Genomic DNA, 53,121 nt, shown 5'->3' on the forward strand with positions numbered 1-53,121 from the left:
GTGCTGGACACAAAGAGCTCGATTCCGAGTGAAGCGGCCCACATCACTAACGCCACCGGCAATCGGGATGACCAGAAAGGCTGTCCCAGCAAAGGACGCGGAACTCACTGCACGTCCATTCCCATCCGAATCAATCCCCAGTTTCTTCGTCTGAGTTCCGACGCCTATGAAAACATTACCAGACTCACTGGCAGCGGAGCCAAATGGACGAGTCAGCCTCACTTGACCGGACTCAAAGGTGAAGTCTCGGCCCGATGCGAAGACTTGCTCCTTGATGACTCCATTTGAGGTATGTGCCGAGACAGAAACCTTGTCATCCATGAGCGACCGCACCTCCACCGCCGTGATGTCACCGTGTGGAAGCTTGGAGTCGGGCCAAATGATGGAGCTCAAGAACATGAGGCCGACGCCCTTTCCGACATGCGCTCGGTTTTCGTAGCAACCGGCGAGCGACTCCAACGATGCGACGCGTTCGAAGCCGAGGTCATCAATCGGCTTCGTCGACATGCATCCACACAGCAGTGCTGCGGTGGCGGTGCAATAGGTTATTGGTCGCATGCGAATCCTAACACTGGAGATAAACGGCCACATCAATCGCTTCGCGATTGATGTGGCCCACTTGAGCGAAACGCTAGACGCCAAGGTTGCCACTAGCCCCGCCACTCCGCCAGCGCATCGGAAGAGTGGAAACCAAGCGCATTGAGCCGCCCCGGGTGCGGCCCGTAGGCCAGGAAGAACTCCTTGACACCAGGGAGATAGCCCAACCAGTTGTCGCCGGAGCGCGCGATGACAAGCGGAGGGTCTTGTGCGACGAGCTGCTTAAGGCCGGAATCATTTTGTGCGACGCCCAAAATTGTGGCGGCAGCGGGCTCAATGGCAGACGCAACCAAGTCAGCCGTGAGGCGCTCAATCTCAGCGTCTCTATCGAGCTCGAATAGTGGCGTGACGCTACCAAGCGCCACCGATGCTCGAATTGCCTGCATTGCCTCGTCGCGTGTCATTGGCGCCTAAATTTCGACGTGAGCCGCGATGGATTTATTAAGCCTCATAGGGCAGCAAGGAACATGCGCCAACCGTCGACGCCGAAGAACAGAGCCAGGGCGGATATGGTAAACGCCGCCAACACGGCGGTGTCCATAAGTAGCCGCTCCTGAAAAGAAGACTCGGACGAGACGCGTGACACACCAAATTGCGCCTCCCGTCCACCGAGCCGTTGCGTCAGGTACCGCAACGACCATGCGGAGCAGAACCAAGCAAAGGCCAATTGCCCCAGAGTCCTCTCCACGCTGACGTGGACGAGAATGGCTACTGTGACAAGACCGACTTGCATAAGCCAGCCCGCCATTGCGCTGAGCCCAACGCTTGGCACCAAGGACCAGGGGTTCTCATCCAAGAGCGGCTTCGGTTCCCAGCGCGAGCGCCTAGACATAGGTGCGGACAGGGGCGATGGGTAGCAAGCGCGGGTGTGTTGGCATGAGGCCTAACGAATGAAAGGGACACCCCCATAGCGTCCCACCCGCCCGAGGTTATCCCTCAGGCAAGGACGGCCGCCCGATACGACGATGGGGTTGCGAAATCTCATCCTCCACCCGGCTGACGCAAGGAGATGTCCATGACGATTCTGTTTCTCGGCATCGATCTGGCCAAGAACGTGTTTGCCCTGCACGGTGTCGACGAGCGCGGCAGGCCTGCGCTGGTGCGCCCGGCGGTGCGCCGCGACCAATTGCTCGAAGCGGTGGCCAAGTTGCCGCCATGCACCATCGGCATGGAAGCCTGTTCGGGTGCGCACCACTGGGCGCGCCGCTTCCAGGAGTTCGGCCACACGGTGCGACTGATGGCACCCAAGTTCGTCGTGCCCTACCGCATGAGCGGGCGCCGCGGCAAGAACGACGCGGCCGACGCGGCTGCAATCTGCGAAGCGCTGCAGCGCCCGGCGATGCGACTTGTCCACGTCCAAACCGGAGCAGGTTCCGACGGCCAGAACCGTGTCGATCAGGTCGACCGTGGGAACCGCGATCACACATTCCCTCGACTTCTCGAGCGCGGCATACGAGTGATTCCAGGGGCCGGAGGTGATGGCGAATCGGGGCGTGAAGTCCAGCACCATCGTCCACGTGATCGTCAAGACGTTGTGCCGACGGCCGTCGCTGATGCTGACCAGAACGACCGGCCCCGGCTCCAGCAGCGTGAAGGCCTTGGCGAGCGGAAAGTCGTTCATTCATCCCTTCCTTGCAGACGAGCGCCGGGGCCGTAGCCCTGCGGCCCGATATCGGAGCCGACTTCGTTGGCCTTGGGCAAACGCGCAAGCCGCGCGGTTAAATCCCTATATAGCGCGGCGTATCCACCGCGCATCTCATCGCTGCTCACCTCGGCCCTTGGAAAGATACGAGACCTCACCGAGGACCCGGAACTTGGATGCACTCGCACCGAAACCCTCGCAAAGCTGCTTCACCACCCCCGAGAGCACACTCCTTCTTGCAGTTGCCCATGGATCGGAGTTCAAGAATATGGAGTGGAGTAAAGATGACGCCGATGATGCTGCCTGCGATGCCGACTTTGATGGCAAGTCGACGAATCGCAGCTCCGGTCCACGGAAGCGTCTCATGCGGCTTTCCGGAAAGCTGCCCGCCAAAGTAGAAGCGCCCGCATGAACTGCACTGAAGGAAGCTGTAATAGCGCCAGTACAGCCAATGGACGAATACGTAGATGACAAGCAAGGACAGTGCGGGGTGGATAAACGCGAAGCCAAGCCCAAGAACAACGATTGCCCCAATCACCGGGAACAATGGCATCTGAAACTCTGGGCCCTTCTCCTCAAGGCTGAGCCAGGCGGGATGCACGACCGTTCTCTCCAGCGCCGAGCCGCAATGAGGACACTTGTAGCGACGCAACTGCATTTTTATCGAGACCCGATGAGCGGAGGCTCACCACAATACAGCATCCGCCCGCACGAGATTTTGGCCGACAGCCCTATGCGCGCATATCGAGCCATATAGTCCTGCCTGTTCTCTCGCCAGTGCAGCCGCGCCAGAATGATGTATGACTTCGAGGTGCCGCATCTTGTAGGCTGGAACGTGCCCGCAATCAGTTCTTCAACGGCCGGTTAGACCGCACTCCACCTACGGCAGCCAAGTTGCCTTGCCCACGACCGCAAGATACCGGGCATGATCGTCACCAATATTGCCTTTGCCCTCGACGGTGATGAAGGCAAGCCGGCCGCTTGGGGATACAAGCATGTACTGCAGGAAGTAGCCGGACGAGAAGAGACCTGAAGTTTCGGAGCCGATATAGACAAGGATGCTCCCGTCACTCAAGGTCTCGTTCGCAGAGGGCACGACGAGATTTCCGGCTCGCTCTGCCTGCTTGCGCAGAAAGCCACGGCCAAACGAGACCATCTTGGCTTGCTCATCAGGATTGGGCTCCCCAGATGTATCTGCCTTTGATCGCATGACCGTGACGAGAACCTTCTCTCCCGTTGGCCCAGCGAGCTCGAATGGCGGCTTGGCGCTGCGTACGCTGAAGCCTTCAGGCAGATCCAGTTTGAGCGAACCAAGCTGAACTCCCTCCGCAGCGCATATCAGTGAAAATGCTGCCAGCGCCACGGCGGCAATTACTTTTCGGAGACGATTCATGTTTTACTTTTGCAACCCAACGTATGCGGCACACCAACGCCGCCCATCACACTGAACGCTCGCGTAACAGCCCAACCCGCGACTCAGGCCTACTTTTCCTTTTGAGTTTCTCGTCGCCGAGCCACCTGTTCCACAGGCGTAAAAATGACGCCAAAGGCGGCGTCGGTTACAGATGATTCTGAGCCGCCCCACGTCCCCCGCCAAGCCCTCCGCCCGCCTTCGGGGGGAGGTCCGCCACCCCGAGCGAACAACCCCCACCCCGCCCTGCCGCGGACGCCGGGTGGCCGGTGGAGTGAAGTAAAGGAGGAGGCCCGGCGCAGCCGGGCCGGGGGACATGAACGGAACCGGCCACCCGGTGGCCGCGGCACGCCGCAGTCGTTCGCGGACGAGCAACCAGGACCAAACCCGGAACCGACGCGAAGAGATGGACGGCAATCAGGCAGCGCCAGAACAGCGCCGCCCCACAAACGCGAGAAACCAGCGCAGAAGCCCCTACACCCCCACCTTCAACGCCCCCCGCCGAATCTGATCCCGCTCCAGGCTCTCGAACAGCGCCTTGAAGTTGCCTTCGCCGAAACCCTCCTCGCGCCGGCGCTCGATGAACTCGAAGAACACCGGCCCGAGCAGCGTCTCGGAGAAGATCTGCAGCAGCAGCCGCTTGTCGCCGTCTTTCGTCGAGCCGTCGACCAGGATGCCGCGCGCCTGCAGTTGGGGCACCGGCAGGCCGTGGCCGGGCAGGCGTTCGTCGAGCATCTGGTAGTAGATGTCGTTGGGCGCCGTCATCAGTGGCACGCCGGCCATCTGCAGCGCGTCGACGGTGGCCACCAGGTCGTCGGTCAGCAGCGCGATGTGCTGGATGCCCTCGCCGCTGAACTTCATCAGGAACTCCTCGATCTGGCCGCTGCCGCCCTTGCCCGACTCCTCGTTCAGCGGAATGCGGATCAGCCCGTCGGGCGCGGTCATCGCGCGGCTCGTGAGGCCGGTGTACTCGCCCTGGATGTCGAAGTAGCGGATCTCGCGGAAGTTGAACAGCCGCTCGTAGAAGCCGCCCCAGAACGCCATGCGCCCGCGGTAGACGTTGTGCGTCAGGTGGTCGATGACGCGCAGACCGTGGCCCTGCGGGTGGCGCGCCGCCGGATCGGCATAACCGGGCAGGAACTCGAAATCGATGTCGTAGATGCTCTTGCCGTCCTCGAAGCGGTCGATCAGGTACAGCGCCGCGCCGCCGATGCCGCGGATGGCCGGCAGGCGCAGTTCCATCGGCCCGGTGGGCACGTCGATCGGTTGCGCGCCCAGTTCCAGCGCACGCGCGTAGGCGTGGTGCGAGTCGCGCACGCGGAAGGCCAGCGCGCAGGCGCAGGGCCCGTGCTCGGCGGCAAAGTAGCCGGCCAGGCTCTTGGGCTCGCGGTTGACGATGAAGTTGATGTCGCCCTGGCGGTACAGGACGACGTCCTTGCTGCGGTGGCGGGCGACGAGCGCGAAGCCCATCTTCTCGAACAGCGGCTCCAGGACGTTCGGCGTCGGCGAGGCGAACTCGACGAACTCGAAGCCCTGCAGCCCCATCGGGTTGGGGAACAGGTCGGGCATGGATGTCTCCGTGGGGAACGGTTGAAAGCGTGCGGCGGGGCTCAGCAGCCCGGCGGCGCGCACGCGATCCCGCGCACGGAGACGGCCAGATGGCCGCCGAAGGTCATCGCCTGCGCGGCGGCCCGCTCGTGCACACGGCCACCCCGGCGCGCCGGGGGCGCGCAGCGACGGAGACAGGCGGGGGAGCGGGTGGCGGGCATCGTGCGGTAGCAGGGGAACCGCGGCGCGCGCCACCGGCGCGCCGCCTTGCCTGCCGGATGCCAGCCTAAGCCCGGGCCGGGGGCGCCGGCCTCGGGATAAACGCCGGGGCGGCGCTCAGGCCTTCGGAACGCCGAGCACCACGTGGGACGCCTTGATGACGGCCGTGGCCGCCACGCCCGGCGCCAGGCCCAGCTCCTTCACGGCTTCCTTGGTGACGATGGCGGCGATCTGCGCGCCGCCCGGCAGCGTGATGACGACCTCGGCGTTCACGGCGCCGGTCTCGACGGCGCTGACGGTGCCGGCCAGCTGGTTGCGCGCCGACAGCTTCAGCTCGCTGTCGCCGGTCATCACGATGACCCAGGGCGCCTTGACCAGCGCCACCACCGGCTTGCCCGGGGCCAGCTCCAGGTCGGTGCAGCTGGCCAGCGTGACGATGGCCGTCAGCTGGTCGCCCGCCCCCAGATCGACATGGACTTCGGCATTGACGGCACCGGCCTTGACCGCCGAGATGGTGCCGCGGAGAACGTTGCGTGCGCTGATCTTCATCGTGCTTCCCTTGTGTTGCAGGCTCTGACGGGTTTTTTGTAGTGTTGCCTACATAGAATGTCGGGCACCCGACAGCGTCGGCCCGATGCAAGCCACTCTAAGGGCCACGCCTATGTCGATGCCACCATAACGACGGCATCGCACCACGCCCGCATCCGGCGGGCGCAGGACGGCCGTGGTGGCACGGCTTTCGCTATCTACCGCGGTACATAGAAATGCCGAACACGATGGACTCCGACGCCGCCCCCCGCTTCGCCGCCCGCATGACGCTGGACACCGACGGCGGCGCCTCGCTGGGCGAGACCCGTGTGCGCCTGCTGGAGGCCATCGACCGCCACGGCTCGATCAACCAGGCCGCCAAGGCCGTGCCGCTGTCGTACAAGGCCGCCTGGGACGCGATCGACACGCTGAACAACCTGGCGCCGCAGCCGCTGGTCGAACGGGTCACCGGCGGCCGCCAGGGCGGCGGCACCCGCCTCACCGACTACGGCCGGCGGGTCGTCGCGATGTACCGCGCGCTGGAGAGCGAGTACCAGACGGTGCTCGACCGTGTCGCCGCGCACCTGCCCGACGCCGGCGCGTCCGACGTGCGCGCCTTCCGCCAGCTGATGCGCCGCGCGTCGATGCGCAGCAGCGCCCGCAACCAGTTCCACGGCCGCATCGTCGGCCTGCGCGACGGCCGCGTCGATTACGAGGTGCGCCTGGCGCTGGACGACGCCACCGAGATCGTCGCCGTCATCACCCAGGCCAGCGCCGAGAACCTGGGCCTGGCCATCGGCCAGGAGGTGCTGGCGCTGGTGAAGTCGAGTTCGGTGCTCGTCGCCACCGACCGCGCCATGCGCGTCACCGCGCGCAACCAGCTCTGGGGCGAGGTCTCGGCGGTGCACCCGGGCGCCGTCAACGACGAGGTCGTCATCGCCCTGCCCGGCGGCCGCAGCGTCGCGGCCGTCGTCACGCACGGCAGCGTCGAGGCGCTGGGCCTGGTACCCGGCATGGCCGCCGGCGCGCTGTTCAAGTCCTCGGCGGTGATCCTGGCCACCTATGACTGACGCCTGTCCCGTTCCCCCGTCCCCCGTCACACGGAGCTTTCCCGCATGAAGAACCCGATCGCCCTCGCCGCCCTGCTCTTCGCCGCCAGCCTGGCCCATGCCGACGAGGTGCAGGTGGCCGTGGCCGCCAACTTCACCGCGCCGGCGCAGAAGATCGCCGCCCAGTTCGAGAAGGACACCGGCCACGTCGCCAAGCTGAGCTTCGGCGCCACCGGCAAGTTCTACGCGCAGATCACCAACGGCGCGCCGTTCGAGGTGCTGCTCGCGGCCGACGACGAGACGCCGGCCAAGCTGGAGAAGGAAGGCCAGGCCGCGCCGGGCACCCGTTTCACCTACGCCATCGGCACGCTGGTGCTGTGGAGCGCCAAGGCCGGCGTCGTCGACGACCAGGGTGCGCTGCTGAAGAGCGGCAACTTCGAGCGCCTGTCGATCGCCAACCCCAAGACCGCGCCCTACGGCGCCGCCGCCGTCGAGACGATGAAGGCGCTGGGTGTCTTCGACGCCGTGACGCCCAAGCTGGTGCAGGGCGAGAACATCGCCCAGGCCTACCAGTTCGTCGCCACCGGCAACGCGCCGATCGGCTTCGTCGCGCTGTCGCAGGTGTTCGAGGACGGCGCGCTGAAGAGCGGTTCGGCCTGGATCGTGCCGGCCAAGCTGCACCAGCCGATCCGCCAGGACGCCGTCGTGCTGGCCAAGGGTGCCGCCAACCCGGCGGCCAAGGCTTGGCTCGCGTACCTCAAGAGCGAAAAGGCGCTGACCATCATCCGCGCCTACGGCTACCAGGTCGCACCGTAACGCGACGCACGGAGCCCGCCGATGCCGTTCAGCAGCGAAGACTGGGGCGCGATCCGGCTGACGCTGGAGCTGGCGACGGTGGTCACCGCGCTGCTGCTCGTCATCGGCACGCCGATCGCGTGGTGGCTGGCGCGCACGCGGTCGTGGTGGAAGGGCCCGGTCGGCGCGGTCGTCGCGCTGCCGCTGGTGCTGCCGCCGACGGTGCTGGGCTTCTACCTGCTGCTGGCGATGGGGCCGCACGGCCCCGTCGGCGCGTTCACCGAGTGGCTGGGCATCGGCCGCCTGCCGTTCACCTTTCCCGGGCTGGTCGTGGCCTCGGTGTTCTATTCGATGCCTTTCGTCGTGCAGCCGCTGCAGAACGCCTTCGAGGCGCTGGGCGACCGGCCGCTGGAAGCCGCGGCGACGCTGCGCGCCGGGCCGCTGGACACCTTCTTCAGCGTCGTCGTGCCGCTGGCGCGGCCGGGTTTCCTCACCGCCTCCATCCTCGGCTTCGCGCACACCGTCGGCGAGTTCGGCGTCGTGCTGATGATCGGCGGCAACATCCCCGAGCAGACGCGCGTCGTCTCGGTGCAGATCTACGACCACGTCGAGGCGATGGAGTACGCCCAGGCCCACGTGCTGGCCGCCGGCATGGTGATCTTCAGCTTCGTCGTGCTGCTCGGGCTGTACACGCTGAACCCGTCGCGGAGGCGGGCATGAACGCCGGCCGCCCCGAAGCGCAGGCCGTCGAACGCGCGGCCGAACCGCGGGCGCCGATCGAGGCCCGTTTCGACGTCGACTACCCCGGCTTCCGGCTGCAGGCCGATCTGCGGCTGCCGGGCCGCGGCGTCACCGCGCTGTTCGGGCCGTCGGGCTCGGGCAAGACGACGCTGCTGCGCGCCATCGCCGGGCTGGAACGCCACCGCGGCCGGCTCGTCGTCGGCGGCGAGTGCTGGCAGGACGACGCACGCGGCCTCTTCGTGCCGACGCACAAGCGCCCGGTCGGCGTCGTCTTCCAGGACGCCTGCCTGTTCGAGCACCTGACGGTGCGCGCCAACCTCGACTTCGGCCGCAAGCGCATCGCGGCGGCCGATCGCCGTGTCGACTTCGACGCCGCCGTCGAGCTGATGGGCATCGCCCACCTGCTGGAGCGCAAGCCGGCGCATCTGTCCGGCGGCGAGCGCCAGCGTGTCGCCGTCGCGCGCGCCTTGCTGACCAGCCCGCGCCTGCTGCTGATGGACGAGCCGCTGGCCGCGCTGGACCAGGCGCGCAAACGCGAGATCCTGCCCTTCCTCGAGAAGCTGCACGCCGAGCTGGACCTGCCCATCCTCTACGTCAGCCACGCGCCCGACGAAGTGGCGCGGCTGGCCGACCACCTGGTGCTGCTGGACACCGGCCGCGTCGTCGCCCACGGCCCACTGGCCGAGCTGATGGCGCGGCTGGACCTGCCCACCGCGCAGGGCGAGGACGCCGGCGTCGTCATCGACGGCCGCGTCGTCGAGCACGACCTGCACTACGGCCTGGTAACGATCGCCTTCCCCGGCGGGCGCGTGCAGGTCGCGCACGGGCCCGAGCCCGTCGGCCGGCGGCTGCGGCTGCAGGTGCGGGCACGCGACGTCAGCGTCGCGCTGTCGGCCTCGGGCGACAGCTCGATCCTCAACCGCGTCGCGGCCACCGTCGTCGCCGAGGCGCCGGCCGACACGCCGGCGCATGTGCTGCTGCGCCTGGACGCCGGCGGCACGCCGCTGGTGGCGCGCATCACCCGGCTGTCGCGCGACCAGCTCGGGCTGGTGCCGGGGCGCCCGGTGTGGGCGCAGATCAAGGCCGTCGCGCTGCTCGCCTGAGGACCGCCGCGATGAACACCCTGCCCGACCCCGAACTGCTGGCCCTGCTGCACGACGACGTTCCCTGCGGCGACCTGACGACCGCGGCGCTGGGCCTGGCCGCGGCGGCACCGGCGCGGCTGGAGTTCCGCGCACGCGGCGCGATGACGGTCTGCGCCACCGAGGAGGCCGAGCGCCTGTTCCAGCTCGCCGGCGCCACGGCGCGCCGCCTGGTGCCCAGCGGCCGTGCGGTTGCGGCGGGTGAACGCCTGCTCGCCGCGCAAGGCCCGGTGCCGGCGCTTCACGCCGCCTGGAAGACGGCGCAGACGCTGGTCGAATGGGCCTCAGGCATCGCCAGCGCCAGCGCCGCGCTGGTGTCCGCGGCGCACGAAGGCGGCCGCCAGGTGCCGGTGGCCTGCACACGCAAGAACGTGCCCGGCACCAAGTGGCTGTCGGCCAAGGCGGTGCGCGCCGGCGGCGCGACGATGCACCGGCTGGGGCTGTCGGAGACGCTGCTCGTCTTCCCCGAACACCGGCTCTACCTGCGCGAGGCGCCGGCGGCCACGGTGGCGCGGCTGCGCGCCGCCGAGCCCGAGAAGACGGTGGTCGTCGAGGTGCGCAGCGTCGACGAGGCGCTGGCCTGGGCCGAAGCCGGCGCCGACGTGCTGCAGCTGGAGAAGTTCAGCCCGGCGCAGGTCGCCGAGAGTCACGCACGCCTGCAGTCGCTGCCACGGCGGCCGCGCCTGGCCGCAGCCGGCGGCGTCAACGCCGGCAACGCCGCGGCCTACGCCGCCGCCGGGGCCGACCTGCTGGTCAGCTCCGCCCCCTACAGCGCGCCGCCTTGCGACGTGCGTGTCGAGTTCCATCCCGGCGACGCCGACGTCGCCTGAGGCCGAAGGAGCATGCCGATGGCCCGCCCGCTCGCCGCCCCGCCGCCGCCCTGCTGCGCCCCCCGGCCGCCGGAAGACTGGAGCCTGCTGCTGCCCGACACGCTGCGCCCGCTGGTCGTGCCGCCGCAACGCTGCGAGCACCACGCCGACGACGAACTGCCGGCCGAACGCACGCTGGGCTACGCCGCCGACGGTTCGCCCAGCTTCTGCGCCAGCCGCCACCGCCTGGCCGCACCGGCGTCCGACGACGACGAGGAGTTCGTCGAAACGACCTCGGTCACCGAATGCACCACCGCCTGGCGGCTGCGCGACGGGCGCTGGCTGGTGCACGAGTCGGTGCTGCACTACGGCCGCTGCCCGCCCGAGGAGAGCGCCCGCTTCTACCTGTCGGAGACGATGCCACGATGAGAACCCCGCTGTCGGCGCGTTGGCGCGCCTTCCTGCTGCCGCTGCTCGCGGCCCTGAGCTTCGCCGCGCCGGCCCGCGCCGAGCCGCCGATCGTCGCCGCCGGCGCCGGCTACAAGCGCCCGGTGACCGAGCTCGCCCAGGCTTTCGAGGCGCGCAGCGGGTTCAAGCTCGAAGCCTCGTTCGGCAACATGGCGCAGGTGCTGGCGCTGGCCGGGCAGAGCGCGCGTGTCGCGCTGGTGCTCGGCGACCAGGCCTTCCTCGACGCCGCGCCGCTGCTGAAGGGCGCACGCCGGGTGCCGGTCGGCGAAGGCCGGCTGGTGCTGGCCTGGGCCAAGGCCGCGCCGGCGCCGGCCAAGGCCGAGGCGCTGGCCGAGCCGGCCTACGCGCGCATCGCGCTGCCCGACCCGACACACGCCGTCTACGGCAAGGCGGCCACCGAGTTCCTGCAGCGCAGCGGCCTGGCCGAGACGCTGAAGCCGCGGCTGATGACGGTGGCCACGGTGCCGCAGGTCTCGGCCTATCTCGTCAGCGGCGACGTCGACGCCGGTTTCATCAACCTGACCGACGCGCTCGGCATCCGCGAGCGCATCGGCGGCTGGCTGGCCGTCGACCCGGCGCTGTACTCGCCGGTGCACATCGTCGCCGCGGTCGTGCCGGGGCACGAGGGCGACGCCGAGATCAAGGCTTTCGAGGCCTTCCTGGCGACGCCCGAGGCGCAGGCGCTGCTGCGCCGCCACGGGCTCTGACGCCGGGCCCGTGCCGGACCTGCTCGCCGCGCTGGCCGAGCCGGCGCTGCGTTCGGCGCTCGTGCTGTCGGCCCAGGTCGCGGCGCTGACGCTGCTGGTGCACGCGACGCTGGGCACCGCACTGGCCGCGGCGCTGGCGCGGCGCGGCTGGCGCGGGCGCTGGCTGCTCGACGTGCTGGTGACGCTGCCGCTGGTGTTCCCGCCGGTGGCCACCGGCTTTCTGCTGCTGTGGCTGCTGGGCCGCCACGGCGCCGTCGGCGCGCCGCTGCGCGAGCACCTGGGGCTGGACTTCGTGTTCTCGTTTGCCGGCGTGCTGCTGGCCTCGGTGCTGGCCGGGCTGCCGCTGGTCGTGAAGCCCGTGCAGGCGGCGCTGGAGAGCGCCGCGGCGCGCCTGGGCGAGGCGGCGCGCACGCTGGGCAAGAACGAGTGGCAGATCCTGCTGCAGGTGCTGCTGCCGGCGACCCGGCGTGCACTCGCCGCCGGGCTGGCGCTGGGGCTGGCGCGTTCGGTCGGCGAAGTCGGCATCACGCTGATGCTGGGCGGCAACGTCGAAGGCCGCACGACGACGGTCTCGCTGGCGATCTACAACGCCGTGATGGGCGGCGAGTTCGCCCAGGCGGCGCTGCTGTCGGCGCTGCTCGGCGCCGTGGCGCTGGCGGTGTTCGCGGCGCTGCGCCGGCTCGAAGCCTTGTGAGCGCCGGTTGCGAGCACCCTCACCCCGGCCCTCTCCCGCACGCGGGAGAGGGAGCAGATAGCGGTGCCGGAACGGGCGCTGCGGGGTGATCCGGCAACCGAAGCCGGAGCCGAAAGAGCCCGCCAACCACCGCCGGTGACGTCCCCTCTCCCGCTCCGCGGGAGAGGGTCAGGGTGAGGGTGGCGGCGCACCACCGGCCCTCACCCCAGCCCTCTCCCGCAAGCGGGAGAGGGAGCAGACAGAGGTGCCGGCGGGGACGGATGGCACGGGCACCGAGGCCCGGACGCTACGAGGCGACGCCTGCCGACAACGCGGCTTCGATGCGCGGCGCCGCAGCGCTGACGAGCACGAGGTCGCCGATCTGCCAGTCGCCGCTTGCGGCGACGCGGCAGCGCTGGCCGGCGGCCTCGACCTCGACGGCACCGTCGGCGTGCCGCGCGAGCACACGCGCCGGCACGCGCAGGCAGCCGTCGTCGGGCGGCGGTGCGGGCTGCAGGTCCTGCTGCAGCCGGCCCTGCTCCAGCCGCAGCAGCCGGCCGGTCAGGCGCAGCGCCTCGGCGGCATCGTGCGTGACCAGCAGCGCCGAAGGCCGGCCGTGGCCCGGCATGTCGCCACGGCGCAGGCGCAGCAGGCCGTCCTGCAGCTCGTGGCGCAGTTCGGCGTCGAGCGCCGACAGCGGCTCGTCGAGCAGCAACAGCCGCGGCTGCGACGCCAGCGTGCGCGCCAGCGCCAGGCGCTGCTGCTGGCCGCCGGAGAGCTGATCGGGCCGGCGCTCGGCCAGCGCCGCCAGCCCGGCCCAGTCCAGCCAGTCGCCGGCCAGGTGTTTGGGCGCGCCCGGGCGCAAGGCGAACTCGACGTTGCGCCGCGCCGTCATCTGCGGGAACAGCGCGTGGTCCTGGAAGACGAACCCGACACGGCGATGGCGTGTCGGCACGAAGAGGCCACGCTCGGCGTCGGACCAGCATTCGTCGCCCCAATCGACCCGCCCGGCCTCGGGCCGCGCCAGCCCGGCGATCAGCCGCAGCAGCGTCGTCTTGCCGGCGCCCGACGGCCCCAGCAGCGCCGCCCATGCGCCGGGCGCCAGGCGCAGCGCGACGTCCAGCCGCATCGGCCCCTGGGCCGAGGCCAGCGTCGTCGCGACCTGGAGCTGCAGCGCACGCGGCGTGTCGTCGTCGGCCGTTGGCGGCCGGGGCCAGAGTTTCATGCGCGCGAGCGTTGCACGCGCCGTGCCGGGGCGTGCGTCGCCGCGTGTTCGTGCACGCCGCCGGTGTGCGGCGCGGCTTCGGGCAGCCCGCCCTGGCCCAGGCCGCTGAGGATGCCGCAGGCGGCGCCGTCGCCCGGCGTGTCGCAGCGCGCACGTAGCGCCCGCAACGAGGCTTCCAGTGCTCGCAGTTCCTCGATGCGGTGCACGACGTGGCCGATGTGTTCGTCCAGCAGCGTATTGACGCCGCTGCAGTCGGCCGGCGGCGCGTCGCGGAAGGCGAGCAGCGCGCGCACCTCGTCCAGCGACATGTCCAGCGCCCGGCACTGGCGGATGAAAGCCAGGCGCTCCAGCTCGGCCTCGCCGTAGACGCGGTAGTTGCCGCCTGAACGCGGCGGCGCCGGCAGCAGGCCTTCGCGTTCGTAATAGCGGATCGTTTCGACCGGCGTGCCGCAGGCCGCCGCGAGTTCGCCGATGCGCATGACCATCCTTTCGTGCCCGACGCTTGACTCTAAACCCGCTACAGGGTCTGCAATGGCGCCATGGACACAACGAAGACCGATTCCGACGGCTGCGGCGAAGGCTGCGGCTGCACGCCGGTGGCCACGGTGGCCTTGCCGATGCCGACGCGGCGGCGGCGCGCGGCGGAACCCGCGCACGAACATGCGCAAGAGCAATCGCACGAGCACGGACACGACCACGCGCACGACCCCGGCCGTGCCCACACGCACGGCGACGAGCACGCGCACGAACACGATTGCTGCGGCGGCGCCTGCGCGGCGCCCGCCGACACCCCGCCCGACCCCGGCGGCCCCGGCCTGAAGCTGCGCATCCCGGCGATGGACTGCGCCGTCGAGGAGGCGCAGATCCGCCGCGCGCTCGAAGGCATCGCCGGCATCCGGACGCTGCGCTTCGCGCTCGCCGAACGCACGCTGCGCCTGGACGCCGAACCGGCGGCGCGCGACGCCGCGCTGGCCGCGATCCGCCGCGCCGGTTTCGCCGCCGAGCCGCTGGCCGACGACGCCGCGCCGCTGCCCTGGTGGCGCGCCGCCGGCCTGCCGCGCCTGGGCGCGGCGCTGGCGCTGGCCGCCGCGGCCGAGCTGTTGCACGCCCTGCTGCCGGCCTCCCAGACCGCCGAATGGGCCGGCATGGCGCTCGCCGCCGCGGCCATCGCACTCGCCGGCCTGGGTGTGCTGAAGAAGGGTTTCGCCGCGCTGGCGCGCCGCCGGCTGGACATCAACGCGCTGATGTCGGTGGCCGTCGTCGGCGCCTTCGCGATCGGCCAGTGGCCCGAGGCGGCGATGGTGATGGCGCTGTACACGATCGCCGAGCTGATCGAGGCCCGCGCGGTGGACCGCGCACGCGGCGCGATCGCCGCGCTGATGGCGATGGCGCCCGAAGTCGCGACGCTGCGCCGCGCCGGCGCCTGGGTCACGCTGCCGGTGGCCGAAGCCGCCGTCGGCGAGACGCTGCGGGTGCGCCCGGGCGAACGTTTCCCGGTCGACGCCGTGCTGACGGACGGCACGACCAGCGTCGACCAGGCCGCCGTCACCGGCGAGAGCCTGCCGGTGGACAAGCAGCCCGGCGACGCGCTGTTCGCCGGCACGCTGAACCTGTCGGGCGCGGTCGAGGCGCGCATCACGGCGCCAGCCTCGCGCTCGACGCTGGCGCGCATCGTCGAAGCCGTCGAACACGCGCAGGCCTCGCGCGCGCCGACGCAGCGTTTCGTCGACCGCTTCGCCGCGGTCTACACGCCGGCCGTGTTCGCCGTCGCGCTGGCGGTGGCGCTGGGCGGGCCGCTCGTCGCCGGCTGGGCCTGGACCGCGGCGCTGTACAAGGCGCTGGTGCTGCTGGTCATCGCCTGCCCCTGCGCGCTGGTGATCTCGACGCCGGTGGCGCTGTCCAGCGGCCTGGCGGCGGCGGCGCGGCGCGGCGTGCTGCTCAAGGGCGGCGCGCACCTCGAAGCCGCGCGCCGCATCCGCGCCGTGGCCTTCGACAAAACCGGCACGCTGACCGAAGGCCGGCCGCGTCTCGTGCACTGGCAGACGCTGGCCGGTGACGAGGCCGCGGCGCGTGCGCTGGGCGCCGCGCTGGCGGCGCAGACCGACCACCCGGTGTCACGCGCCATCGCCGCCGGCCTGGCGCCGGCCGCAGCAGCGGCCGTCAGCGCGGTGCAGGCGCTGCACGGGCGTGGTGTCGTCGCCGAAGCCGACGGCGCCGCCGTCTGGCTGGGCAGCCGCCGCCTGGCCGCCGAACGCGGCGCGCTGACGCCCGAGCTCGAAGCGGCGCTGGCCGAGCACGAACGCCAGGGCCGCGGCCTGACGCTGCTCGGCCGCGGCGCGCAGGCGCTGGCGCTGTTCGCCGTCGCCGACACGCTGAAACCCGGCGCACGCGACGCGGTCTCGGCGCTGAAGGCGCTGGGCGTCGTGCCGGTGATGCTGAGCGGCGACCACGGCGCCGCGGCGCAGGCGGTGGCCGCCGAAGCCGGCATCGCCGAAGTGCGTGCCGACCTGCTGCCCGAAGACAAGCTGGCCGCGATCGAAGAGCTGCAGCGCCGACACGGCCCGACGGCGATGGCCGGCGACGGCCTGAACGACGCCCCGGCGCTGGCGCGCAGCGACCTCGGCATCGCGATGGGCGCCGCCGGCACCGACGTCGCGATCGAGGCCGCCGACGTCGTCGTGATGAACGACGACCCGCGCCGCGTCGCCGAGACCGTGCGCCTGTCGCGCGCGACGCATGCGGTGCTGGTGCAGAACATCGTGCTGGCGCTGGGCATCAAGGCGGTGTTCCTGGCGCTCGCGGTGTTCGACGACGCGACGATGTGGATGGCCGTCTTCGCCGACATGGGCGCCAGCCTGATCGTCGTCTTCAACGGCCTGCGGCTGCTGCGCCGCGCGAAAGGCTGATCAGCCGGGGCGGCGCGCCAGCAGGCCGATCAGCGCCGCCCGGCCGACGTGCTGCGTGCCCTCGGCGAGTTCGGCTTCGTACTCGGCGAGGTCCAGGATCTCCAGCCCGGCGAAGGCTTCGCGCAGCAGCTCGGGCGTGTAGAGGTGGTCCAGGCGCCCCGGCCCGCCGCTGCGGTAGGCCAGCTGCGCCGGCGTGTAACCCTGCAGCACCAGGCAGCCGCCGGGGCGCAGCGCACGCGCCATGCGCTCGAACAGGCGCGCGCGCGTCGGCGGGTCGGCGAACTGCACGAAGACCGCAGCGACCAGGTCGTAGGCCGCTTCAGGCCAGGCCCAGTCGTCGCAGCCGGCGACTTCGTAATGCACCACGACGCTGGCCTCGGCCGCCAGGCGCTGCGCCTTGGCCACCGCGACCTCCGAGATGTCGAAGGCGTCGACCTCGAAACCACGCCGCGCCAGCCAGACGCTGTTGCGGCCTTCGCCGTCGGCGACACACAGTGCGCGCCCGCCGGCCGGCAGCCGCGCCGCCAGGCTCTCCAGGTAGGCGTTGGGCGCCGTGCCGAACAGATAGCCCTCGGCGCGGTAACGCTGGTTCCAGGCGCCGGCGGGGTCGTCGAAGACGGGGGTGTTGTCTCGGCTCATGCGTCGATTGGGCCACGTCCCGGGAGGCCCCGCAGCCGGCCCCGGAACCCCCGGGGGTAGCATCGCGGCGTCAGCCTGCCTGGAGCCCTGTTCATGCGCCGTGCCCTCGCCCTCGCCTGCCTCGTCTGCGCCCCCGCGGTCTTCGCCGCCGACGACGGCCGCACGTTCGTCCCGATGACGCCGGCCGCGCAGGCCACGCTGCGCGACGAGATGCTGGGCAACCTGCGTGCGCTCAACGAGCTGATCACGCTGGTGGCCGACGGCAAGCTGGCCGAGGCCGCGGCGGTGGCCGACACCGAACTCGGCTTCGGCGCGATGGGCCGCAACCGCGCGCTGCCGATGGACGCGCGCCCCGGGCCGCAGATGCCGCAGGCGATGCACCGCATGGGCATCGAAGGCCACCAGGCCGCGAACCGCTTCGCCGAGGCCGCCAGAGCCGGCGACCAGGCGCTGGCGCTGCGCCGGCTGGGCGAGCTGACGACGACCTGCGTCGTCTGCCATCACGCCTGGCGCACGCGCTGAGTTCGACTCAAAGCCGCGGGCGGTAGTCGAAGGCCGACGCCGCGCGCGGGTCGGTGAAGGGTTCGACCGGCTGCGCGCGTGTGACCGCCGCGTTGACCAGCGAAGCCGGGAACACCTCCAGCCCGGTGTTGTAGAGCTCGACGTTGCGGCTGAAGATCGTCAGCGCCGCCGTCACTTCCTTCTGCAGGTCCACGAGCTGCGCCATCAGCTCGCGCAGCGCACCGGCGGCCTGCAGCTCGGGATAGGCCTCGACGGCGATGCGCAGCCCCTTCAGCAGCTCGGCGCTGGCGCGTTCGGCCTGGGCCAGCGCGATGCCGTCGGGCTGGTTGCCCAGGCGGCCCAGGCTCTCGCGCAGCTGCGTCACGCTGGTCAGCAGGCCACGCTCGTACTCCTGGTAGGAGCCGACCAGCTCCTCCAGCTTCGGCAGCGTCTGCTGCTTCTGGCGCTCGTAGGCCAGCACGTCGGCCCAGGCGCGGCGCACCGCGTTGCGGCGCGAGACGATGCCGTTGTGGATGACGACGACGCCGCAAGCGACGGCGATGGCGGCCAGCACGACGATCAGGGTGGTGTTCACGGGAAGGCCTTTCGGGACGGGATCGGGGGCTCGGCGGCGGGCCGCGGCTGCAGCTCGGCGGCGGCGTCGGCCAGCACACGCAGCAGCACGGTCAGCGCCTCGAGCTTGGGCATCGTGGCGGTCGAGCGCACGCGCCAGCGCAGCTCGTCGACGCGGTCGGTGCGCCGCACGGCGTCGGCACGCGCCAGCAGGTCGTCGTCGGAGAACGAGATGCAGCCGCTGTCGCCGATGAAGTGCAGGTCCAGCGCCTTGAAGTGGCGCCCGGCCTCGACGAAGGCCTGCACGACCGACGGCGTCAGCAGCCGCGCGGCCTGCATCTCGCTGGCGGCGCCGGCGCGCCAGCGTTCACCGAACTCGATCGACGCGGTGCTCCACGGCACCGGCATGCGCGGCTTGCGCACCTCGGAGACGCCCAGCACCAGCGGCGGCGCCAGGTCGACGACGACACCGTGGCGGTGGTGCGTGGTGCGCCGCGTGTCGCGGTGGTGGCGGCCGTCGGCGTCGGTGCGCGAGTGGTCCTCCACCTCGACCCAGCGGAAGCGGTAGCAGGCGATGGTGTGCACCCGGCCGGCGTCGTCGGTCCATCCGCCCTGGACGAGGCGGTCGATGCTCTGATCCTCGTCGCCACGCTCGAAGTCGGGGAAACGCGCGCGCCAGTCGCGCCACAGCGCCTTGCCGTCGCAGGCGACGGTGACGAGCTCGCGGTCGAGCATCGCGGCCTGCGTCAGCACGGCGTCGATGAAGGCGCGGCGCGCCGACCACGTGGCCAGCAGCAGGCCGCCGCAGACCAGCGCCACCAGCCCGGCGAGCAACGCCTGGCCGTCCTCGCCGGCGTCGTGGCGCCAGGCGGCGGCGACGAGCGCGAGCACGGCCGCGACGATCAGCGGCAAGGGGTTGGCGCGCACGATGCGGCCGTCGCGGCCGGCGTGCCGGTCGACCTCGGCCAGCAGCAGCGCCTTGGACGGCAGCGAGGCGGCCAGACGCGCTGCCCGCTTCATGCGCAGCAGAAGCGGGATCACGGCGCACCTCGCAGGCGCGCGGCACGACGTTGGTGGCGGCAGGATCTGGACATCGGCGCGAGCGCGAGCATGCCACGGAGGCGCGCGGGCGCAGCCATCGCACCGGCGATTCGTTTTCTCGGTGCGTGAACGTGACAGTCGACGACGGAAGGTGCACTCACTGCCCCTAAGATGCCGGACCGAGACCAGAGCCCGCTGGACGACTTCCCGTCAACCCGGCGCCGGGCTGGACAGATCCCGGCATCCAATGGGCGCATCGACGACGACCATGACACCGAACCCCAGGACCTTCCTGAAACGCGTCATCCTGCGCAACTACAAGAGCATCGGCTATTGCGATGTCCGCTTGCGCGCGCTGACTTACCTCGTCGGGGTCAACGGCTCGGGCAAGAGCAACTTCCTCGACGCCTTGCATCTGGTGCGCGATGCGCTGAACGGTTCGCTGGACAACGCCATCAACGAACGCGGTGGTTTGAACGAAGTCAGGCGGCGCTCGAACGGCCACCCGACGCACTTCGGCATCCGGCTGGAGTTCGAGTTGCCCAGCGGCCAGTGCGGCTGGTACGCCTTCAACATCGGCGCACTGAAGGACCGCGGCTACGAGGTCTTCACCGAGGAATGCGTCATTGGCGGCATCGGCCGCGGACCGTTCTACCGGATCGACCGCGGCAGGCCGCGCGACTGCAGCGAGAGCACCTTCCCCACCGTCACCTCGGACCGCCTGGCGCTGGTGGCGGCGTCAGGCCTCGCAGTGTTCCGCCCGGTGTTCGACGCGCTGTCGTCGATGGGCTTCTACAACCTGAATCCGAAGCTGATGCGCGAGTTGCAGAAGCCGCAGGAGGGGCGACTGCTCAAGCCGGCGGGCGAGAACATCGCCAGCGTCATCGGTCACCTGGAACGCGTCGGTTCCGACCAGACAGCGATCATCCAGGAGTACCTGCAGACCGTGGTCCCCACGGTTCAAGGCATCGAACGCAAGCAGGTCGGCCACATGGAAACGCTGGAGTTCCGCCAGGAGATGGCCGGAGCTCACCATCCCTGGCGGTTCCTGGCACAGAACATGTCGGACGGCACCTTGCGTGCGCTCGGAGTTCTCGTCGCGCTGTTCCAGGCCAACCGCGACTACGCGCCCAGCCTCGTCGGCATCGAGGAGCCGGAGACCGCATTGCACCCGGCCGCCAGTTCTGCGCTGCGAGAGGCGCTGTCGCGGGCCTCGCAGAACACGCAGATCATCGTCACCAGCCACAGCCCCGACCTGCTCGACGACCGGGACATCCCTGCCGACTCGTTTCTCGCCGTGGCCTCCGAAGGTGGCGAGACCCGCATCGCGCCGCTGGACGAGGCCTCGCGGGACGTCCTTCGGCAGCAACTGTTCTCGCCGGGTGAACTGCTGAGGTTGAATCAGTTGGCGCCCGATCGGCAGGTGCTGGCGGAACAGCAGGCGCGTCAGGCAGATCTCTTCGGCGACCTGGCCCGATGAAGGTCGTGTCGATCGTCGAAGGCGACGGCGAGGTCACCGCGTTGCCGGTGCTGCTGCGGCGGATCGCGCAATGGCGTTCGCCCGGGGTTTATGCCGAGATCGCGCAGCCGATCCGGGTCCGACGCGATCGCTTCCTGAACCGGGCGGAGGAGTTCGAGCGCCATCTGCTGCTCGCAGCCAGGAAGTCGGGCGAAGGCGACTGGATCCTCGTGCTCTTCGACGCCGACGACGACTGCCCGGCCGAGACGGCCGCCATGGTGCTCGAGCGTGCCAGACGCGTCGTGCCACACCGCCGGATCTCCGTGGTGCTCGCCAACCGCGAGTACGAGGCCTGGTTCATCGCCGCCGCGCAATCACTGGACGGACACCGCGGATTCCGCTTCGACCCACAGGAAACCACTGCCGCCGAAACGCCACGCGATGCAAAAGGCTGGATGCGCCTCAGGATGAGCGCCGGCAGCTACGGCGAGACCACCGATCAGCCTGCCTTCTCGGCCAAGATGGACCTTGCGCAGGCTTTCGACAACAGCCGCTCATTCCGCAAACTCTGCACCGAATGGGACCGGGTGGCTGCGGCAGCGGCCTGAGCGATCACCGCGCCCCTGGGTCGCCCCCAGGACGCCGACAAACAACGCAAAACGCGGCGCTCAGGCCATCTGGCTCTGCAGGTAGTTCGGCAGCGTCACCAGGCCGATCAGGCGCAGCTGCTGTTCCAGCCAGTGGGCATGGTCCTGCTCGGTGTCGTCGAGCATCGGCAGCAGGATGTCGCGCGTGACGTAGTCGCGTTCGGTCTCGCACAGCGCCATCACCTCGCGCAGGTGCTGCACGACCCGCAGCTCGACGGCCAGGTCGTTCTGCAGGATCGACGGCACGTCGTGGCCGACGTCCAGTGCGCTGGGCGTCATGCGCGGCGTGCCGCCCAGCATCAGGATGCGGCGGATCAGCGCGTCGGCGTGCGCCGTCTCGTCTTCCATCTCGTGGCCGATGCGGTCGGCCAGCTTGGTGAGGCCCCATTCCGACAGCATGCGCGAATGGATGAAGTACTGGTCGCGGGCGGCAAGCTCGTCGACCAGCAGCGCGTTCAGCGCGTCGAGGATGGCGGGGTGGCCTTGCATCGGCTTGTCTCCTGGCGGGGCAATTCGCGCAAATCGTACGCCGGCGACGCGGTCTTTGCTCGCGCCGGTTTTGCGGGTTCGCCGCGACGCGCGGGCCGCGCCGGCGCGCGACACTGGGCGCCCGGACCGCGGGTCCGCCGCCTTCGCGAGGTCCCGATGCCGCACGATCCGGCCGACGACGCCGTGCGCGAGACGCTGGCCTTCATCCGCGCACACAGCTCGATCCGCTTCATCGCGCTGCCCTTCTTCCTGGGCGCGATCGCGGCGCTGGCCAAGGCCTATTACGACGCCGAACCGCCGCCGTCACCGACGCTGCTGGCGGCCACCGGGCTCGGGCTCAGCGCCGTCGCCGGCACGATCGAGGTCGTGCTGTCGCGCAACCTGATCGCCTGGTGGCGTGCGCTGGACCAACATTTCGCCACCGCGCCGCACTGGCGAATGGTGCGTGCGCACCGCGCGCCCGGCGCGCTGACGGCGGCGCGCTGGACGCTGTTCCTGCCCTACGTGGCGGCCTTCGTCTTCTGGCTGGTGCAGTTGGTCGGCTGCGTCGCGCCGGCCGGGCGTGGCGGCGCGGTGCTGGTGTTCGCGCTGCTGCTGGCGCTGCTGCTGTGTTCGGGCGCCGGCGCCGTCTGGCGCCGCGCCGCTCAGGAGCCGCCTTCGGGCACGTAGACGATGGAACCGTCCTTCATCCGGTAGGCGACGCCGGCCTTCTCGCCGTCGCCGCTGCCGATCGCGCCGCTGGCCTTGTAGCGCTCGATCTTCTCGCCCTTCTTCACCACCATCTCCATGCTCGGTTTGCCCGGGTCGGTGATGACGGTGACGTCGCGCTTGGAGAACGGGTTCATCAGCGGGTTCTGCGCCACCGTGATCAGCAGCGCGGCGATGACGACGAGGAAGATGTCGATCAGGTTGACGACCGAGAGGATGGGGTCGTCGTCCTGCGGCTCGTGCAGCAGCTTCATGCCACCGCCTTGCCGCGTGCGGCGGCGATCTCGACCAGTTCCTCGGCCAGCCAGCGCCGGCGCACGTTGACGACCCAGAAGGTGATCGACGCCGCGATCAGCGCCAGGATCACCGCCGAGAACGCGACGGTGAGGTTCTGCGACACCTGCGCCAGGTTGCCGTCGGACAGCGACTTCAGCGCCGGGCCCATCGGGATCATCGTCGCGACGAGCCCCAGCATCGGCGTCACGCGGCTGGCGATGCGCTGCGTCTCCAGCATCCGGTGGGCGTGCAGGTCCAGCGCGTCGTCGCTCAGGCCGCCGGCGGCGCGGTCGGCGGCCAGCAGCGGCCGGCCGCCGCCACGCCGGCGCTGCCAGGCGAGCGTGGCGAACTCGCCCAGCGCCCAGAAGGCGTAGAGGAAGAGCAGCGCGATCAGCGCCAGCGTCGGCAGCAGAAAGAGCTGCGCGACGTCGTACATGGTCGATTCGAGTGCGTGGTTCATGGCGTGTGGGCTGCCTTCAGGTGGCGAACGAAAGAGAGGAACGGTGGCGCCGGCCACGCAGCGCGCCGCCGGCCAGCGCCAGCGCGATGGCGGCCAGCGCCACTGCGGCACGCGAGGCCTCGGCCGGCGGCGGGGCGACACGTTCGAGCAGCAGGCCCTCGACCGGGGGCCGTGCCGCGGCGGGCTCGGGTGGAACGGGGGTCGCGTCGGCGGGCTTGGCCGGCGCCTGCGCGAGAGCAGCCGGCTGCGGCGCGAGGCCGAAGCCGACGAAGGCCGCAAACGCGGCGCTGTCGGGCCGCACGTCGTGGCGCTGCGCCAGCTCGCGCCAGCGCTGCTTCAGCTCGGCGACGCTCTCCGGCGCGGCCTTCCACTGGCCCAGGCGCGCGGCTTCGAGCATTCGTTCGATGACCTGCGCCATCGCGTGCGGGTTGCGGCTCTCGAACCAGCGGCGGATGCCGAGCTGGTGCTTGTCGCGCACGTAGACGTCCATGAACTCCTGCCACTGGTCGTCGCGCACGATCTCGCGCGCCACGCTCTGCCAGCCGGCGAAGTTGTTGATGCCGTCCAGCACCTGCAGCGTGCCGGCGTAGCCCTCGGCCATCAGGCCGCTGATGTGGCCGGGGTGGAAGTTGCGGGTCGCCAGCTCCTTGGCAAGGAACTCGGCGGCGCCTTCGACCCGCCCGGCGCCCGGCCCGCGCAGGTTGCTGATGTAGAGCTCGGGCGCCTTGCCGTCGAGGTGGCGCACCGCCAGCGACAGCCCGCCCAGGTACTGGAAGGGGTCGTCGGTGGTCAGCATGCCGTAGAGGTTGGAGCTGCGCGCCAGCACCGCGCCTTCGGTGCCTTTCAGGTGCTCGGCGTAGAGGTTGCCCTTGGCGCCGGCCTGGCCCCACTCGGCCTCGTCGGGGCCGTAGGCGTACTGCATGCGCGACAGGTACAGCGTCGCCAGCTTGCGGTCGCCTTCGGCCTGGGTCTTCCAGGTGTCGGTGGCCAGCGCCGCGTCGTCCAGGCCGCTGCCGTAACGGCCCGACTCGGACGAGAAGATGCGCGTCTGCCCGGCACGTTCGGCGGCGGCCGCGTCCAGGCCGCGTGCACGCAGCCCGGCGGCGATGCGGCGTGCGTTGGCGGCCACCGGGTTGTCGGCTTCGTCGGCCAGCGACGCCAGCCGCGCCGCCTTGGCGAGCTGGCGCATCACGTTCGGGAAGTGGTCGCGGTACAGCCCGGTGGCCGAGAGCACGACGTCGATGCGCGGCCGGCCCAGCGCGGCGCGCGGCACGAGCCTGACGTCGGCGACGCGCCCGCCGGCGTCCCAGACCGGCTCGACGCCCAGCGCCCACAGCGCCTGCGCTTCGAGCAGGCCCTGGTGGCGCATGGTCTCCACCGACCACAGCGTGAACGCCAGCTTGGCCGGCGTGCGCCCGGTCTTGGCGCGGTGCGCGGCGGCCAGTTGCTCCAGCGCCTGCTTGCCAGCTTCCCACGCCGCCTTCGTCGGCACGCGCGACGGGTCGAAGCCGTAGAGGTTGCGCCCGGTCGGCAGCGAGTCGGGGTTCTTGATCGGGTCGCCGCCGTAACTCGTCGGCCGGTAACGCCCGGCGAGTGCGTCCAGCAACCCGGCGAGCTCGCCTTCGGCGCCCAGGTCGGCGTACCAGCGCCGGCCGCGTTCGAGCGCTTCGCGCACCGAAGGCGGCAGCGCCGCGGGGTCGGCGCCTTCGACGATGAACTCGTGCAGGCGGCGGTAGGTGGCGGTCTCGGTCAGCTTGCGCCAGTCGCCGACCAGCACCTCGTCGGCCTCTTCGCCCGGTGCGGCCAGCGCGACGAGGGTCTCGCGGCCCAGCATCTCCATCACCATCGCCAGGCGCCAGCGTTCCTCGGGCGGCCGGCCGAAGGTATGCAGGCCGACCGGCTGCACCGTCAGCGCCAGTTCGTGCAGATGGTCGTGCAGCGCGCTGATGAAACCGGGGAAGTCGGCGTCCACGCGCGCTTCGCTCCAGCCCATGTCGGCGGCGATGCGTTCGCGCTTGACGCCGTCGGTGATCTGGCGCCGCAGCGCGTCGCGCACCTGGCCTTCGCCTTGCGCCAGCCACTGGTGCAGCGCGTCGTGCAGCGCCGTCAGCGCGTCGTGCAGCCCGGCCGGCGCCAGCGCAGGGGTCTGGTGCGAGACGACGACGGCGCGGCCGCGGCGTTTGGTCTGCAGCGCCTCGCCGATGTTGTCGACGATGTACGGGTAGACCACCGGCACATCGCCGACGGCCAGCAGCGCGTCGTCGAAGACCGAGAGCCCCCGCTCCTTGCCCGGCAGCCACTCCTGCGTGCCGTGGGTGCCGAAGTGCACCAGCGCGTCGGCGGCGAAGGCCTCGCGCGCCCAGAGGTAGACGGCGTAGTAGTGGTGCGAGGGCACGGCGCTGGTCGAGTGGTAGATGGCCTTCTCGCGGTCTTCCCCACGTTCACCGCGCGGCGGCTGCGGCAGCAGGCTGATGCCGCCCAGGCGCAGCCGCGGCACGACGAAACCGTCCTGGCCGCCGCGGCGCACGATCCAGGTCGACTTCTCGGGCGGGCCCCAGCGTTCCGTCAGCCGCGCGCCGACTTCAGGCGGCAGGGTCTCCAGCCAGGCGCGGTAGCGCGCGACCGGCAGCCAGTCGGCCAGGCCGTCGCGCAGCAGCCGCTCCAGCACCTCGCGGTCGGCGGCCGGGCGGTAGGCAGGCTCCAGCAGGCGCTGCAGCGAGGCCGTCAGCACCGCCTCGTCCTGGGTCTCGGTCGTGTAGCCGGCCCGGCGCAGCGCCGCCAGCGTCGCGACCAGGCTGCGCGGCAGGTTCATGAACGAGGCCGACAGGTTCTTCTCGCCCGGCGGGTAGTTCCAGAAGAACAGCGCGACGTGTTTGTCGGCCGCCGCCTTGCGCTGCAGCGCGACGAGCTTCATCGCCTTGGCGACGACGGCGTCGACCTGCGGCGCGATCGGCTCCAGGCGTTCGTCGGTGCCGCCGTTGGCCGAGGCGATCAGGATGTCGGTGATGCCGGCGGTCTCGGCCTGCGACAGGTAGAACGGCACGTCGTCGATGCGCACGCCCTGCGGGTCGGCACGCCAGGCGGCGGCGTCGCCGCGGCGGTAGTTCATCGCCTGGATCACCGGCACGCCCAGGGCCTCGAACTCGGCGCGACGGGCGTCGGGGCTCAGCGTGATCTGGGTGTTGATCAGCACGTCGACCGTCGGCCGGCCGTCGAGCAGCGCGACGCGGCGCACGGCGTCGGCGTCGAGCACCGGCGTGTAGAAGGCCAGCGGCACGGCGCCCTGCGCTTCCAGGCGGGCGATCAGCGCGTCCAGCAGCTCGGTCTCCTCGGCGGCGACGCTCTGCGGGTGGAAGACGATGCCGACGACCGGCGCTCGCTGGCCGTCGGCGGCCACGCCCTTCCAAGCCAGGTAGTCGCGGGTCGCCGCGGTGACCAGGCCGGGGTATTTCGGGTGGTAGATCCCGGTGGCCGGGAAGACCACCGGGTCCGGATGGCCGCCCCAGGGCCGGCCGTCCAGCCAGTCGTCCAGCGTCTGGACGAAGTGGCGCAGGTTGGGCCCGGCGCCGTTGACGTAATAGGCGTGCAGGCGCTTGGCCAGATCAGCCGGCACCTCGTGCGGGCGCGCCTCGGCGGTGGACAGCCAGACGTGGCGGCGGCGCTCCAGCGCCGGCAGCGCGGGGGCGAGTTTTTCGCGCATCCAGGCCTCGATGTGGGCGCGTGGTGCATCGAGCAGCACGAGGTCGGCGCCGTCCCAGAGCGTGGCGTCGATCGTCGTCAGCTTCTCGACGTAGCGGGCCTGCACCTCCAGCCCCAGCGGGCCGCCGGCGCGTGCCAGCGCCGCGAGCTTGGCCGGTGGCACCGGCGAGGTGGTGACGACGAGCACGCGCGCCGCCTGCGCCGGCAGCGCGAGCAGCAGCAGCAAGGCGGCGAGCACGACGGCCGCCGCCGCCAGCCGCCGGCGGGCGGCGGCGAGCGGGGCGGCGAGCTGGCAGGGCCGGCGCGTGGCCGGCGGGCTGGCGTCGCGGCGCATCAGAAGCGGTAGCGCACGCTGGCGTTGACGTTGCGGCCGGGCTGCGTGAACGCATCGACGGCGCGCGTGGTGGTCGTCAGCTCGCGTGCGTCGGCCCACTGGATGTACTTCTTGTCGAACAGGTTGGTGACGCCGAAGACGAGTTCGGTGTCCGGCCGCACCAGCCACCACATCGACAGATCGGCGACGGCGAAGCCGCCGGGCACGTACTGCGTGCCGGCCGAGTCGACCGGCACGTAGCGCCCCTGGCGCTTCATCGCGGTGACGGCGAACTCGGTGCCGAAGTGGCCGACCTCACGCTTGACGGCGAGCACCAGCTTGTCGGGCTCGACACTCTCCAGCGCCTGTTCGACGCCGCCTTCGCGGCTGTCGCCGTGGGCGTGGGCATAACGCGCCGACAGCGTCCAGCCGGGGTGCACGGCCCAGTCCAGCGTCGCCTCGACACCGCGGATGTCGACGCGGTTCAGGTTGACGGCCTGCAGGATCAGCGGGTCCAGCACGGTGCCGGCACCGCCGACCTCGACACCGGACTCGATGAAGTTCTTGTAGCGCGACTTGAACACCGTCGCCGTCCAGCGCAGCGCGCCGCTCTCGCCGCGCAGGCCGAACTCGGCGGTGTCGCTGGTCTCGGGCTTCAGATCGGGGTTGCCGATCGACATGTAGGGCGTGCTCGCGTTGAGGTTGGTGACGCCGCCGTTGACCTGCGACGGCGTCGGCGCGCGGAAACCGTGCGCCAGGTTGGCCACCGCGCGCAGCGCCGGCGAGAACTTCCAGACCAGGCCCAGCCGCGGCGAGAACTCGCTGCCCGACAGCGCCACCGGCGTGCTGGCGTTGTTGGCGCTGGCCAGCGGGTCGTTGCGCTCCGGGTCGAGCTTGAAGTGGTCCCAGCGCAGCGCCGGGATCAGCGCCAGCCGGCCGAGCGAGATCTCGTCCTGCACGAAGGCGCCGATCAGTCGGTAGTCGGTGTCGGGGAAGTTCTTCTTCTCGACGAACGGCGTCTGCGTGCTCGGAACGCCGTTCAGATGATTGCCGCCCTTGCTGATCGTCGTGACCTCGGTCGTCGACGCGTCCAGGCCCCAGACGATGCGCTGCGCGACCTCGGTGCCGAAGTTGGACTCGAACTGCAGGCTGCCGCCGACGGTCTTCTCGCCGTAACGCGTGTCGCGGTCGCGGCTGTTCCAGTTCGTCGTGTTGGAGCGGGCCTCGTAGCCGAGCTGGCGGTTCTCGCTGTCCTGCAGGTAGAGCGTGCCGCTGGCGCGCTGGAACCAGGCGGCGCGCGGGTCGCTGAACTCGTAGCCCGCCTTCAGCAGCGTGCGCTGGATGCGCTCGGCGGCCTCGACGTCGGTCGTCGTCGGGTACATCGGGTCGCCGAACAGCGTGTAGATCTCGCTGTCGAGCCGGCGGCTCATGTGCTCGGCGCTGAACTTCAGCTTCTGGCGCGCGTCCAGGCGCTGCTCGAGCTTGGCGAGCAGGAAGTTCGAGCGTGTGTCCTGCGGGTTGGCCGTGGTGCGGGTGTTGTTCTTCGCGTCGTTGTCGCCGCGGTTGTCGACCTCGTGGCCACGGCGCAGGCTGGCCAGCAGCATCGCCTCGGTGCCGCCTTCGGTGCGCAGCGCGAAGGTCGGCACCGCGACCCAGGAGTCGTCGGCGCTGCGGTAACCGAGCTTCAGCGACTCGGCATGCGTCTCGCCGTCGCGCAGCAGGTCCGACGGGTCCTTGGTGACGAAGCTCACCGCGCCGGCCAGGCCGTCCGAGCCATAGGACGCCGACGAGGGCCCGCGCAGCAGCTCCACACGCTTGAAGGCCTCGACGTCGATGTAGTCGCCGCGGCCGGCGAAGAACGGGCCGTTGGAGTACAGCATCGGCAGGCGCACGCCGTCGACCTGCAGCATCACCTGGTTGCCTTCGAGGCCGCGGATGTTGATGCCCTCGTTGCCGCCGCGGCCGGTGTTGTAGAAGGCCGCCGAACTGCGGTTGGGCAGCGAACGCACCGCGACGCCGGCCTCCTGCTTCAGCAGGTCCTGGATGTCGTTGGCGCCGCGCCGGTCGATCTCCTCGGCGCTGACGGCGCTGGCGGTGGCCGCGACCTCGTCTTCGTTGGCCTCGACACGCGTGGCCGAGACGACGACCTTGGGCAGCGGCGCCTGGGCGAGCAGCTCGCCGCGAGGGGCGGTCTGGGCCTGAGCCAGGCTGGCGGCGAGCGCCGCGGCGGCCAGGCTCAGCGGCTGAAGGACAAAACGGCGCGCACGGCGCGAACCCTGGGGCTGTGACATGGTGGTCTTTCTTGTGTCATGGCAACGGGCTGGCGGCCGGCGCCCGGAGACGGGCGTGGTGGCTGGCGGTCGGAGGAAGAGCAGGGAGACGGGGAAACGGGGACTCAGGTCCCGAAGCGGCCCTCGGCGCGCCAGGCGCCGCCGCCGAGCGCGCGGCGCAGCGCGACGAGCTGCTCGGCCTGGCGGCGGTTCTCGCGCACCAGCTCGAGCCGGGTGCGCAGGTCGGGCGTCTCGACGTGCAGCAGCCGCAGCTCGTCGCGCAGCTGGGCGATCTCGGTGTCGCGGCGGATCAGCAACGCACGCAGGCGCATCGCGTCGGCCTCGGCGGCGTCGGCGCGGTGCTGCAGCGCGTGCAGCGCGGCGCCGGTTTCGGCACGCGCCAGCGCGTGCACGGCAGCGGTTCGCGGCAGCGGCGCGTTCATGCCTGCAGCTCCGCGTCGAGCTGGGCGACGAGGCGGCGCCAGCCGCAGCGCTCGCGGCGCGGGCCGGCGTCGTCGCCCAGGCGGGCGATCGGCGCGCCGGCGGCGTCCAGCAGCAGCAGCGTCTGGCGCAGCCCGGCCCGCGACGGACAGGCCAGCAGCCAGGCCTCGGCCACCGCGTCCTCGCGCAGATGCAGGCGCACGCCGCCGGCTTCGGCCTCGGTCCAGCCGCGGGCCTGGCGCACGGCGCGCCAGTCGCCGCCGCAGGCGCCGGCGCCGGGCACCTCGACGGCCAGCCCCACGCCCTGCTGGGCCGCGGCGGCCAGCAGCTCGTGCGCGCTGGTCGGCGCGACACGGCGCGCGAAGTCGGGGCCGGCCAGGCGGCAGGCCTCGGCCGGCGCCAGCGCGAAGCGCGCCAGCAGCCGCTCGAAGCCGTCGGGGCCGCGCATCGCGCTCCAGACCTGGCGCAGCGTCGCGGCGTCGGCGGGCACGGACGCGGCACGCACGGCGCGCACGCGCCGCGCCACCAGCGGCCGCGGTGCCGGCTCGAAACAGGCGCAGGCCTCGACGAGGTCGAACCAGGCGGCCACGCCGCCGGCGTCCAGCGGCGTCAGCTCGGCCAGGCTGTCGCCGGCGGCGTCGAAGAACTGCAGGCTGCGCAACACGCCGCCGTCGGCGCCGCGCTGCTCGAGCGCGAAGGCGTGCGCCCAGCGCTCGGGCGCCTGGGCCGCGCCCTGGCGCTCGACGCGGCAGGCCCGGTGGCCGGCCACGGTGCGGGTGGGCCCGAACCGCGCCAGCGCGGCGGCGATGTCACGCCGGCGCACGCGCAGCCGGCGCGCGGCCAGCGGCGACTCGGCCCGGTCGAAGCAGCCGGCGTGGGCGGCAACGAGTTCGGCCTCGCGCACGCCCAGCGCGGCGGCCGCGTCGCAGCGCTGCAGCGCGGCGCCGGCGGCGCTGGCGCCGCCCAGCGAACCGAAGACGCGGCGCAGCGCGGGGGCGCGCACGCCCGGCGGCGGCAGCGTCAGGCCCTGGAGGACCCGGGGAACGGAGGACATCGTGTGCACGGAACGCTCCTGGACATCGGGGCGCACGTGCTGGCGGATCGCTGGCTGGTGCTGCGGTGGAAAGACGGCGCGGACTACTTGGTCAGGATCAGCTTGCCCATCGAGGTGATGCGCATGCGGTAGACGGCCTCGCCATGCTGGATCTCGATCTCCTCGGCGCCGGCGAACAGTTCGGCGCTGGTCCAGCGCGGGCGGCGGGCCGCGGCGCAGGAGGCGGCGGCACGCAGCGGCGGCTGGGCGGCCGGCGGCCGGGGGTCACGAGAATCGGGTTGCATCGGGGGTGTCCTGTGTCCGAAGCCGCACTCTAATGCGAACCATTCTCATTAACAAGCCCCTGAGGCCGTGTCGATGGCCCGGACACCACGCCGCAGCCGGCGCGAAGCCCTTTTGAGCGGCCGCCGCGGGCTCGGAGCCGCGGCGAACCGTTACAACATCGCCTGCCGCCGACCGTTCCCCGTCCCGATGCCCCGTTTCCCCCTCGACGCCCCTGCCCGCCTGCCGCTGTCGGCGATGCTCGAACAGCTGGCCCGCGACGACTCGCGTGAACGTGTCGCCGTCGGCGACCTGCTGGCCGCGCTGGGCGACCGCGCGCTGGCGGCGCTGCTGTTCGTCTTCGCCTTCCCGAACGTGCTGCCGACGCCGCCGGGCACCTCGGCGATCCTGGGGGCGCCGCTGATCTTCCTCGCCGCGCAGCTGGCCTTCGGCCTGAAGCCGTGGCTGCCCCGGGTGATCGCGTCGCGCTCGATGGCGCGTGCCGACTTCGAGCGCCTGATCACGCGCGTGTCGCCATGGCTGGCGCGCGCCGAACGCCTGCTGAAGCCGCGCTGGAGCACGCTGGCGGCGCCGCCGATGGAGTACCTGATCGGCCTCGTCTGCCTGCTGCTGTCGTGCGTGCTGGTGCTGCCGGTGCCGCTGGGCAACATGCTGCCGGCGCTGGCGGTGAGCCTGTTCGCGCTCGGCGTGCTCGAACGCGATGGCGTCTGGGTGATCGCCGGCGCGGTGGCGGCGGTCGTCGCCGCGGTCGTCGTCTCCGGCGTCGTCTGGGCGATGGTCAAGGGCGCCGTCTACTTCGCCACCCAGGTGCTGGGCCTGGGCGGCTGAGCCGGCGCCGACTCAGGGCGCCGGCGGCGGCCCGTCGCGCAGTTCGCGGCGCAGGATCTTGCCGATGTTGGTGCGCGGCAGCGGCTGCTCGCGGAACTCGATCTGGCGCGGCATCTTGTAGCCGGTGAGGTGCTGGCGGCAGTGCGCCAGCAGCTCGCGCTCGGTCAGCTCGGGGTCGTGGCGCACGACGAAGACCTTGACCGCCTCGCCCGAACGTTCGTCGGGCACGCCCACCGCGCCGGCTTCCTGCACCCCGGGGTGCATCGTCAGCACGTCCTCGACCTCGTTCGGGAAGACCTTGAAGCCCGAGACGACGATCATGTCCTTCTTGCGGTCGGTGATGCGGATGTTGCCCTGCTCGTCCATCGTGCCCATGTCGCCGGTGCGCAGCCAGCCGTCGGCGGTCAGCACCTCGGCGGTCTCCTCGGGCCGCTGCCAGTAGCCGCGCATGATCTGCGGGCCGCGCAGGCGGATCTCGCCGACGCTCCCGGGCGGCAGCGCGCGGCCCTCGTCGTCGGCGATGACGACGTCGGTGCTCGGGATCGGCATGCCGATCGTGCCGCTCCACTCGTGCACGTCGACCGGGTTGGCGATCGCCACCGGCGAGGCCTCGGTCAGGCCGTAACCCTCGACCAGCGGCACCCGGGCGCGTTCGCGCCAGCGCTGGGCGACGACGTGCTGCACCGCCATGCCGCCGGCCACCGCGAGCTTCAGCCCGCTCAGGTCGACCCGCGCGAAACCCGGTGCGTCGAGCAGCGCGCGGTACAGCGTGTTGACGCCGACGATGCCGGTGAACGGCACCGTCTGCAGCGTCTTCAGCATCTCGCCCATGTCGCGCGGGTTCGGGATCAGCACCAGCTTGGAGCCCTTGCGCAGGAAGACGAAGGACGCCATCAGCGCGAACACGTGGTACATCGGCAGCGGCAGCACGACGGTCTCGCGGCCGTCCTGCATGTCGCGCGCCAGCCAGGCCGTCACCTGCAGCACGTTGGCCAGCACGTTGCCGTGGGTCAGCATCGCGCCCTTGGCGACGCCGGTGGTGCCGCCGGTGTACTGCAGGAAGGCCAGGTCGTCGTGGCCCAGCGTGACCGGCGACAGCGCGCGGCGGCGCCCGGCGGCCAGCGCCTGGTTGAAGCCGACGGCACCCGGCAGCCGCCACGGCGGCACCATCTTCTTCACGTGGCGCACGACGGCGTTGACGACGTGGCCCTTGAAGCCGAGCAGGTCGCCGGCGCCGGTGGTGACGATGGCGCGCAGCCGCGTCGCCGCGACCACCTGCTCCAGCTTGGACGCGAAGTTCTCCAGCACCACGATGGCCGCGGCGCCCGAGTCCTGCAGCTGGTGCTCCAGCTCGCGCGGCGTGTACAGCGGGTTGACGTTGACGACGACCAGCCCCGCGCGCAGCACGCCCAGCAGCGCCACCGGGTACTGCATCAGGTTGGGCATCATCAGCGCGACACGTTCGCCGCGCACCAGGCCGGCGCCGTGCTGCAGCCAGGCGGCGAAAGCGAGGCTCGCCTCGTCGAGCTGGCGGTAGCTCATCGTGCGGCCCATCGACCACAAGGCGGGCTGATCGGCGAAGCGGGTGCAGGCGTCGGCGAGCGCGTCGACCAGCGACGCGTGGCAGCCGACGTCGATTTCCGGCGGAATGCCGTCCGGATAGTGGGCGAGCCAGGGCTTGAACATGAGGCCGGCGATGGTCGCACAGCGCGTGCATGCCGGGTTCGCCCGGCGATGACGGAGCATGAGCGAAGTCAAATCACCGCACCGCTTCGGGGCATCGGCTGTCACACGGCGTTCACGGCACTGCCATCCGCCAGGCCCAGCATGGATGCTCCTGGAGGCGAAACGATGCTGATCTTCGTGAACACCGAGTGCCTGACGCGCCTGGCCGACGCCGAGGATGCGCAAGGCGGGCTGCCCGGTTTCGAGGCCGTGCTGCAGGCCTGGCCGCAGCTGCGGGTGGTGCTGGCCGACGAGCGCCGCCACTGGACGACGATCGACCGCCTGCGTGCACCGTTCAGCGCGCCGCTGCACGGGCGCATCCTCGGCACGACGCCGATCTACGGCGCGCTGGCGCAGTCGCGCCCGGGGCGCGAGGACGAGATCCTCGACTGGCTGCGCCAGGCCGACGCCGAGGACGCCGACTGGCTGGCGGTGGACGACCGTGCCGACGAGTTCCACGCCCACGCCCACCGGCTGCTGGCCTGCCGCCGCTTCGGCGCCGCCGAGGCCGCCGAGCTGCACGGCCGGCTGCACCGGCGCTCGCTGCGCCGCGAGGCCGTGGTGCGCGTGCTGCCGCCGCCGCCGCGGCGCACGCTGCCGCTGGGGGCCTGAGCCCGGCCCATGCCCCGGACGCTGCGCGAGCGCCGCCGGGCGGCGGACAATGCGCGGCTTCACGAGGATTTGCGCATGGACCAAGAATTCCTGGACGGCATCGCCGAGCAGTTCGCCGACATCCCGATGGACGAGCTGATCAGCGGCCCGCTGATCGCCGACTGCGACCCCGCGCTGAAGGCCGCGCTGGCGCAGGCGCGCTACATCCGCTTCGCCGGCTTCGCGCTCGACGCCGACGGCGGCCTGCCGCAGGTGAAGTTCGAGTGGCAGCGTGCCGACGCCGCCGTGCCCGAGATCCTGCAGGTGCCGCTGCCCGGCACGACGCCCGACGACCTGAGCGACACGCTGGCCCGCGAGGGCGGCGGCAGCCTCTGAGCGGCATGGCCACGACGAGCCGTGCCCGGGCCGAGGACGAGGCGCGTGTCGAGCGCCGGCTGGAAGACCTCGAGGTCAAGCTCGCCTTCACCGAGGACCTGCTGGAGAAGCTCGACACCGTCGTCGTGCGCCAGCAGCAGCAGATCGACCTGCTGACCCGCGAGCTGCTCGAGCTGAAGCGCCAGGGCGCGGCCGCCGAGCCGGCGACCTGGCGCAGCCTGCGCGAGGAACTGCCGCCGCACTACTGAGCGGCGGCCTCGCGGCGGCGCACCAGCCGCACGGCGTTGGGCAGGTTGCGGTCGTCGAGCACCTCGTCGCCGCTGCGGAAGTCCAGCGCCCAGGCGTCGTAGTCGTTGCCGGGCTCGGCGTCCGAAGTCCAGAACCACAGCGGCGGCGTCGCCGGGAAGACGCGGCCGTCGATCGCCGGGTCCACGCAGTGGCCGTCGACCAGCGTGCGCAGCTCGGCGCGTGTCGGCAGCCGCCAGTCGTGGCGGCCCAACCAGCCGTCGCGCGCCAGGCGTGCGACCAGGTCCTGGGCCTGCATCGCGCTCAGCCGGCGCGGCGCGCCGTCGCTGCAGTCATCGCCGGTCTGGCCCCAAGGGCAGCGCTGCCACTGCAGGCCACGCGCCGGGTCGTCGACCAGCTCTGGCGAGACGACGGCGAAAGCCGGCGGCGGGCGCACGCCATCGCGGCAGATCGGCGCCGCGCCGGCGGCGGCCGCCAGCAGCAGCGCGGCGGCAAGCATCAGCGCTCCAGCGCCGCCTTCACGACGCGGAAGACGTCGGTGTTGTCGACGTAGCGGCCGTCGTCGTTGTGGCCGGTGACCTCGGCGAAACGCGGGTCGCGGCCACGCTGGTGGGCGGCGAACCGCTCCGCGCCGGCACCCCGCGCCCACAGCCGCACCAGTTCGTTGGTGTGGTTGTCGCTCCAGAAACGCGGCGCCGGGCGCACGCCGGCGCCGCCGTTGGGCACCGGCTGGAAGGCGACGCGGTCGGACTGCGGCCCCATCGGCATCGCGTTGCCGTGGTCGGTGGTGACGATCAGCAGGTTCTGCTGCCAGCCGCCGTGGGCGGCGATCCAGGCCTCGACGACGGCCAGCGCGGCGTTGAACTCGGTCTGCTCTTCGACCAGACGGCCGGCCTGGTTGGCGTGCGCCGCCCAGTCGACGGCGCCGCCCTCGATCATCAGGAACAGGCCGTCGGGGTCGCGCTCCAGATGGCGCAGCGCGGCGCCGGCCATCGTCGCCAAGTCGGGCACGGTGGCGATGCGGCGCACGCCGCTGGGCTGCGCCGGGTCGGCGCCGAGCACTTCTTCCTCGCGCGCCTGCTGCAGCGTCCAGCGCACCCGCGGGATGCCGAGCAGCGGGCCGTCGACACGGCGCTGGCCGGCGGCCAGGCGCTCGAACTCGGCGCGGTCCTCGACCAGCGTCCACGGCCGCTCGGCACCCGCCGGGCGCAGCGTGCCGGCGCGCAGCTCGCGCCACTCGGCTTCGGCGAGCACGTCCCAGCGTTTGCTGCAGGCCGTGCGCGCGGCGCAGTCGGCGGCCGACAGGCCGAGCACGCTGGCGCCGTTGCCGTCGTGCTCGGGGTGGCCGGCGCCCATGATCAGGTCGAGGTTGCCGTCGCGCAGCATGTCGCGTGCGAGCTCCGTCATGCGGCTGCGGCTGGCATTGCGCGCGCCGAAGGCCGCCGGCGTCGCGTGCGCCAGCGGCACCGAGGTGACGACGCCGGTGGCCTTGCCGGCGCCGCGCGCGATGCGTGTCGCGAAGTCCAGCGGCTGGCCGAAGTTGTCGACGTTGATCGCGTTGTTGTAGGTCTTGGTGCCCGAGGCCAGCGCGGTGCCGGCGGCGGCCGAGTCGGTGTACTGGCGCTTCAGGTACTGGTAGCCGGCGATCGCGGTGGCGTAGGCATCGCCCGGCACCGGCGCCACCGGGCTCGGGTCCCAGGCGCGCGCGGGGTCGTAGCTCACCTGCGGCGTCGCGTCGTGCGTCGGCTTCGTCGAGGTGTTCAGCGGGAAGGTCGTGACGCCCCAGCGCTCGGTCAGCAGCTGGTACTCGGGCAGGTCGTTGGCGCGTGCGCCGGCGCGGAAGTGGGCCGCCATCTCCCAGGTGTTCCAGCTGGCGCCGTCGCTGATCATCACGATGACGTTCTTCGGCTTGGCAGGCGCCGGCGCGGACGGCGCGGCGGCGCAGGCCGACAGCAGCGCGGCGGCGGCCAGGGCAGCGAACACGGTGCGGCGCGGCGGGACGGCGGGGGGAGTCGGGCGGCGGGTCATCGGCGGAGGCTCGGAATTCGCGGGAGCCGCGAGCCTAGCCCATGCCCGTGTCGCGAGCCTTGATATTGCGACAGCAATATCATTAAGGCCCTGCTCCCCGCCTCCCTCCATGGAACGCAACACCCGCCAGCGCTCCGCGATCCGCGACGCGATCGCCGAAGCCGCGCGCCCGCTGCTGCCGCAGGAGGTGCTGGAGCGCGCGCAGCGCACGGCGCCCGGGCTGGGCATCGCCACCGTCTACCGCAACCTGAAGGCGCTGGTCGACGAGGGCCTGCTGCGCACCGTGACGCTGCCCGGCGAGGTGCCGCGCTACGAGGCCGCCGAGCACCGCCACCACCACCACTTCCAGTGCACGCGCTGCCAGCGTGTCTTCGACGTGCATGCCTGCCCCGGCGATCTGTCGCACCTCGCGCCGCCGGGCTTCAGCGTCGAGGACCACGAACTGACGCTGTACGGCCGCTGCAGCGACTGCGCCGCGGCACCGAACTGAGACCGGAGAACACGATGCTGATGGCAGGGGCGCTGACCCGGCTGGCCGGCGCGGCGCTGATCGTCGCCGTGCTGTGGGCCGCCGTCGCGTGGGCGCTGTCATGAGCCCTCGGGACTTGTCCGGGGCTCGTTCCCGCCTGGCGGGACCGGCCGACGGGCCGAAGGGTGCCCCAGTGACCGCCGCCGTGCGCCTGCACGACCTGACGGTCGCCTGGCGCGGCCACCCCGCGGTGCACCACCTGAGCGGCAGCTTCGCGGCCGCCAGCGCCACCGCGATCGTCGGCCCCAACGGCGCCGGCAAGAGCAGCCTGATGGCCGTGCTCGGCGGCACGCTGCGGCGCTACCAGGGCCGTGTCGAGCGCGACCCGGCGCTGCGGGTGGCCTACCTGCCGCAGGCCGGCGAGATCGACCGCTCGTTCCCGGTGCGGGTGCAGGAGTTCGTCGCGATGGGGCTGTGGCAGCGCATCGGCTGCTTCGGCGTCGTCGGCGCGGCGATGCGCCGCCAGGTGCACGAGGCGCTGCACGCCGTGGGCCTCGAAGGTTTCGACGACCGGCCGATCGGCGAACTGTCGGTGGGCCAGATGCAGCGTGTGCTGTTCGCTCGCCTGGTGGTCCAGGACGCGGCGCTGATCCTGCTCGACGAACCCTTCAACGCGCTGGACGAACGCACCACCACCGACCTGCTGGCGCTGCTGGAGCGCTGGAAGGCCGAGGGCCGCACGCTGATCGCCGTGCTGCACGACCTGGAGCAGGTGCGTGCGCATTTCGAGCACACGCTGCTGCTGGCCCGCGAGAAGGTCGCCTGGGGCCGGACGGCCGAGGTGCTGTGCGACGAGCACCTGGGCGCCGCGCGCCGCATGGCCGAAGCCTGGGACGCGCACGCGCCGCGCTGCGCCACGGAGGCCACGCCGTGATCGAGCTGCTGCAACCCTTCGTCGAGTTCGGCTTCATGCGCCGCGCGCTGGTCGCGACGCTGGCGCTGTCGCTGGGCGCGGCGCCGATCGGCTGCCTGCTGGTGCTGCGCCGCATGAGCCTGGCCGGCGACGCGCTCGCCCACGCGGTGCTGCCGGGCGCGGCGGTGGCCTACCTGATCGCCGGGCTGTCGTTTCCGGCGATGAGCGCCGGCGGTTTCGTCGCCGCGCTGATCGTCGCGCTGGCCGCCGGCTTCGTCACGCGCAACACGCCGCAGCGCGAGGACGCGAGCTTCGCCGCCTTCTACCTGATCGCGCTGGCGCTGGGCGTGCTGCTGGTGTCCTGGCGCGGCAGCCAGGTCGACCTGATGCACCTGCTGTTCGGCAGCGTGCTCGCCGCCGACGACGCGGCGCTGCTGCAGACCGCCGGCGTCGCCAGCCTGACGCTGTTCGCGCTGGCGCTGGCCTGGCGCCCGCTGGTGCTGGAAAGCTGCGACCCGGGCTTCCTGCGCAGCGTCGGCGGCCCCGGCGCCACCGTGCACGCGCTGCTGCTGGTGCTGCTGGTGGCCAACCTCGTCAGCGCCTTCCAGGCCCTGGGCACGCTGATGGCCGTCGGCCTGATGATGCTGCCGGCCGCCGCGGCACGTTTCTGGGCCGCCGGGCTGGCGGCGATGTGCACCGTGGCCGCGGCGATCGGCGCCGCCTCGGGTGCGATCGGCCTGCTCTGGAGCTACCACGCCGAGCTGCCGTCGGGCCCGTGCATCGTGCTCGTCTGCGGCCTGGCCTATCTCGGTTCGGTGCTGCTCGGCCGCCGCGACGGCGTGCTCGTGCGGCGTTTCCAGGCCGCCCACCATCTGCAACGCTGAGACCATGACCCCCCTGCCCCGCCGTTCGCTGCTCGCCGCCGCACTGGCCTGCGCCGCCGCCCCCGTCTTCGCCCAGGCGCCGCGTGGCGGGCGCATCGTCGCCAGCTTCTCGATCCTCGCCGACCTGGTGCGCGAGGTCGCGCCGCCGGACTTCGAGGTCGGCTCGCTGGTCGGCGCCGACGCCGACGCCCACGCCTGGGAGCCGCGCCCGGGCGACGTGCGCAAGCTCGCCGGCGCCGACCTCGTCGTCGTCAACGGCCTGGGTTTCGAAGGCTGGATGACGCGGCTGGTGAAGAACTCGGGTTACCGCGGCGAGATCGTCGTCGCCAGCGCCGGCATCACGCCGCGCCACGCGGCGCACGACGACCACGACCACGACCATGGTCATGGCCACGACCACGGCGACGCCGACCCGCACGCCTGGCAGGACCTGGCCCACGCACAGCGTTACGTGGCGACGATCGCCGCCGCACTGGCGCGGCGCTGGCCGCAGCGCCGCGCCGAGTTCGAGGCCCGCGCCGCGGCCTACGGCGAGCGCCTGGCGACGCTGGACACGCGGCTGCGCCGCCTCGTCGACACGGTGCCGCGCGAGCAGCGCCGCGTCATCACCTCGCACGACGCCTTCGGCTACCTGGGCGCGGCCTACGGCATCGAGTTCCTCGCGCCGCAGGGCTGGACGACGCACAGCGAGCCGTCGGCGGCGGCCGTCGGCCGGCTCGTGCGCCAGATCCGGCAGCAGAAGGTGCGCGCGGTGTTCGTCGAGAACATCAGCGACCCGCGGCTGGTCGAGCGCATCGCGCGCGAGACCGGCGCGCGCCTCGGCGGCCGGCTCTATTCGGACGCGCTGTCGGCGCCGGGCGGCCCGGCGGCGAGCTTCGTCGCGCTCTACGAGTACAACGTGCGCGCGCTGGTCGCCGGCATGAGCGGCGCCTGAGGCGCCGCCCCGGCCTCAGCCGCGACGGCGGCGCGCGGCGCCGACGCCCGCCAGGGCCAGCACCCCGAGCGCCAGTGTGCCCGGCTCGGGCACGTCCTGCGGGTTCTCGTCGAACACCAGCGAGGTCGTGATCTGCAGGTTGGACTGCGTCGTGTGGCGCTCGGCGAAGAAGAAGTCGAACGAGTAGGTGCCGGATTCGCGCGCGTTGGCGCCGGAGAACAGCGCATCCAGGTTGACCGTCTGCGACTGCGCGCCGTGCACGCCGCCGAGGTCGATGCCCAGCAGATCGTCGAAGTACACCCAGACGTCGTCGTCGCCGGTGAAGGTGAACTCCTGGCCGGCGCCCTTCAGGTACGAGAACGTCGTCGAGATCGTGTACGTGAAGTGGTAGTTGTGGTTGCGGCCCTCGTTGCCCAGCAGCTGGCCGTCGATCGGGAAGAAGCTGTTCGACGAATAGGTGTAGAGACCGGGAGAGGTCTCGTCGAGCACCAGCGCGTACGAGGCGCTGGCGGTGGGCCGGGTGTACCAGAGGTCGAAGGCGCCGGCCCCGGTGTTGGAGATCACCGACTGGCCGAGCGCGGTGAGCGTCGGCGAGGCACCGCTCAGCGTCGACTGCACGTAACCCTGGCCGGCGGCCAGCGCTCCTTCGAAGTTGATGCCGTCGGCGTTGAAGTCGCGCACCGTGCCGGTGAGCGTCAGCGTGCTCGCCGACGCGGCGCTGGTGGCGGCGGCGAGCAGGGCCGCGGCGAAGAGCTTGGATCGCATGTTGTCCCTCCGGGTGTTCGGGGCATTGTCCGCAGCCGTCGTCCGGCCGTGATCCCCGGAGGCGCGGGGAGCGCTGCGCTCACCCCCTCGTTCGCGGCGGGCTCAGCGCAGGGCCCAGGCCAGCGCCGGCGCGACGAGCACGTTCAGCGCCCCGACCAGCACCATCACCAGCCCGGCGACCGCGCCTTCCTCGGCGCCGACACGGTGCGCCTGGGCGACGCCGGCGCCGTGTGCGCCCATGCCGAACAGCGCGCCGCGTGCCAGCGTCGAGCGCAGCGGCAGCCAGCGCAGCAGCGCCTGGCCGATCGTCGCGCCGAGCACGCCGGTGAAGACGACGAACACCGCCGCCAGGTCGGGCACGCCGCCGATGTCGCCGGCGACCGTCATCGCGAACGGCGTGCTGACCGAACGCGGCACCAGGCTCAGCCGCAGCTCGCCGCCGACACCCAGCCAGGACGCCAGCCACCAGGCGGTGAGGATGGACACCGTGCTGCCGACGACCATGCCGACGGCCAGCGCCGCGGCGTGGCGGCGCAGCAGCGCACGCTGCTCCCAGACCGGCACCGCGAAGGCCACCGTCGCCGGCCCCAGCAGCGCCAGCAGCCAGTGCGTGCCGCGCAGGTACTCGGCATAACTGCCGTGCAGCGCCAGCACGACGAGCAGCAGCACCGCCGGCGCCAGCACCAGCGGCAGGGTCCAGGCGCGCGGATGGCGGCGGTGCAGCGCCTTGGCCGCGGCGTAGGCGGCGATCGTCGGCGCCGACCACAGCAGCACCGCCGCGGCAGCCGACGCCGAGAACACCGCCATCACGGCTGCGCCCCGCCGCGGCGCAGCATGCACTCGACGGCGAGCGCGGTGGCGGCCATCACCGCCAGCGTGCCGCCGGCGATGACGACGAGCAGCTTCAGGCCCAGCCAGCCGAAGAGCTCCGGGTGGTCCAGCACCGCCAGCACCGCCGGCACGAAGAACAGCAGCATCTCGGCGATCAGCCAGCTCGCGCCGCGGCGCCAGCTCGCCACGCGCACCGCGCCGGTGGCCAGCAGCACGAACAGCAGCGCCATGCCGACCAGCCCGCCGGGCAGCGGCAGGCCGGTCGTGCGCACGATGAGTTCGCCCGCCGCCCAGACCGCGCCGATCGCGCCCAGCTGGGCGATGCGGCTGCGCCGCCAGCGGCGCCGCAGCGCCACCGTCGTGCCATGCCAGTCGGGTGCGAGATCCATGGCTTGCACTCTAGGTTGCAGCGCAGCATGATGAAAGCGAATGTTTGGACTGCGCTCCAGTCCCTTTTGGAATGGACATCAAGCTGCGCGCCCTGCGCGCCTTCATCGAGGTCGTGCGCCAGGGCGGTTTTTCGCCGGCGGCGCGCCAGGTCTTCGCCACCCAGTCGGCGGTCAGCAAGGCGGTGCGCCAGCTCGAGGACGAACTGGGCGTCGTGCTGCTCGACCGCGGCGTGCAGCCGGCGCGCCTGACCGACGCCGGCGAGGTCGTCTACCGCCGCGCGCTGGCGCTGCTGGCCGAGCAGGACGACCTGCGCGCCGAACTCGACGAACTGCGTGGCCTGCAGCGCGGCCTGCTGCGCCTGGGCCTGCCGCCGATCGGCAGCAGCCAGCTCTTCGCGCCGCTGTTCGCTCGCTTTCGCAGCCTGTATCCCGGCATCGAGGTGCAACTCGTCGAACACGGCAGCAAACGCCTGGAGCAGATGCTCAGCGACGGCGAGCTCGACCTCGCCGGGCTGCTGGCGCCGACCTCGGCGGCCTTCGACTGGCAGTCGGTGCGCGAAGAGCCGATGTGCGTGCTGGTCGCCGAGTCGGTGCCGCTGGCGCTCGACGGCGACTCGGTGGGCTTCGCAGCGCTGGCGGCCCAGCCCTTCGTGCTGTTCGAAGCCGGTTTTGCGCTCAACCCGATGCTCGTCGACGCGGCGCGCAGCGCCGGCTTCGAGCCGCACGTCGTCGCACGCACCAGCCAGATCGACTTCATGGTCGAGCTCGTCGCCGCCGGGCTCGGCGTCGGCTTCCTGCCGCGGCTGATGGCCGAGCCGCGGCGCCGCCCGGGCGTGCGTGTGCTCGCGCTGGCCGAGCCGGCGCTGGTCTGGCACATGGCGCTGGCCTGGCGCCGCGGCGGCTACCTGCCGCACGCCGCACGCGCCTGGCTGGCGCTGGCAGCGGCCGCCGCCTAGGGCGTTCAGCGCACCGGCAGCGCGCGCGGCACCCAGCCCGAGGCGCCGAGCACGTCGACCCGCGCCCGGCGCGCGACGCTGTAGTGCAGCTCGGTGCCCGGCGCGACACCGAGCTCGTCCAGCCGGCGCTGCAGCAGCGCACGCGCCGGCGCGAGCTCGTGCACCTCGATGTCGATGCGGTGGAAACGCAGCGGCCGAACGCCGGCGCCGCCAGCCTCACCGAGCGAGCCGCCCCAGCCGAGCAGCGTGCCCTGGCCGGCTTCGGCGAGGGTCTGCTCGAGCGCGGCGTGCAAGGCATGGTGCGCGTCGGCCGCTTCGTCGGTCGACGGGATCTTCAGATACAGGAATTCCATGGACGGCAGGACGGCAGGCGCCGGGGACGGGCGCCAGAACACAACGTGCGGGGCCGGGGTTGCGAGGACACCACCCCGGCACGCCGAAGTCCGCGGCGCGACGCCCGCGGCGGCTTAGACTGCCGCCGCGGCACCTGCCGCCATGACAAGGAGGAGAAGCCGGCGATGGGCATGCGCACCACGCCCGGGCGCTGTCGCCCGAGTTCGGCCCCCCATCGGCAGCGTGGCCCTGCCGGGCGCCTGCGGCCTGCACGATGACCACGGCGCTGCTGGCCACCGCCCGCCGCCGTCGCGTGCTGCCGCTGGTCGCCACCGCGCTGCTGCTCGGCGCCGTGCTGGCCTGGGGCTGGCTGGCGCATCACCGCGCCGTGGCCAGCGCCGACGCCCAGACCGCCGCGCTGCGCCAGATCGCCGCCGAAGTCGAGCCCGGCATGCTGGTGCTGGCCGCCGGCAGCGGCGACACCGCGCCGGCCGCGGTCGCGCAGCGGCTGGACCGCGCGCGCAACGAGCTGCTCGAACTCGGCCGCCGTGCCGCGGCCGATGCACCGGCGGCTCGTTTCTCGGCCGCGCTGGACGCGGCGCTCGCCGCCCCCCACGAAGGCCGCACACTGCGCGCGCTCGCCGCCGCCTGGCGCGACTTCGAGGACACGACACAGGCCGGCGCCGAGCAGCGCCGGCGCGACGCCGACCGCCGCTTCGCGCTGCTGCTGCTGAGCGCCGCGGCCCTGGTCGCCGCGGTGCTGGCCTGGATGCTGCGGCCCTTGCGCGCCGATGCCGCGCTGCCGGACGCGCCGCTGGAGGCCACCGGCCACAGCGTCTTCGAACCCGGCGAACATCCGCTGGCGCGCCTGTCCGGCGAGACGCCGGCGATGCTCGTCGCCTACTGGGACCGGGCACTGCGGCTGCGTTTCGCCAACCAGGCCTATCTCGACTGGTACGGCCTGGAACGCGACGCGGTGCTGGGCCGCACGATGGGCGAGGTGCTCGGCGCCGAGGTCCCGGTGCGGCGGCGCGAGGCGCTGGAGCGTGTGCTCGCCGGCGAGGTCGTGCAGACCCGGCTCGACATCGAGGGCTCGCGCGGGCGGCGCGGCCACTTCTGGGTCTACCGCCTGCCCGACAAACGCCGCGGGCGCATCGCCGGCTTCTACTTCATCGCCAGCAACGTCAGCGAGCTGCAGGACGCGCGCCTGGCCGCCGAAGCCGCCAACCTGGCGCTGGCGCGCGCGGAGGCCTTCACGCGCGAGCTGGCCGACACGCTGCCGGCGGTGGTGCTGTACTGGGACCACGAGGAACGCTGCCGCTTCGCCAACCTCGCGGCGCAGGACTGGTTCGCGCGCGGCGAGGCCGAGCTGCTGGGCCGCTCGATCGCCGAGCTGATCCCCGCCGAGCAGTACGAGGCGGCGCGGCCCTTCATCGAAGGCGCGCTGCGCGGCGAACGCCAGGAGTACGAACGCACGCTGGTGCGCGCCGACGGCCGCGCCGTGCCGCTGTACGCGCACTACGTGCCGCGTGTCATCGACGGCCAGGTGGTCGGCTTCCTGGCCGTGCTGACCGACGTCGGCGCGCTCAAGCAGGCCGAGCAGCGCCTGGCCGAGGCCAACGGGCAGCTCGAGCAGCGCGCCGCGCAGGCCGAGGCGGCGACCCGCGCCAAGAGCGCCTTCCTGGCCAACATGAGCCACGAGATCCGCACGCCGATGAACGCGATCATCGGCCTGACGCACCTGATCTCGCGCGCCACCCAGGACCCGCTGCAGCGCGAGCGGCTGCGCAAGGTCGACGGCGCGGCCGCGCACCTGCTGCAGATCCTCAACGACATCCTGGACCTGTCCAAGATCGAGGCCGGCAAGCTGCGGCTGGACCCGGTGGACTTCTCGCGCGACGAGCTGATCGCGCGGGCGCTGGACGTCGTCGAGGCCAGCGCACGCGCCAAGGGGCTGGAGCTGGTGCTCGACACCGACCACCTGCCCGCGCGGCTGCGCGGCGACGCACGGCTGCTGTCGCAGGCCCTGATCAACCTGCTGGGCAACGCGGTGAAGTTCACCGAACACGGTTGGGTGCGGCTGCGCGCCGCGCTGCTGCGCGAGCACGGCCAGCGGCTGCAGGTGCGCTTCGAGGTCCAGGACACCGGCATCGGCATCGCGCCGGAGCAGCAGGCCCGCCTGTTCACGGCTTTCGAGCAGGCCGACAGCTCGAGCACCCGGCGCCACGGCGGCACCGGGTTGGGGCTGGCGTTGACGCGCCACATCGCCGAGCTGATGGGCGGCAGCGCCGACGCCGTCAGCCGCCCCGGCGCGGGCAGCACCTTCGGGCTGACCGTCTGGCTCGAACGTGCGGAGTCCGTGCCTCCGGAGTCCGGCTCGCTGCCGCCGTCGCTGCGGGCGCTGGTCGTCGACGACCTGCCCGAGGCGCGCGAGGCCATCGCCTCGCAGCTGGAGCTGCTGGGCGTGCAGGCCGACACGGCCGACGGTGCCGAGCCGGCGCTGGCCCGGCTGGCGGCAGCGGGCCCGCGTCGCTACGACCTCTTCATCGTCGACTGCGTGATGCCGGTCTGCGACGGCTTCGAGACGCTGCGCCGGCTGCGTGCGGCACCCGGCGGGGCCGGGCCGGCGGCGGTGCTCGTCAGCGCGCACGACGCCCCGGCGCTGCGTGAACGCGCTCGCGACGCTGGCTACGGCGCGGTGCTGATGAAGCCGCTGACGCCGTCGGCGCTGCACGACACGATCGCGCAGCTGCTGCGCTCGTCGCCGCGGACCGAGACCGCGGCCGATGCCTCGGAACCGGCCTTCGTGCGCCTGTGCGCACGCGCCGCCGGCCGGCGCGTGCTGCTGGCCGAGGACAACCCGGTGAACCAGGAGGTTGCCGTGGCGCTGCTCGAGTCGGCGGGGCTGGAGGTCGTGGTCGCCGACGACGGCGCCCGCACCGTCGAGCTGGCCTGCGGCTCGCCGCCGTTCGACCTCGTGCTGATGGACGTGCAGATGCCGGGCATGGACGGCCTGACGGCCACGCGCACGATCCGTGAACGCGCCGGCCGCACGCTGCCGATCGTCGCGATGACGGCCAACGCCTTCGGCGAGGACCGCGAGGCCTGCCTGGCCGCCGGCATGGACGACCACGTCGCCAAGCCGGTCGATCCGGCGATGCTGTACACGACGCTGCTGCGCTGGCTGGACTGACGCTATTCGGCGCGGAAGCCCGAGGCACGCAGCAGCTCGGCGCCGACGGCCGCCTCGCGCGCCACGAAGCGACGGAACCCGTCGCCGCCGAGCACCGCCGCGCTGAGCCCCAGCGGGGACAGCGCGCCGGCGTCTTCGAGCGCCCGCGCCGCGGCGCCGATGGCGCCGGCCAGCGCCTGCACACGCGCGGCCGGCGTGTCGCGCGGGGCCCAGACGCCATACCAGGAGTGGTGCTGGAAACCCGCGAAGCCGCTCTCGGCGAAGGTCGGCACCGCGGGCAGCAGCGGGCTGCGTTCGGCCGCGCTGATCGCCAGGGGTCTGACGCGGCCCGCACGTGCCAGCGGCAGCAGCGCCACCACCGAATCCAGCAGCAGGTCGGCGTGGCCGCCGGCAACGTCCATCAGCGCCGGCTGCGTGCCCTTGTACGGCACGAGGTTCAGGCGCAGGCCGGCACGGCGCTGGAAGTCCAGCGTCGCGAGGTGTGCGGGAGCACCGAACGCGGGCACGCCGGCGGTCCAGACCCCCGGCTCGCGGCGGATGGCCGCGACGAGGGCCTGCAGGCCGGGCTCGGCTCGGCCCGGGGCGACGACGAGCAGCAACGGCGCCTGGCCGAAACGCGCGACGGCGGCGAAATCGGTCTGCGGGTCGTAGGGCGGCAGCACCAGGACCTGGCGCGTGAAGACGTGGGTGGCGGCAGAAAACAGCAGCGTGCGGCCGTCAGGCGGGGCCGCCATCACGAGGCGGCCGCCGATGGTGCCGCTGGCACCCGGGTGGTTCTCGACGTTCACCGGCGTGCCCAGCACCGCGGGCAGCGCGCCGGCCAGCGCACGCGCCACGGCGTCGACGCCGCCACCGGGCGCGAAGGGCACCACCAGCCGCAGCGGCGTGGCCGGCGTGGCGGCGGCCACCTGGCCGCCCGCCGCCCAGCCGAAAGCCGTGATCAGCAGCGATCGGCGCCTCAGCGCCGGCATTCGCGCTCCACCATGACGCCTCCGGAACGGCCGAGATGGCCGGCGGAGACGAGCATGCAGCCACCGCCCGCCAGGCGCAATGCCCCGTCCCGGGCTGCGCAGCGTGCGGCGGAGCGGTCGAACGAACGCGCCGCCGAGGCTTCACTGGACGCGCAGGTCGTCCAGCGTCTTGCCGGCGGCGAGCGCGGCGCGGATCCACTCCGGGCGCTTGCCGCGGCCGACCCAGGTGTTGCCCTGGCCGTCGGCATAAACCGGCTTGCCGGCGGCCTTGCGCGAGCGCGCGGCCCTGGGCGCCAGGCCCAGATCGGCGGCGCTCAGGCCATAGGCGGCGATCTGCGCCTTGATGTCGGCGACGACGTCGGCGATTTCCTTCTTGCGCAGCGATTCGGCCTCGGCCTTGAGCTTTTCGATCTGCGCCTGGATTTCAGCGTAGGTCGCCGTGGGCGCTGCATTCTTCTTGGTGGCCATTCGGTGATGTTCCGTCATTTGTCGGGTTGAAAAGGATAACGCGAAAACGCCGCAGCGCGCAGGACGGTTTACACCGACCTCGCCGCGCACAGGCAAATGGCAACGCAATGCGAAAGAGGATCGTGCCGACGGCAGCGGCTTCGCATGCGACCAAAGCCGGCCGATCGGGCGTCGATTCAAGGGGCCGACCGCAACACGACACGCGCCAATGCGGCGCAATGGCCGCGCCTCAGAGCCAGCCGAAATGGGCGCGCAGCTGATGCGCCGTGAGGTTCACCGGATCGACCGGCGCCTGGGGGAACTGGCGCATCGCCGCGCCGCGCCAGCCGCCGGGGTTCTGCCCGAGCACCGCGATCGACTTCAGGCGCCAGCCCGCCGATTCGAAGTGTTCGAGATACCTGCCGGCATCGGGCATGTTCGCCGGATCGACCGGATTGGCCAGTGGCCAGAGGCAGAACAGCACCGCCGCGCAGCGCCGGCCGGCAACCTCATGAACGAAGTCGGACGGCGTCGTGCGCGTTTCCTGCAATGCGCCGGCACGTGCATAGAGCCGGAATGCGGGGGCGCCCGAGACGGGCTGGATGTCCCGCAGGCTGCGATTGAAACAGCCGCTCAGGCTGCGCACGAGGGTCGACTTGCGCGTGTTCGGGTTGCCGATCAGAACGTAGGCTTGCACGGGGAGTCCCGGAATGTCGTGCCGGCCCGATGATGCCGCAGACCGCGGGCGCGGGATATCAGCGCGGCGGCGGAACGCACGCAGCGGCGTCGCGCCGGTCCAGCAGGCGCACGCCGTCGGCGCCGACGCCGAGCAGCAGATCGGCGTCGCCATGGCGCACCAGCACCAGCCGCTCGCGTGGCCCCAGCGCCAGCGTGCGCAGCACCCGCAGTTCCGGCGCGCCGGCGTCCGCGGGCGGCTGGGCGAAACGCCGCATCCAGCGCAGCCCGAACCACGCCAGCGCTAGCACGAAGGCCAGCGCGAGCACGCTGCCGGCCAGCCCGCTCCACGCCACGCTCATTGGAGGGCTCATGTCGCGGGCTTCCGGGACGCCGCCGGCGGCCGGCCGGCGTAGGCACTCAGGTCCTCGCCCGGCGCGGGCCGTGCCGGCGGGCCGTCGCCGCGTTCCATCGCCTGGCGCACCTCGCGCGCCCAGAGGATGACCTCGGCGACGACGTCGAACAGGTCCGCCGGCACCAACTGGCCGACCTCGCCGCGGCCGAGCAGGTCGCGCGCCAGCGGCACGTTGCGCACGATGGGCACGCCGGCCTCCTCGGCGGCTTCGCGCATCGCGCGGGCGACGTGGTCCTCGCCCTTGGCGCTGATCGTCGGCACCGGGCAGGTGTCGCGGTCGTAGTCGATCGCGATCGCGACGTGCGTCGGGTTGACGACCAGCACGTTGGCCTGGCGCGCAGCCTGCTGCGCGTTGCGCTGCGACCATTCCTGGTGGGCCTGGCGGCGCTGCTGGCGCACCTGCGGGTCGCCTTCGCTTTCCTTGGTCTCCTGCTTGATGTCGCGCAGGCTCATGCGCAGCTTCTTCGTGAACGAATGGCGCTGCCAGGCCATGTCCAGCGCGGCGACGAGCACGAAGGCGACGAGCGTCCAGGTCAGTGCCTGGCGCGTCACCTCCAGCAGCAGCGTGCCGACGGCCCCAACGCCGGCCGGCGCCTGCAGCAGCCGCGCGCTGTCGGCCAGAACGCCGCGCAGCACCAGCGCGCCGATGGCCAGCAGCAGCACGCACTTGGCCAGCGACTTGGCGAGCTCGACGAGGTTGTCCAGGCCGAACATGCGTTTGATGCCTTCGACCGGGTTCAGGTGCTCGGCCTTGGGCTTGAGCCGCTCGGCGCTGAACACCGGGCCGGCCTGCAGGAACTCGACGAGCACGCCCAGCGCCGCCGCCGGCAGCAGCGCCAGCGCGCTCAGCCACAGCGTGGTGCGCCAGGCCAGTTCGCCCAGCGCCGGCGCCGCGACCTCGAAAGGCCGGCCGATGCTGGCCAGCGCCGCGTCGGCCAGCGCACCCAGTTCGCGCCCGGCGTAAGCCGAACCCAGCACGACGACCGCCAGCCAGGCCAGCAGCGGCACGGTGCTCGACAGGTCGCGGCTCTTGGACACCTGGCCCTTGCGGCGTGCGTCCTGCAGCTTCTTCGGGGTCGGCTTCTCGGTCTTGTCGCCGCCGTCGTTCTTGTCGGCCATGGGCGGGCGCGTCCTCCTCTGGATGGCAGACGCGATCCTCGGCCCGACCCGCTGCGGTTGACACCTCGGGTGCAACGGCCTGTTTCCTAGGGATGCCGGCCGCTGCCATATGAAAGGGCGGACCTAGCGGATGGCACAGACGGATACCGAATGGACGAGTTCGATGTGACCGCCGTCACGAAGTCCCGGGAGCATCGCGCCGCGCACCAGAAGAGCCGTCATAAGCCGTCAGAGGAGGTCATGTGCGACGCCGTGAGGCCTGTGCCCCCGGATCAGTCCGGCATTCCGTTTTTTTTGTCGCCGCAGCGCTGACGCTGGCCTGCAGCGCGAGCTTGGCGGCCACGCCGGAACTCGACGCCGAGACCTGCGCCGCGCTGCGCGGCGCGGCCTCGGCCAAGTTCAGCCTCGGGCTGCAGGCCTGCGGCGCCGAGGCCCCCGCCGCGCCGGCGCCGCTGCCGCGCGCACGGCAGGCGCAGCAGCTGCAGATGTACGACCCGGCGCCCGTGCCGCCGGCCCCGGCGGCCCTGGCGGCGTCGGCCGCGCCGGTCGCCGCGCCGGCGCCCGTCACGCGGCGCTGGCCAGCCTCGCTGGGGCGGGCGCTGCAGCTCGCGCCGGTGGTCGACGAGGTCGCGCTGGCCGAGAACCTGGACCCGCTGCTGCTGCACGCCATCGCCCATGTCGAGTCGCGCCACGACGCCGCCGCCGTGTCGCACGCCGGCGCCCGCGGCGTGCTGCAGCTGATGCCGGCCACCGCGGCGCGCTACGGCGTGCAGGGCCGCAGCGCGCTGCACGACGCACCGACCAACCTGCAGGCCGGCGCGCGCCATCTGGCGATGCTGCAGCGCCGCTACGGCGGCGAACTGGACCTCATGCTGGCGGCCTACAACGCCGGCGAAGGCGCCGTCGAGCGCCACGGCCGGCGCGTGCCGCCGTACCGCGAGACGCAGGACTACGTGCGCCGCGTGCTCGGCGAGTACGGCCGTTTGCGCGCCGCCGCGGCCAGTCTGGTGCCGGTGACCGTCCGATGAGCCTCGCCGCCTATTTCGCGTCGGCCCGCACGACGCGCGGCAGCCTGTTGTCGCGCTACGGCGATCTGGCGCTGGTGGCCGGCGTCGTCGTCATCGTCGCGCTGATGGTGCTGCCGCTGCCGCCGCTGCTGGTCGACGTGCTGGTGGCGACCAACATCTGCAGCGGCGTGGTGCTGCTGCTGGTGGCGATCTACGTGCGCTCGCCGCTGGAGTTCTCGGTCTTCCCCAGCGTGCTGCTGATCACGACGCTGTTCCGCCTGGCGCTGTCGATCGCGACGACACGGATGATCCTGCTGGAGGCGCACGCCGGCCACATCATCGACACCTTCGGCCGCATGGTCGCCGGCGGCAACCTGGTGGTCGGGCTGGTGGTGTTCCTGATCATCACCGTCGTCCAGTTCATCGTCATCGCCAAGGGCGCCGAACGCGTGGCCGAGGTCGCGGCACGCTTCACGCTCGACGCGATGCCCGGCAAGCAGCTGTCGATCGACTCGGACCTGCGCTCGGGCGTGATCGACAAGGACGAGGCGCGCCGCCGCCGCCGCGAGCTGGAGCTCGAGAGCAAGCTGCACGGCAGCCTCGACGGGGCGATGAAGTTCGTCAAGGGCGACGCCATCGCGAGCATCGTCATCGTCGTCGTCAACGTGCTCGGCGGGCTGGCGATCGGCGTGCTGCAGAAGGACATGACGCTCGCCGGCGCGATGCACACCTACTCGATCCTGACGATCGGCGAGGGGCTGGTGGCGCAGATCCCGGCGCTGCTGGGCGCGATGTCGGCCGGCCTGCTGGTCACGCGCGCCACCGACGAGGAACGCGACCGCCACCTGGGCGACGCGATCGGCCGCCAGGTCGCGGCCAAGCCGCGTGTGCTGCTGGTCGCTGGCGGGCTGTGCGTGCTGCTGGCCGCGGTGCCGGGTTTCCCGGCGCTGGTCTTCCTCGGCCTGGCCGCCGTGCTGCTGGGCGGCGGTGCGCTGCTGACGCCGGCGCTGCGCAGCGTGCTCGAACGCCGCCTCGGCCCGACGCTCAGCAAGGTGCCGCGCCGCGAGGCCGCCGCCCCGGGCGTGCTGAGCACCGCCGCACCCGAGCCGCGCCCGGCAGTGCCGCTGCTGCTGGAGCTGCCGCAGAGCGCGCTCGACGCGGCCAGCGCACGCGCCCTGGTCGACGCGCTGTCCGAGGTGCTCGACCGCTTCCAGCTCCAGCTCGGCCTGCTGCTGCCGCGCATCGCGGTGCACCCGCGGCCGGCCGAAGCCGGCGCCCCCGCCGGCTGGCGGCTGCTGGCCTTCGAGGTGCCGATCGCCGAAGGCGTGCTGCCGCCGGCGCCGCTGCCCGCGGCGCTGGCCGAGGCCTGCCACCAGGCGCTGCGCCGCCACGCCGCGCTGTTCCTCGGCACGCAGGAGACCGGCGCGCTGCTGGCGCGTGCCGGCAGCGACTACCCCGACGTCGTCAAGGAGGCGCTGCGCGCGCTGCCGCTGGCGCGGCTGGCCGAGATCCTGCGCCGTCTGGTCGAGGAGGAGGTGCCGATCCGCAACCTGCGCGACGTGCTCGAAGCCCTGGCCGACGCCGCGCAGCGCGAGAAGGACGTCTTCGCGCTGACCGAGATGGCGCGCATCGCGCTGCGCCGCCAGACCAGCCACCGCGCCGCGCCCGACGGCGTGCTGCGCGCGGTGCTGCTG

At 72.2% G+C, this 53,121-nt stretch carries 57 protein-coding genes and 2 pseudogenes (2 of these 59 cut by a window edge); 27 read left to right on the plus strand and 32 right to left on the minus strand.

The features are described 5' to 3' along the window. Positions 1–507, minus strand: the 5' portion of a protein-coding gene (locus G5B56_RS09340; protein WP_138938904.1) for a hypothetical protein. The gene continues 9 nt to the left of window position 1, outside the view; the window shows 507 of its 516 coding nt (coding positions 1–507); its start codon is at positions 505–507; its stop codon lies off the left edge, out of view. 143 nt (positions 508–650) lie between these two features. Further along, positions 651–1,001 (minus strand): hypothetical protein, encoded by a 351-nt coding sequence (locus tag G5B56_RS09345; protein ID WP_164963017.1) that lies wholly within the window; start codon positions 999–1,001, stop codon positions 651–653. A 611-nt stretch (positions 1,002–1,612) separates the two neighbouring features. On the opposite strand from G5B56_RS09345, the pseudogene G5B56_RS09350 reads away from it, so the two are divergent. Next, positions 1,613–1,957 (plus strand): annotated as a pseudogene (locus G5B56_RS09350) (transposase); the annotation flags it as partial. On the opposite strand, the pseudogene G5B56_RS20130 reads toward G5B56_RS09350, so the two are convergent. The 5 genes and pseudogenes from G5B56_RS20130 to G5B56_RS09375 all read right to left on the minus strand — a co-directional run. After that, positions 1,925–2,218: pseudogene (locus G5B56_RS20130) on the minus strand (flavin reductase family protein); the annotation flags it as partial. The pseudogenes G5B56_RS09350 and G5B56_RS20130 sit on opposite strands and share 33 nt — an antisense overlap. 175 nt (positions 2,219–2,393) lie before the next feature. Beyond that, entirely contained in the window at positions 2,394–2,840 is a 447-nt protein-coding gene (locus tag G5B56_RS09360; protein ID WP_138938902.1) for a hypothetical protein, read from the minus strand. A gap of 279 nt (positions 2,841–3,119) precedes the next feature. Further along, entirely contained in the window at positions 3,120–3,632 is a 513-nt protein-coding gene (locus tag G5B56_RS09365; protein WP_138938901.1) for a hypothetical protein, read from the minus strand. A 492-nt stretch (positions 3,633–4,124) separates the two neighbouring features. Further along, positions 4,125–5,219 carry a 4-hydroxyphenylpyruvate dioxygenase gene (gene hppD / locus G5B56_RS09370; protein WP_164963018.1) on the minus strand — a complete coding sequence of 365 codons (1,095 nt, stop codon included), beginning with the start codon at positions 5,217–5,219 and terminating at the stop codon, positions 4,125–4,127. 315 nt (positions 5,220–5,534) lie between these two features. Continuing rightward, positions 5,535–5,966, minus strand: a complete 432-nt coding sequence (locus G5B56_RS09375; protein ID WP_164963019.1) for a molybdopterin-binding protein — start codon at positions 5,964–5,966, stop codon at positions 5,535–5,537. Positions 5,967–6,193: 227 nt separating this feature from the next. On the opposite strand from G5B56_RS09375, the gene G5B56_RS09380 reads away from it, so the two are divergent. Genes G5B56_RS09380 through modB (G5B56_RS09415) form a run of 8 tightly spaced genes read left to right on the plus strand, consistent with a single transcriptional unit; the run spans position 6,194 to position 12,350 of the window. Next, positions 6,194–7,015 (plus strand): TOBE domain-containing protein, encoded by an 822-nt coding sequence (locus G5B56_RS09380; protein WP_164963020.1) that lies wholly within the window; start codon positions 6,194–6,196, stop codon positions 7,013–7,015. Between the two features lie 45 nt (positions 7,016–7,060). After that, positions 7,061–7,810: a molybdate ABC transporter substrate-binding protein gene (gene modA / locus G5B56_RS09385; RefSeq protein WP_164963021.1), complete on the plus strand. Its 750-nt coding sequence runs from the start codon at positions 7,061–7,063 to the stop codon at positions 7,808–7,810. Between the two features lie 21 nt (positions 7,811–7,831). Beyond that, the gene (gene modB, locus G5B56_RS09390) at positions 7,832–8,509 is read left to right on the plus strand and encodes a molybdate ABC transporter permease subunit (protein WP_164963022.1); all 678 of its coding nucleotides are present in this window, start codon (positions 7,832–7,834) and stop codon (positions 8,507–8,509) included. Next, a complete protein-coding gene (modC, locus tag G5B56_RS09395) occupies positions 8,506–9,633 on the plus strand; it encodes a molybdenum ABC transporter ATP-binding protein (RefSeq protein ID WP_164963023.1) in 1,128 nt (375 codons plus the stop codon). The genes modB (G5B56_RS09390) and modC overlap by 4 nt, the downstream gene beginning before the upstream one ends. Positions 9,634–9,644: 11 nt before the next feature. After that, positions 9,645–10,502, plus strand: coding sequence for a ModD protein (modD, locus tag G5B56_RS09400; protein ID WP_009858396.1), 858 nt, complete (start codon positions 9,645–9,647; stop codon positions 10,500–10,502). An 18-nt stretch (positions 10,503–10,520) separates the two neighbouring features. After that, positions 10,521–10,910, plus strand: coding sequence for a hypothetical protein (locus G5B56_RS09405; protein WP_164963024.1), 390 nt, complete (start codon positions 10,521–10,523; stop codon positions 10,908–10,910). After that, a complete protein-coding gene (gene modA, locus G5B56_RS09410) occupies positions 10,907–11,656 on the plus strand; it encodes a molybdate ABC transporter substrate-binding protein (protein WP_164963025.1) in 750 nt (249 codons plus the stop codon). The genes G5B56_RS09405 and modA (G5B56_RS09410) overlap by 4 nt, the downstream gene beginning before the upstream one ends. 10 nt (positions 11,657–11,666) lie before the next feature. Continuing rightward, complete coding sequence (modB, locus tag G5B56_RS09415) at positions 11,667–12,350, plus strand: molybdate ABC transporter permease subunit (protein ID WP_164963026.1); 684 nt, start codon at positions 11,667–11,669, stop codon at positions 12,348–12,350. Positions 12,351–12,636: 286 nt separating this feature from the next. Here modB (G5B56_RS09415) and G5B56_RS09420 read toward each other — a convergent pair whose 3' ends face one another. Then, positions 12,637–13,554, minus strand: a complete 918-nt coding sequence (locus G5B56_RS09420; RefSeq protein ID WP_164963027.1) for an ABC transporter ATP-binding protein — start codon at positions 13,552–13,554, stop codon at positions 12,637–12,639. Then, the gene (cadR, locus tag G5B56_RS09425; RefSeq protein ID WP_164963028.1) at positions 13,551–14,033 is read right to left on the minus strand and encodes a Cd(II)/Pb(II)-responsive transcriptional regulator; all 483 of its coding nucleotides are present in this window, start codon (positions 14,031–14,033) and stop codon (positions 13,551–13,553) included. Before cadR ends, G5B56_RS09420 begins: the two co-directional genes overlap by 4 nt. A 60-nt stretch (positions 14,034–14,093) precedes the next feature. On the opposite strand from cadR, the gene G5B56_RS09430 reads away from it, so the two are divergent. After that, the gene (locus tag G5B56_RS09430; RefSeq protein WP_164963029.1) at positions 14,094–16,460 is read left to right on the plus strand and encodes a heavy metal translocating P-type ATPase; all 2,367 of its coding nucleotides are present in this window, start codon (positions 14,094–14,096) and stop codon (positions 16,458–16,460) included. On the opposite strand, the gene G5B56_RS09435 is transcribed toward G5B56_RS09430, so the two are convergent. Next, the gene (locus G5B56_RS09435) at positions 16,461–17,099 is read right to left on the minus strand and encodes a bifunctional 2-polyprenyl-6-hydroxyphenol methylase/3-demethylubiquinol 3-O-methyltransferase UbiG (protein WP_164963030.1); all 639 of its coding nucleotides are present in this window, start codon (positions 17,097–17,099) and stop codon (positions 16,461–16,463) included. It abuts the gene before it with no gap. Positions 17,100–17,192: 93 nt separating this feature from the next. Between G5B56_RS09435 and G5B56_RS09440 the strand changes: the two genes are divergently transcribed. Next, positions 17,193–17,621, plus strand: coding sequence for a cytochrome C (locus G5B56_RS09440; RefSeq protein ID WP_164963031.1), 429 nt, complete (start codon positions 17,193–17,195; stop codon positions 17,619–17,621). Between the two features lie 7 nt (positions 17,622–17,628). Here the strand turns inward: G5B56_RS09440 and G5B56_RS09445 are convergent, their stop codons facing one another. Continuing rightward, a complete protein-coding gene (locus tag G5B56_RS09445) occupies positions 17,629–18,195 on the minus strand; it encodes a LemA family protein (RefSeq protein ID WP_009858390.1) in 567 nt (188 codons plus the stop codon). After that, complete coding sequence (locus G5B56_RS09450) at positions 18,192–19,214, minus strand: hypothetical protein (RefSeq protein WP_164963032.1); 1,023 nt, start codon at positions 19,212–19,214, stop codon at positions 18,192–18,194. Before G5B56_RS09450 ends, G5B56_RS09445 begins: the two co-directional genes overlap by 4 nt. A 268-nt stretch (positions 19,215–19,482) precedes the next feature. On the opposite strand from G5B56_RS09450, the gene G5B56_RS09455 reads away from it, so the two are divergent. Continuing rightward, a complete protein-coding gene (locus G5B56_RS09455) occupies positions 19,483–20,694 on the plus strand; it encodes an AAA family ATPase (RefSeq protein WP_164963033.1) in 1,212 nt (403 codons plus the stop codon). After that, positions 20,691–21,281: a DUF4276 family protein gene (locus tag G5B56_RS09460; RefSeq protein WP_164963034.1), complete on the plus strand. Its 591-nt coding sequence runs from the start codon at positions 20,691–20,693 to the stop codon at positions 21,279–21,281. The genes G5B56_RS09455 and G5B56_RS09460 overlap by 4 nt, the downstream gene beginning before the upstream one ends. 60 nt (positions 21,282–21,341) lie before the next feature. Here G5B56_RS09460 and bfr read toward each other — a convergent pair whose 3' ends face one another. Continuing rightward, positions 21,342–21,809, minus strand: a complete 468-nt coding sequence (gene bfr, locus G5B56_RS09465; RefSeq protein WP_164963035.1) for a bacterioferritin — start codon at positions 21,807–21,809, stop codon at positions 21,342–21,344. A 156-nt stretch (positions 21,810–21,965) separates the two neighbouring features. Between bfr and G5B56_RS09470 the strand changes: the two genes are divergently transcribed. Further along, complete coding sequence (locus G5B56_RS09470) at positions 21,966–22,478, plus strand: hypothetical protein (RefSeq protein ID WP_164963036.1); 513 nt, start codon at positions 21,966–21,968, stop codon at positions 22,476–22,478. On the opposite strand, the gene G5B56_RS09475 is transcribed toward G5B56_RS09470, so the two are convergent. The 7 genes from G5B56_RS09475 to G5B56_RS09505 all read right to left on the minus strand — a co-directional run bounded on the left by G5B56_RS09475 (position 22,454) and on the right by G5B56_RS09505 (position 31,314). Further along, positions 22,454–22,771 carry a DUF2149 domain-containing protein gene (locus tag G5B56_RS09475; RefSeq protein ID WP_009858382.1) on the minus strand — a complete coding sequence of 106 codons (318 nt, stop codon included), beginning with the start codon at positions 22,769–22,771 and terminating at the stop codon, positions 22,454–22,456. The two genes, G5B56_RS09470 and G5B56_RS09475, sit on opposite strands and share 25 nt — an antisense overlap. After that, positions 22,768–23,253 carry a MotA/TolQ/ExbB proton channel family protein gene (locus tag G5B56_RS09480; protein ID WP_164963037.1) on the minus strand — a complete coding sequence of 162 codons (486 nt, stop codon included), beginning with the start codon at positions 23,251–23,253 and terminating at the stop codon, positions 22,768–22,770. The genes G5B56_RS09475 and G5B56_RS09480 overlap by 4 nt, the downstream gene beginning before the upstream one ends. Before the next feature lie 16 nt (positions 23,254–23,269). After that, the gene (cobN, locus tag G5B56_RS09485) at positions 23,270–27,286 is read right to left on the minus strand and encodes a cobaltochelatase subunit CobN (RefSeq protein ID WP_240920681.1); all 4,017 of its coding nucleotides are present in this window, start codon (positions 27,284–27,286) and stop codon (positions 23,270–23,272) included. Next, a complete protein-coding gene (locus tag G5B56_RS09490; protein WP_009856350.1) occupies positions 27,286–29,556 on the minus strand; it encodes a TonB-dependent hemoglobin/transferrin/lactoferrin family receptor in 2,271 nt (756 codons plus the stop codon). The genes cobN and G5B56_RS09490 overlap by 1 nt, the downstream gene beginning before the upstream one ends. A gap of 104 nt (positions 29,557–29,660) precedes the next feature. Then, the gene (locus tag G5B56_RS09495) at positions 29,661–29,978 is read right to left on the minus strand and encodes a hypothetical protein (protein WP_009856351.1); all 318 of its coding nucleotides are present in this window, start codon (positions 29,976–29,978) and stop codon (positions 29,661–29,663) included. Then, positions 29,975–31,030, minus strand: coding sequence for a ChuX/HutX family heme-like substrate-binding protein (locus G5B56_RS09500; RefSeq protein ID WP_164963038.1), 1,056 nt, complete (start codon positions 31,028–31,030; stop codon positions 29,975–29,977). Before G5B56_RS09500 ends, G5B56_RS09495 begins: the two co-directional genes overlap by 4 nt. A gap of 83 nt (positions 31,031–31,113) precedes the next feature. Continuing rightward, positions 31,114–31,314, minus strand: a complete 201-nt coding sequence (locus tag G5B56_RS09505) for a hemin uptake protein HemP (RefSeq protein WP_009857022.1) — start codon at positions 31,312–31,314, stop codon at positions 31,114–31,116. A gap of 187 nt (positions 31,315–31,501) precedes the next feature. On the opposite strand from G5B56_RS09505, the gene G5B56_RS09510 reads away from it, so the two are divergent. Then, entirely contained in the window at positions 31,502–32,140 is a 639-nt protein-coding gene (locus G5B56_RS09510; protein ID WP_037290853.1) for an exopolysaccharide biosynthesis protein, read from the plus strand. Between the two features lie 12 nt (positions 32,141–32,152). On the opposite strand, the gene G5B56_RS09515 is transcribed toward G5B56_RS09510, so the two are convergent. After that, positions 32,153–33,826 carry an AMP-binding protein gene (locus tag G5B56_RS09515; protein ID WP_164963039.1) on the minus strand — a complete coding sequence of 558 codons (1,674 nt, stop codon included), beginning with the start codon at positions 33,824–33,826 and terminating at the stop codon, positions 32,153–32,155. Positions 33,827–33,991: 165 nt separating this feature from the next. Between G5B56_RS09515 and G5B56_RS09520 the strand changes: the two genes are divergently transcribed. The 3 genes from G5B56_RS09520 (at position 33,992) to G5B56_RS09530 (ending at position 35,100) form a co-directional block, all read left to right on the plus strand. Then, positions 33,992–34,477, plus strand: coding sequence for an HAD domain-containing protein (locus G5B56_RS09520; protein ID WP_164963040.1), 486 nt, complete (start codon positions 33,992–33,994; stop codon positions 34,475–34,477). 75 nt (positions 34,478–34,552) lie between these two features. Further along, a complete protein-coding gene (locus G5B56_RS09525; protein ID WP_164963041.1) occupies positions 34,553–34,852 on the plus strand; it encodes a hypothetical protein in 300 nt (99 codons plus the stop codon). 5 nt (positions 34,853–34,857) lie between these two features. Beyond that, positions 34,858–35,100 carry a SlyX family protein gene (locus G5B56_RS09530; protein WP_164963042.1) on the plus strand — a complete coding sequence of 81 codons (243 nt, stop codon included), beginning with the start codon at positions 34,858–34,860 and terminating at the stop codon, positions 35,098–35,100. Here the strand turns inward: G5B56_RS09530 and G5B56_RS09535 are convergent. Together G5B56_RS09535 and G5B56_RS09540 are read right to left on the minus strand one after the other, a co-directional pair. Beyond that, positions 35,094–35,597, minus strand: coding sequence for a DUF1566 domain-containing protein (locus tag G5B56_RS09535; RefSeq protein WP_164963043.1), 504 nt, complete (start codon positions 35,595–35,597; stop codon positions 35,094–35,096). The genes G5B56_RS09530 and G5B56_RS09535 overlap by 7 nt on opposite strands. Beyond that, positions 35,597–37,081: an alkaline phosphatase gene (locus tag G5B56_RS09540; RefSeq protein WP_240920682.1), complete on the minus strand. Its 1,485-nt coding sequence runs from the start codon at positions 37,079–37,081 to the stop codon at positions 35,597–35,599. Before G5B56_RS09540 ends, G5B56_RS09535 begins: the two co-directional genes overlap by 1 nt. A 154-nt stretch (positions 37,082–37,235) precedes the next feature. Here G5B56_RS09540 and G5B56_RS09545 point away from each other — a divergent pair, with 154 nt between their 5' ends. From G5B56_RS09545 to G5B56_RS09560, 4 genes are all read left to right on the plus strand, one after another. Next, positions 37,236–37,616, plus strand: coding sequence for a Fur family transcriptional regulator (locus tag G5B56_RS09545; RefSeq protein WP_009857030.1), 381 nt, complete (start codon positions 37,236–37,238; stop codon positions 37,614–37,616). Between the two features lie 172 nt (positions 37,617–37,788). Next, positions 37,789–38,529, plus strand: a complete 741-nt coding sequence (locus G5B56_RS09550; protein ID WP_164963045.1) for a metal ABC transporter ATP-binding protein — start codon at positions 37,789–37,791, stop codon at positions 38,527–38,529. A gap of 35 nt (positions 38,530–38,564) precedes the next feature. Beyond that, on the plus strand, positions 38,565–39,392 hold the full coding sequence (locus G5B56_RS09555; RefSeq protein ID WP_050801749.1) for a metal ABC transporter permease: 828 nt from the start codon (positions 38,565–38,567) through the stop codon (positions 39,390–39,392). Positions 39,393–39,396: 4 nt separating this feature from the next. Then, the gene (locus tag G5B56_RS09560; protein ID WP_164963046.1) at positions 39,397–40,326 is read left to right on the plus strand and encodes a metal ABC transporter solute-binding protein, Zn/Mn family; all 930 of its coding nucleotides are present in this window, start codon (positions 39,397–39,399) and stop codon (positions 40,324–40,326) included. Positions 40,327–40,341: 15 nt separating this feature from the next. On the opposite strand, the gene G5B56_RS09565 is transcribed toward G5B56_RS09560, so the two are convergent. From G5B56_RS09565 to G5B56_RS09575, 3 genes are all read right to left on the minus strand, one after another. Then, entirely contained in the window at positions 40,342–41,091 is a 750-nt protein-coding gene (locus G5B56_RS09565) for a fibro-slime domain-containing protein (RefSeq protein ID WP_164963047.1), read from the minus strand. Positions 41,092–41,193: 102 nt separating this feature from the next. After that, on the minus strand, positions 41,194–41,898 hold the full coding sequence (locus G5B56_RS09570) for an LrgB family protein (protein WP_164963048.1): 705 nt from the start codon (positions 41,896–41,898) through the stop codon (positions 41,194–41,196). After that, positions 41,898–42,311 (minus strand): CidA/LrgA family protein, encoded by a 414-nt coding sequence (locus G5B56_RS09575; RefSeq protein ID WP_009857036.1) that lies wholly within the window; start codon positions 42,309–42,311, stop codon positions 41,898–41,900. Before G5B56_RS09575 ends, G5B56_RS09570 begins: the two co-directional genes overlap by 1 nt. Before the next feature lie 77 nt (positions 42,312–42,388). Between G5B56_RS09575 and G5B56_RS09580 the strand changes: the two genes are divergently transcribed. Beyond that, positions 42,389–43,267, plus strand: coding sequence for a LysR substrate-binding domain-containing protein (locus tag G5B56_RS09580; RefSeq protein WP_193384726.1), 879 nt, complete (start codon positions 42,389–42,391; stop codon positions 43,265–43,267). Positions 43,268–43,272: 5 nt separating this feature from the next. Here G5B56_RS09580 and G5B56_RS09585 read toward each other — a convergent pair whose 3' ends face one another. Further along, the gene (locus G5B56_RS09585) at positions 43,273–43,620 is read right to left on the minus strand and encodes a hypothetical protein (RefSeq protein ID WP_009857038.1); all 348 of its coding nucleotides are present in this window, start codon (positions 43,618–43,620) and stop codon (positions 43,273–43,275) included. Positions 43,621–43,874: 254 nt separating this feature from the next. Between G5B56_RS09585 and G5B56_RS09590 the strand changes: the two genes are divergently transcribed. Next, positions 43,875–46,793 (plus strand): response regulator, encoded by a 2,919-nt coding sequence (locus G5B56_RS09590; RefSeq protein WP_164963049.1) that lies wholly within the window; start codon positions 43,875–43,877, stop codon positions 46,791–46,793. Positions 46,794–46,795: 2 nt separating this feature from the next. Here G5B56_RS09590 and G5B56_RS09595 read toward each other — a convergent pair whose 3' ends face one another. From G5B56_RS09595 to sctU, 5 genes are all read right to left on the minus strand, one after another. After that, positions 46,796–47,764: a tripartite tricarboxylate transporter substrate binding protein gene (locus tag G5B56_RS09595; RefSeq protein WP_009857040.1), complete on the minus strand. Its 969-nt coding sequence runs from the start codon at positions 47,762–47,764 to the stop codon at positions 46,796–46,798. A 141-nt stretch (positions 47,765–47,905) separates the two neighbouring features. Then, on the minus strand, positions 47,906–48,232 hold the full coding sequence (locus G5B56_RS09600; RefSeq protein ID WP_009857041.1) for an H-NS family nucleoid-associated regulatory protein: 327 nt from the start codon (positions 48,230–48,232) through the stop codon (positions 47,906–47,908). Between the two features lie 229 nt (positions 48,233–48,461). Continuing rightward, positions 48,462–48,908, minus strand: a complete 447-nt coding sequence (locus tag G5B56_RS09605; RefSeq protein WP_009857042.1) for a hypothetical protein — start codon at positions 48,906–48,908, stop codon at positions 48,462–48,464. 58 nt (positions 48,909–48,966) lie between these two features. Continuing rightward, entirely contained in the window at positions 48,967–49,260 is a 294-nt protein-coding gene (gene fliO / locus G5B56_RS09610) for a flagellar biosynthetic protein FliO (RefSeq protein ID WP_164963050.1), read from the minus strand. Continuing rightward, the gene (gene sctU / locus G5B56_RS09615) at positions 49,257–50,420 is read right to left on the minus strand and encodes a type III secretion system export apparatus subunit SctU (protein WP_164963051.1); all 1,164 of its coding nucleotides are present in this window, start codon (positions 50,418–50,420) and stop codon (positions 49,257–49,259) included. The genes fliO and sctU overlap by 4 nt, the downstream gene beginning before the upstream one ends. Positions 50,421–50,570: 150 nt before the next feature. Between sctU and G5B56_RS09620 the strand changes: the two genes are divergently transcribed. The 3 genes in view from G5B56_RS09620 to G5B56_RS09630 are tightly spaced (at most 20 nt apart) and all read left to right on the plus strand, a layout consistent with a single transcriptional unit that may run on beyond the window. Next, a complete protein-coding gene (locus tag G5B56_RS09620) occupies positions 50,571–50,732 on the plus strand; it encodes a hypothetical protein (protein ID WP_155983597.1) in 162 nt (53 codons plus the stop codon). A 20-nt stretch (positions 50,733–50,752) separates the two neighbouring features. After that, the gene (locus G5B56_RS09625; RefSeq protein ID WP_051141722.1) at positions 50,753–51,448 is read left to right on the plus strand and encodes a lytic transglycosylase domain-containing protein; all 696 of its coding nucleotides are present in this window, start codon (positions 50,753–50,755) and stop codon (positions 51,446–51,448) included. Continuing rightward, a protein-coding gene (locus G5B56_RS09630) for a flagellar biosynthesis protein FlhA (RefSeq protein ID WP_009857455.1) crosses the window boundary here: on the plus strand, positions 51,445–53,121 show its 5' portion. The gene runs 300 nt beyond the window's last position; the window shows 1,677 of its 1,977 coding nt (coding positions 1–1,677); it begins with the start codon at positions 51,445–51,447; its stop codon lies off the right edge, out of view. Before G5B56_RS09625 ends, G5B56_RS09630 begins: the two co-directional genes overlap by 4 nt.

Origin of the sequence: Rubrivivax sp. JA1026, assembly GCF_011065555.1 — a bacterium.
Classification (GTDB): Bacteria; Pseudomonadota; Gammaproteobacteria; order Burkholderiales; family Burkholderiaceae_C; genus Rubrivivax; species Rubrivivax benzoatilyticus.

Bases quoted from the DNA above. Each gene is read 5' to 3' on its own strand.
- modC (WP_164963023.1), top strand. From the start codon at position 8,506: ATGAACGCCGGCCGCCCCGAAGCGCAGGCCGTCGAACGCGCGGCCGAA.
- cobN (WP_240920681.1), bottom strand. From the start codon at position 27,286: ATGCGCCGCGACGCCAGCCCGCCGGCCACGCGCCGGCCCTGCCAGCTC.
- G5B56_RS09520 (WP_164963040.1), top strand. From the start codon at position 33,992: ATGCTGATCTTCGTGAACACCGAGTGCCTGACGCGCCTGGCCGACGCC.
- fliO (WP_164963050.1), bottom strand. From the start codon at position 49,260: ATGAGCCCTCCAATGAGCGTGGCGTGGAGCGGGCTGGCCGGCAGCGTG.
- G5B56_RS09530 (WP_164963042.1), top strand. From the start codon at position 34,858: ATGGCCACGACGAGCCGTGCCCGGGCCGAGGACGAGGCGCGTGTCGAG.
- G5B56_RS09595 (WP_009857040.1), bottom strand. From the start codon at position 47,764: ATGCCGGCGCTGAGGCGCCGATCGCTGCTGATCACGGCTTTCGGCTGG.
- G5B56_RS09455 (WP_164963033.1), top strand. From the start codon at position 19,483: ATGACACCGAACCCCAGGACCTTCCTGAAACGCGTCATCCTGCGCAAC.
- hppD (WP_164963018.1), bottom strand. From the start codon at position 5,219: ATGCCCGACCTGTTCCCCAACCCGATGGGGCTGCAGGGCTTCGAGTTC.
- G5B56_RS09405 (WP_164963024.1), top strand. From the start codon at position 10,521: ATGGCCCGCCCGCTCGCCGCCCCGCCGCCGCCCTGCTGCGCCCCCCGG.
- sctU (WP_164963051.1), bottom strand. From the start codon at position 50,420: ATGGCCGACAAGAACGACGGCGGCGACAAGACCGAGAAGCCGACCCCG.
- G5B56_RS09365 (WP_138938901.1), bottom strand. From the start codon at position 3,632: ATGAATCGTCTCCGAAAAGTAATTGCCGCCGTGGCGCTGGCAGCATTT.
- G5B56_RS09505 (WP_009857022.1), bottom strand. From the start codon at position 31,314: ATGCAACCCGATTCTCGTGACCCCCGGCCGCCGGCCGCCCAGCCGCCG.
- G5B56_RS09525 (WP_164963041.1), top strand. From the start codon at position 34,553: ATGGACCAAGAATTCCTGGACGGCATCGCCGAGCAGTTCGCCGACATC.
- modA (WP_164963025.1), top strand. From the start codon at position 10,907: ATGAGAACCCCGCTGTCGGCGCGTTGGCGCGCCTTCCTGCTGCCGCTG.
- G5B56_RS09345 (WP_164963017.1), bottom strand. From the start codon at position 1,001: ATGACACGCGACGAGGCAATGCAGGCAATTCGAGCATCGGTGGCGCTT.
- G5B56_RS09510 (WP_037290853.1), top strand. From the start codon at position 31,502: ATGCCCCGTTTCCCCCTCGACGCCCCTGCCCGCCTGCCGCTGTCGGCG.
- G5B56_RS09460 (WP_164963034.1), top strand. From the start codon at position 20,691: ATGAAGGTCGTGTCGATCGTCGAAGGCGACGGCGAGGTCACCGCGTTG.
- G5B56_RS09470 (WP_164963036.1), top strand. From the start codon at position 21,966: ATGCCGCACGATCCGGCCGACGACGCCGTGCGCGAGACGCTGGCCTTC.
- G5B56_RS09500 (WP_164963038.1), bottom strand. From the start codon at position 31,030: ATGTCCTCCGTTCCCCGGGTCCTCCAGGGCCTGACGCTGCCGCCGCCG.
- modB (WP_164963022.1), top strand. From the start codon at position 7,832: ATGCCGTTCAGCAGCGAAGACTGGGGCGCGATCCGGCTGACGCTGGAG.
- G5B56_RS09535 (WP_164963043.1), bottom strand. From the start codon at position 35,597: ATGCTTGCCGCCGCGCTGCTGCTGGCGGCCGCCGCCGGCGCGGCGCCG.
- G5B56_RS09560 (WP_164963046.1), top strand. From the start codon at position 39,397: ATGACCCCCCTGCCCCGCCGTTCGCTGCTCGCCGCCGCACTGGCCTGC.
- G5B56_RS09495 (WP_009856351.1), bottom strand. From the start codon at position 29,978: ATGAACGCGCCGCTGCCGCGAACCGCTGCCGTGCACGCGCTGGCGCGT.
- modD (WP_009858396.1), top strand. From the start codon at position 9,645: ATGAACACCCTGCCCGACCCCGAACTGCTGGCCCTGCTGCACGACGAC.
- G5B56_RS09430 (WP_164963029.1), top strand. From the start codon at position 14,094: ATGGACACAACGAAGACCGATTCCGACGGCTGCGGCGAAGGCTGCGGC.
- G5B56_RS09475 (WP_009858382.1), bottom strand. From the start codon at position 22,771: ATGAAGCTGCTGCACGAGCCGCAGGACGACGACCCCATCCTCTCGGTC.
- G5B56_RS09570 (WP_164963048.1), bottom strand. From the start codon at position 41,898: ATGGCGGTGTTCTCGGCGTCGGCTGCCGCGGCGGTGCTGCTGTGGTCG.
- G5B56_RS09575 (WP_009857036.1), bottom strand. From the start codon at position 42,311: ATGGATCTCGCACCCGACTGGCATGGCACGACGGTGGCGCTGCGGCGC.
- bfr (WP_164963035.1), bottom strand. From the start codon at position 21,809: ATGCAAGGCCACCCCGCCATCCTCGACGCGCTGAACGCGCTGCTGGTC.
- G5B56_RS09545 (WP_009857030.1), top strand. From the start codon at position 37,236: ATGGAACGCAACACCCGCCAGCGCTCCGCGATCCGCGACGCGATCGCC.
- G5B56_RS09565 (WP_164963047.1), bottom strand. From the start codon at position 41,091: ATGCGATCCAAGCTCTTCGCCGCGGCCCTGCTCGCCGCCGCCACCAGC.
- G5B56_RS09435 (WP_164963030.1), bottom strand. From the start codon at position 17,099: ATGAGCCGAGACAACACCCCCGTCTTCGACGACCCCGCCGGCGCCTGG.
- G5B56_RS09440 (WP_164963031.1), top strand. From the start codon at position 17,193: ATGCGCCGTGCCCTCGCCCTCGCCTGCCTCGTCTGCGCCCCCGCGGTC.
- cadR (WP_164963028.1), bottom strand. From the start codon at position 14,033: ATGCGCATCGGCGAACTCGCGGCGGCCTGCGGCACGCCGGTCGAAACG.
- G5B56_RS09480 (WP_164963037.1), bottom strand. From the start codon at position 23,253: ATGAACCACGCACTCGAATCGACCATGTACGACGTCGCGCAGCTCTTT.
- G5B56_RS09515 (WP_164963039.1), bottom strand. From the start codon at position 33,826: ATGTTCAAGCCCTGGCTCGCCCACTATCCGGACGGCATTCCGCCGGAA.
- G5B56_RS09375 (WP_164963019.1), bottom strand. From the start codon at position 5,966: ATGAAGATCAGCGCACGCAACGTTCTCCGCGGCACCATCTCGGCGGTC.
- G5B56_RS09620 (WP_155983597.1), top strand. From the start codon at position 50,571: ATGGACGAGTTCGATGTGACCGCCGTCACGAAGTCCCGGGAGCATCGC.
- G5B56_RS09555 (WP_050801749.1), top strand. From the start codon at position 38,565: ATGCGCCGCGCGCTGGTCGCGACGCTGGCGCTGTCGCTGGGCGCGGCG.
- G5B56_RS09380 (WP_164963020.1), top strand. From the start codon at position 6,194: ATGGACTCCGACGCCGCCCCCCGCTTCGCCGCCCGCATGACGCTGGAC.
- G5B56_RS09490 (WP_009856350.1), bottom strand. From the start codon at position 29,556: ATGTCACAGCCCCAGGGTTCGCGCCGTGCGCGCCGTTTTGTCCTTCAG.
- G5B56_RS09585 (WP_009857038.1), bottom strand. From the start codon at position 43,620: ATGGAATTCCTGTATCTGAAGATCCCGTCGACCGACGAAGCGGCCGAC.
- modA (WP_164963021.1), top strand. From the start codon at position 7,061: ATGAAGAACCCGATCGCCCTCGCCGCCCTGCTCTTCGCCGCCAGCCTG.
- G5B56_RS09420 (WP_164963027.1), bottom strand. From the start codon at position 13,554: ATGAAACTCTGGCCCCGGCCGCCAACGGCCGACGACGACACGCCGCGT.
- G5B56_RS09590 (WP_164963049.1), top strand. From the start codon at position 43,875: ATGACCACGGCGCTGCTGGCCACCGCCCGCCGCCGTCGCGTGCTGCCG.
- G5B56_RS09600 (WP_009857041.1), bottom strand. From the start codon at position 48,232: ATGGCCACCAAGAAGAATGCAGCGCCCACGGCGACCTACGCTGAAATC.